The sequence below is a fragment of the Bacillus marinisedimentorum genome (assembly GCF_001644195.2).
Classification (GTDB): Bacteria; Bacillota; Bacilli; order Bacillales; family Bacillaceae_O; genus Bacillus_BL; species Bacillus_BL marinisedimentorum.
Window position 1 is genome coordinate 1 of sequence record NZ_LWBL02000040.1, and the last position, 57,671, is coordinate 57,671.

A 57,671-nucleotide genomic window follows, 5' to 3' on the forward strand; every position below is an offset into this window, starting at 1 on the left:
GTGATTAAATAAAGAGTCTTTGTACGTGATTGATTGCCTGCAGTTTAAAATTATCCTTTATTTGACAACCTCTTATAATTGTGCGACTTTATAATTAGACAGGGGACTTTCTATTCGACCTTATATTAATAAGGTAAGCTAATTTCTTAAGCGCAAGGATTCTCTAAGAGAATATAAACTATTCAACTTTTTGGAGTCCCTTGTCACAATAATTAGGAGATTTAATAATGAATAATAATCTGAAAGAAGAAATTATATCATTAATGAATGATAGGGTTTGGATAACCAAAAAAGCTCGGATGGAAGCAGAAGCACGAATGAATCGCAATCATCTGTTCACCCAGTTATTAGTCAATTATTATACGTTTGTAGTTTTGGGGTTCTCAATATGGACTCTAGTTTCAAATAACAATGCTGTATCGTTATTAACTGTGATTGCGTCAGTTGGCCTTTTTGGAGTTTCAATATTTGTAAGTGCAATAGGATATAGGGAAAAAGCACTTCAGTTTAAAGAATCCTACTTAAAATTAAACGTTCTAGAGTTTAATTTAAAAAATTTGCTTAGGAAAGATCTCGATGATAAAAATACTACTGAAGAACTTACAAAATATGAAAAAGACTACTCCGAAATACTTACTAAATCTGAAAATCATATGGATATTGATTATATTAAAGTATTAATAAAGCACAATAAAAAAATAACTAATAGTGAATCATTGAAATATTATAGTAATAAATTAATATACTATAGTTTAGTGCTTACGTTAATAGTGGCTCCAATAATTTTGTTAATATTATATTTAGGAGGTATTTAGAAAGTTGTCTGCGAGTACTGAATTCAGAAAATTCTACTCTGTTAAGCAGCTAGAGCAGGTAGTTGATCTACATATAAAATCAAATTCTGCATTAGGTATTGATAAAATGACTTATAAACATTTTATTGAAAATCAGAAAGAGGTAACTTCTTTAATAAATAAAAAGGTATTAAACGGTACATACAAGTTTACACCGTATAAGGAAAAACTGATATTGAAATCAAGGCATTCAATTCCGAGACTAATTTCAATTCCTACTTTAAGAGATAAGCTAGTTTTAAAATCATTGCATCTGGTACTAACCAATACTTTTAGTGAGATTAAACAACCTTTACCACAGCAATGTATTCAAGAATTAAAAACTAATATAAATGATTACAGTAACTTTATAAAGTTAGATATTTCAAATTTTTATGGAGCCATAAAGCATGGAATTTTATTTGAAAAATTAAAGAAGAAAATAAAAAAAGCTGAAATATTGTCATTAATAAATAGAGCAATAACTACACAAACTGTGTCTAATGGCGAGTCTTCGACAAATAAGGAAATTATAACCCAGGGAGTTCCACAAGGTTTATCTATTTCTAATATATTAGCTAATATTTATTTACACGATTTAGATTTAAAATTCAGTAATAGAAATGATTTTAAGTATATTAGATATGTTGATGACATAGTTATTTTATGTACAGATGATAATTTAGAAACAGTATATAATGAAGTGAAGTATGAACTTGAAGGGATTTATAGCCTCCCATTAAATGTTGATAAGGAGAAAAAAGGGGTAATTAATCGTGATGGATTTGACTTTTTAGGTTATGCTTTTAAAGGGTCAAGTAAAGGGGTTACTAAGTTATCTGTTAAAGAAGCAAATAAAAAACGGTTCGAAAATTCTATAGTAAAGATCTTTGCTAAATATAAACATTCAGATAATATGTCTAAGGAACAATTTATCTTCACTGTCAATAATAAAGTTACTGGCTCAATCAGTAGTAAAATTAATGGTGATGAAAATAGAGAATTTAAATACGGGTGGTTATTCTACTTTTCCCAGCTCGAAGATACTGGATTTTTATACCATTTAGATTGGTTTGTCGGGGAGTTATTGAGGAAGTTTCATCTAGGTCATATTGACGAAACAAAAATTAAAAGTTTTGTGAAAGCTTTTTATGAAATAAAGTACAATGTTAAAGAAAGTGATTACCTTCACAGGCCTGATATTCTAACTGTTGAGGAGAGAAGAGATCTTTTAAATAATACTTTTAATGTCCCTATATATCACCTTCAAACTACAAATTCAGTTGAAAAACTTTACAGGAAATTAGTGTACAAGCCTATTATAGAATACGAAAAAGATATTCATAGTATAATCTCATAAAAAAGTTGCCTTCCCTAAATGTATTGGGTTACAGGCAGCTTTTTGTGATGGACCCTATTTTCCATTATAAATTAATAATTGCAGGATCAGCGGGAATGTAAAGTGTCCTAAAAAACGTATACTAAAATGATATAATTTATAATGTTACAATCAAAATGTTGATTCGAGTAAATAAGTAACATAATAGATAGAAAATAACTGGTTACTATGCTAACAAGTGAACCAACAGGGAGGAACCAAAAAATGACCGAACAAACAACCCAGGACAAAATCAACGGCGTGCTCTGGCAAGCTGCGGACACTTTTAGAGGGAAGATTGATTCATCCACATATAAGGATTATATCTTAACGATGCTATTTATTAAATATCTAAGTGATACATATAAGGAACATTTAGAAGAATATAAAGAGCGGTATGATGGTGATGAACGCCGGATCGAGCGGGCGTTATCAAGGGAGCGCTTCATTCTAGACGAGAAATCCACTTTTGATTATCTATACAGCAAGCGCAATGACCCGGAAATCGGTGAAATCATCAACAAAGCATTGGAACGAATTGAAAATGAGAACACCGGCAAGCTTCGTGGTGTTTTCCGCAATATTGATTTCAATAATGAATCCATTCTCGGCAAGGCTAAAGAACGGAATGCTATTCTGCGTTCGTTATTAGAAGATTTTAATAAACTGTCCCTTCGTCCATCCCAAATCGGTAACGAAGACGTTGTCGGCAACGCTTACCAATATATGATCGGCCAGTTTGCTTCTGATGCTGGAAAAAAAGGTGGCGAATTCTATACGCCAAACGAAGTTTCTGAATTATTGGCCCGTCTTGTTAAGCCTCAGGAAAACGACCGGATTTATGACCCGACATGTGGATCTGGTTCTTTACTTATCAAAGTGGCCCAGCAGGTGCCAAGCCGTAAAGTCGCGATTTACGGTCAGGAACGCAATGGCGCAACCCATTCCCTGGCACTTATGAACATGTACCTGCATGGCATTGATGATGCAAAAATCGAATGGGGCGATACGCTGGCGAATCCACTTCATCTTGATGATGGCAAGCTGATGAAGTTCCAGGCAGTCGTAGCCAATCCCCCATTTTCCCTCGATAAATGGGCAATGGGCTTTGCCGGTGAAGGGACAAACGATAAAAAGTTCAAAATGGATGCAAGCCTTGATCCCCATCGCCGGTTTGAGTGGGGTGTCCCGCCGACATCAAAGGGGGATTACGCATTCGTTCAGCATATGCTTTATTCGCTTGCCGAAAACGGCCGGATGGCAACAATTCTTCCACATGGCGTATTATTTCGTGGAGCCAGCGAAGGAAAAATACGTAAGCAAATCATTGATATGAACCTACTTGATGCAGTCATTGGGTTGCCTGAAGGCTTATTTTTTGGAACTGGAATTCCGGCTGCTATTCTTGTGTTGAAAAAAGATCGGAAGAATAAAGATGTTCTCTTTATCGATGGTTCTGGAGAAGGGAACTATTTGAAAGGCAAAAACCAGAACAAATTGAGAGAGCAGGATATTGAGAAGGTTGTTGAAACGTATGAGAAACGTGAGACGGTTGATAAGTACTCCTATGTAGCGACTCTGGATGAAATTAAGGAGAATGACTATAACTTGAACATTCCTCGGTATGTGGATACATTTGAAGAGGAAGAACCGGTGGATATGGATGCGGTGAAGGAGAATATTAGGGACATTAAGAAGGAACTTGAGGAAGTGGAAGCGCAGATGGAGAAGTATTTGGAAGAGTTGGGGTTGTAGGTGATACTAGTGGAACGGCAAGACATAAATAAAAGTAATATTCCTGAGGACTGGGAAGTTAAAAAAATTGATTTGATTAGTGAAGCAGTATTTGCGGGAGGCACACCAAGTACAAGAAACAATGAGTTTTGGAATGGTGATATTCCGTGGATGAGTTCTGGAGAAATCAATAATAAAATGATTTGGGATACAGAAAAAAGAATCACTAAAAAGGGATTTGAGTCATCAAGTACTAGATGGGTAGCAGAGAATTCTGTTTTAATTGCACTTGCTGGGCAAGGAAAAACAAGAGGGACTGTCGCTCTGAATAAGATTAAGCTATGTACGAATCAGTCTTTGGCAGCGATTGTTACTGGCGCTAATCTCAACTCCATGTTCTTATTTCATAATTTAGACAGTCGGTACGATGAATTAAGAAGATTATCAACTGGTGATGGTGGAAGAGGTGGACTGAATTTACAAATAATCAAAAATATAAAAGTCAAGATTCCGCCCATAAAGGAACAACAAAAAATTGCCACCATCCTCTCCACCTGGGACAAAGCAATCGAACTAAAAGAAAAACTAATTGAGCAGAAAAAAGAGCAGAAAAAAGGGTTAATGCAGAAGTTGTTGACGGGTGAAATGAGGTTGCCCGGTTTTAAAAAAGAATGGAAAAAAGTAAAACTAAGAGATATTGTTGTGGGAAAAGGCAAATATGGTCTTAATGCTCCATCAGTTGAAAAAGATTCCACATATCCTACTTATTTAAGGATCACAGACATTAGCAATGATGGGCATTTGTCTACTGATGGTCTACAGTCAGTTAATCACCCTGATTCAAATAACTATTATTTACAAGAAAATGATATTGTTTTTGCGAGGACGGGTGCTTCTACTGGTAGATCCTATTTGTATGATAAATCAGATGGAGAGTTAGTATATGCAGGCTTTTTAATTAGGTTCAAAATTGATGACACCAAGGCGGTGCCTTCTTATATAAAATTCTGCACACAAACACAAAGTTATTATTACTGGGTAAAAGTAATGAGTATGAGAAGTGGACAACCTGGTATAAATGCAGAAGAGTATGGACAACTACCTATTCTGCTTCCATCAATTGAAGAACAGTTAAAAATTTCTAAAATCTTTAATAGTATTGATAGAGAAGTACTTTTATTGGCAAAAGAAATTAATGCATTAAAGCAACAAAAAAAAGGCCTCATGCAACAACTACTAACTGGCAAAACCCGAGTAAAGGTCTAACGCCTTTACTCTTTTCTACTTAAAAGGGAGATGGGAACATGCACGGGGGAAAAAATTACGACGAACGCTACATCAGCCAAATCCCGGCCCTCGACGTCTTACAAAAACTGGGTTATCACTACTTGTCACCAGAACAGGCCGAACAAATCCGCGGCAACACCTATAATGTTCTGCTGACAACCATCCTTGAAGACAAGCTCCGGGAACTCAATTCCTACGAATACAAAGGACAGATATACAAGTTCAGCGAAACAAACATCCAGCAGGCGATCCGCGATTTGGACGAACCACTGACGAACGGGCTTGTGAAAACAAACGAAGCCATCTACGAAACGCTCATGAAGGGGCGCACGTATACGGAGTTTTTACCGGACGGGTCGAAAAAGTCGTTCACCATCCAGTTCATCGACTGGGATAATATTGAAAACAACACCTTCCATGTTGTCGAGGAGTTTGAAGTGGAGCGGATGGACGGGCGCGGGACGGTGCGGCCGGATGTGGTGCTGTTTGTGAACGGCATTCCGTTTGTGGTGATCGAATGCAAGAAGGCTTCGATTTCGATGGAGCAGGGGATCAGCCAGATGATCCGCAATCAGGGTAAGGATTATGCACCGCATTTGTTCAAATATGTACACCTGGTCATGTCGACGAATAAAAATGAGACGAAGTATGCGACGTGCAATACGCCGAAGAAGTTCTGGTCGGTGTGGAAGGAAGAGAAAGAGGACTGGCTGCAATCGTGGCTGGACCGGTCGGTGGAAGGCCGGCTGCCGACGATGCAGGATAAGAATATCATTTCGCTGTTTCATCCGGAGCGGCTGCTGGAGCTGACGCATTACTTTACGCTGTTCGATAAAGATGTGAAAAAGGTGGCGCGCTACCAGCAGTATTTTGCCATCAAGGAAATCATTAAGACGATTGACGAAAAGGATGAGAACGGCAACCGCCAGAGCGGGGTCATCTGGCATACGCAGGGGTCGGGCAAGTCACTGACGATGGTGATGCTGGCGAAGTATATTTTATCCGAGCTGTTCGAGTCCAATCCGAAGGTGGTTGTCGTGACCGATCGGGTGGAGCTTGACAAGCAGATCCATAAGACGTTCAGCCATACGAGGCTGAAGGCGAGCCGGGCGACGTCCGGGAGCCATCTCGTCGACTTGATCAACGATAACAACGCTGATATCGTGACGTCACTCCTCCATAAGTTCGATACCGCCGCAACGAAGCAGGAGCCGGTCGAGTCGAGCGATATTTTCGTACTCGTCGATGAATCACACAGAACGCAGTACGGCGAGCTTCATATCAAGATGAAAAAGGTTTTCCCGAATGCCTGTTATCTAGGCTTCACTGGAACTCCGCTCATGAAGAAAGAAAAGAACACGATGATCAAGTTCGGTAAGCTCATCCATAAATATACGATTGCTGACGGCGTGCAGGACCGGGCGATTGTGCCGCTTTTATATGAAGGGAAGATGGTCGACCAGACGGTGAACCAGAAGGCGATCGATAACCGCCTTGATATGATCACCCGCCATCTGAATGAGAAGCAGAAAGAGGAAGTGGCGAAAAAGTGGAGCCTGTTTGAGCGGATTGCTTCATCGAACCAGCGCATCAGCATGATCGCCTTCGATATCAACGAGCATTTTCTGCACAACTATAAAACGCAGGGCAGCAATTTCAAGGCGATGCTTGCGACCAACAGCAAAATCGAGGCGATCCGCTATCTCGAGGCGTTCGAGGAACTCGGCGACCTGAATACCGCCATCGTCATCTCACCTCCCGACCAGCGCGAAGGCCATGAAGCGGTCGACGTGGAATCGAAGGACAAAGTGCAGCGGTTCTGGAAGCGGATGATGGACAGGTACCAGACGCCAGAGAAGTATGAGGATGCGATCAAGGACGAGTTCATCAACGGCGATGACATCGACTTGCTGATTGTCGTCGATAAGCTGTTGACGGGCTTTGACGCACCAAGGGCAACGGTCCTTTACATCGACAAGCCGATGAAAGAACATACTTTGCTCCAGGCGATCGCGAGGGTGAACCGCCTGTATGAAGGGAAGGATTACGGCTTCATCATCGACTACCGCGGCTTGCTGGAAAAGCTTGACCAGGCGATGAACATGTACTCCGGCGCCGGGTTGGAGAATTTTGACCCGAACGATTTAAGCGGCGCCATTTATGATGTCATCAGTGTGATCGGGTCGCTTCGGCAGCATCATTCCGAGCTGAAGCAAATGTTTGCAGGCATTAAAAATAAAAACGATGTCGAAGAATATGAAGTATTGCTTGAAGACGAAGAACTGCGCGAAGACTTTTATGATGCCTTAAGCAGCCACGGCAAAAATCTCGGCATCGCGCTTGAATCTGAGAAAATCTATAATGCGTTGCCGCCGGAAGAGCTTGAGCAGTACAAGAAAGAGTTGAAGTTTTACCAGGAGCTGCGGAAAAACGTGAAGCTCCGCTATTCGGATACGATCGATCATAAAGAGTACGAAGCGAAAATGCAGATGCTGATGGATAACTACATTTCAGCTGAACAGGTCATCCGTGTTACGAATCCGGTCGATATTTTAAATGAACAGGCGTTTGAAGATGAGCTTGAGCGGCTTGGTTCCAAACGGGCCAAAGCCGACGCGATCCGCACGCGCCTTTCGAAAAGCGTGAGTGCTAAGTGGGATGAAAATCCGGCGTATTACAAGAAGTTTTCGGAACGGATCCAGGCGGCCCTGCAGGAGTACAAGGATAAGCGGATTTCGGAAGCGGAGTACTTGAACAAGATGAAAGACATCATGCAAGATTACCGGAAAGGCGAGTCTGCCGACGACTATCCGAAGGTCATCAAGGAAAACCCGAATGCCCAGGCGTTCTATGGTGTTGCAAAAGAGATTTTAAGCGAAACGAAGGAGCAGGAGGCAAGCTACGATACGCTTGGCGAGCTGGCACTGGAAATCGATAAAGTCATCAATGAGCACCAAAAAGTCGACTGGCACAACAACATCGAAATCCATAACCGGATCGCCCAGGACCTTGACGACTTGCTGTTCAAGTTTTCCGACGACCACAACATCGAACTCGATTTCGACACGATCGACAAACTGATCGAACAAGTGAAAACCGTTGCCTTACGACGATACTAAGGGTGTGACAACATGGAAAGACACCAGATTCAATACGGAAACAAAACGATCGACTTCTCCCTGCAGCGGAAAAACGTCAAGAACGTGAACCTCAACATAAAGCCGGACATGACCGTTGAAGTGTCCGCCAGCAAAGAGGTCCCACTGAACTTTATATACGATTTTGTGAAAAGCAAAGGCTCCTGGATCATCAAACACGTGAAGAACTTCGAGGACGTCCAGTCCTACAAACAAAGTGAGCGGGAGTATGTGAGCGGCGAATCGTTCAAATACCTCGGGAAGCAATACCGGCTTCGCGTGCAGGAGACGGAGGAAGAGGAATCGGTTAAGTACTTCCGCGGTTTTATTTACCTTTATGTGAAGGATGCAGGGGATTACAGCCGGAAGGCGAAGCTGATGGAGGATTGGTACAGGGAAAAGGCCCGGAGTGCTTTTGGAAAGTCCCTGGATAAGATGCATCCGCTTGTCGAGAAATATGGGGTTGAAAAGCCTGCGATTGATATGCGCACGATGAAAGCGCGCTGGGGCTCGGCCCTGGTGGACAAGAAGACGGTGCTCTTGAATACGGATTTGATCAAGGCACCGAAGTTTTGCATTGATTATGTTGTGCTGCATGAGCTGATTCATTTTAAGTTTAATGATCATAGCGAGAGTTTTTATAAGATGCTGTATGCGCTGATGCCGGATTGGGAGAGGCGGAAGGCGATTTTGGATGAAGAGGTTGTGCGGGAGTTGTGAGGATGAAGAATTAGGAGGGACGAAGGGACAGGAACATTGTCCCGAATATAGAGGTGGGACACGGAACCTGACCCTCCACCTTCATACTTCCGTTTTCAACGCCCCGAGAATGACACGTTGTAAGTAAGGAGTCATATCCCTTAACTGGTCGGCGTCATAAACCCCTGCATAATGCTGGACAATCAAACCGTCTACGAAAGCGACGAGCAAAGAGGCCCCATGGTTCGAGTGAAGGACAGGATATGCCTTGTCCTGGTCCAGTTCCGCCAGCTTCACCTGAAGATGGCCGACCATTTTTTTGAACGATTTGGTGAAAGATCCTTGATCAATGTCACCACTTTCATAACGGGTCAAGACGCGTTTGAGCTTATCCATATTCCGAACATTATATTCCCACGAATCATATAAAAACTGTTCAATGAAATCCTCAACGGTCACACTTTCATTGCCCTTGACGGCTTGCACATAGTCATCCTCCAGCTGGCTTAATAGGGCGTTTCTATGATCCATCAAGAATGACCTCCTTTCCCGTTTCCCCCTTTCCCTAATTGTGTATTTTACAATCGTTTCCGCGCCCGGCTTTTTAAAACTGGGACAAGGAACCTGTCCCTACATCTCAAAGAGCCTTTATCGCTTCCTCAACCGGCTTCGACCCCTTCACAACTTGAAACTCCTTCCCGATTGTCGTGTCATTTTCCAGGCAGGCGACAATGACGCGTGCAACGTCCTCTCTAGGGATTTTATCCCGATTCACTTCAGGAGCAGCCGTTACCTGGCCGGTTCCCTCATCGTTTGTGAGCCCGCCTGGATGGATAATCGTATAGTCCAGATCCGTGCGCCTCAGCCATTCGTCTGCATAAAATTTAGCGACGACATATGGCGCAAAAGAGGAGGAAGCGGCCAGGATGGCTTCACGCCTCGTGTCAAAAGAACTGATCATGATAAACCGACTCACACCTGCAGCTTTAGCAGCTTCGATTGTCTTCACAGCACCATCCAAATCAATCATAATCGTTTTATCTTTTCCGGTGTGGGGACCGGACCCGGCTGTGAATACAATTGCGTCGACTCCTTCTGCCGCTTTTGCAATCGTCTCAATATCATCTTCCAGGTCCACTACAACGGTTTCAGCGCCCAGCTTTTCAAAAAAGGAAGCCTGTTCCGGGTTGCGTATCATCGCCCTTGCTTCCAGGCGGTCATTGTCCTGTATGAAAGAAACGAGGTGCTTTCCGATCTGGCCATTTGCTCCGACAACTAAAACTTTCATTTTGTCATCCTTTCTAATTCATATTGGTCAAATATTCGGCTTTTCTATCTCCTAACTAGTGACTTCTACAAAACTCTCTCTATCCCTCCAATAGTATGGGATGGTTGTTGCTGATCCCTTTTCTAGTAAGTGCCTGTCACTTGTCGAATAACCTTGTTTATCGAAAATCTCTTACTTTTCAACTGCATGGGAAAAGTAAGGGGTTTTTTATATGAGAATCGGTCACTCTCAGGATATGGGACAAGGGACCTGTCCCTCTGTAAAAAATTAACTTTCTTTTCATAAAACTTTCACTACTATTAACACCGTCTTAATGATGGATTAATAGTTTCATCCTATGATTGGTTTGTCAAAAGGTTTCCGGTGAAGGGCAGGCCCCGTTTTACTATCTGGATACATAAGTGCCGGACCGGAACTGGAAACCGTCAATTTATGAAAAGGGAGAGGATCGATTTGGATCGTCGCAGGTTTTTGACATATGTGGGGAGTGGAACAGCAGCGCTTGTGGCAGCATCTTCGGGATTGGATGCATTAACCGGCAAGGCAAATGCGATGGAGGCAAATCATTTGATGTACGGTAAGCCGGAGGGCCAGGGCAAGCCGTTGACAGCGCCGTTTAAGCCAGTGAGCCGCAGCTGGGAAAATGAACTGGTTCTCCCGAATGGATATCATTACAACATCATTGCTTCTTACGGGGATGTCATCAACTCGAAAGGGGACAAATTCGGGGACTCGGCAGACTTGACCGTGTATTTGCCAATTGATGCACTTGAAGGCGGAAATCACTCCGAAGAAGGGTTGATTTGGATCAATCATGAGTTCCCTGAACCGGAAAACTATATGAAAATGCTTGGCATCAATCTGGATACGTTTGACGTTTCCAACCTGAAAAACTACCCGCAACTGCTGAAAATGGAAAAAGAGGCGGTTGGCGGCTCTGTCATCCATGTGCGGAAGGAACAAGGCAAGTGGAAAATGGTCAAAGACGATGAATACAACAGGCGGGTTGATGCGACCACACCAATAAAATTGACAGGTCCGGCTGCTGGAAGCAGTGCGGTCAAAGGCGCAAAACAGGTGGAAGGGACGCTCGGGAACTGCAGCGGCGGGCTTACGCTCTGGAATACGGTTCTTTCCTGCGAAGAAAACACCTTCTACGGAGAAGACTATGGCTGGCCGGACTTTACAGATGAGCATTACGGCTGGGTCGTGGAAGTCGATCCGTTTGATCCGAAAAAACCTGTCCGCAAACATACTGCACTCGGGCGCTTTGCCCATGAAAACACGGCGATGGGATTGACGAAGGATGGAAAAGTCGTCGTGTATATGGGTGATGACAAACGTGATGAATTTTTCTTCAAATTTGTAAGCGATAAAAAGTTCAACAAAACGAACCGAGAAGCAAATTTCGATATTCTGGAAAAGGGAACATTGTATGCAGCCGATCTTGGAAAGCAGAAGTGGATCGCTCTTGATTACAATACGAATGAAAAACTGCAAAACTATGAAAAAGGCGGGGAAACGTTCTTCAAGTCACAGGCGGATGTCCTCACGTTTGCCCGCGAAGCGGCACGTGCAGCAGGTGCGACACCGCTTGACCGTCCGGAGGATGTTGAAATCCACCCGAAAGACGGCAGTGTATTCCTGTCACTTACAAATAACTCAAACCACGGAAACTTTTATGGACAGATCGTCCGCTTCGTGCCAAGCGGCAACGACCATGGAAGCGAATATTTCACATTCCAGATTTTCGTTGCAGGCGGACGTGAGAGCGGCATCACATGCCCGGACAACCTTCACTTTGACAGTAACGGAAACTTGTGGGTTGTGGAAGATTTCAGCGCAACGGAAGATAACGTCTATTCCGACTATAAAAATTGCGGCGTATTCATGATTCCGACTGACGGGAAAAATTACGGAGAACCGTTCCAATTTGCTTCCGGCCCAAAGGGATGCGAGGTTACCGGTCCATGGCTGACGCCTGATGAGCGCACGCTTTTCCTGGATGTGCAGCATCCGGAAACGTGGAACAGCTACCCGGGACAGAATTTCGGCCGTTCTTGCCTTGTGGCAGTCCAGGGCGGGACGTTCCGCTAAAATAAACAGGCGTTCAAGCAGGTATGTAAAGGCAGAAAGTGCTTCGTTCCAACACCGCTGGCGCCTGGAAGGAGTTCACCTTTTGATTTGCCCATCATGCCAAAAAGTGGATAGCCCATTTTGAATAATCGCAAACTGGGACAAGGGACCTGTCCCTGAAAGGAGGTCTACCCATGCTGCAAAATATCGGAGTACCGGGGCTCATTCTCATACTTGTCATTGCCCTGATCATTTTCGGGCCCTCAAAGCTGCCTGAAATTGGCCGCGCATTCGGCTCAACTTTGAAAGAGTTCAAAAAGTCTACCCGTGAGCTGGTTTCCGACGACCAGCCGGTAAAGGATGCGCCTGCTTCAGAGGAAGAGAAAGAAAAAGAAAAAGTGATACAGTAAGAAAAATCGGGATGCGGGCGCGGTTTTGCGCGTGCATCTTCTTTTTGAATGAAAGGTGATCTGGATGGAAAGCCAAGATATGCATCTGATTGGTCATTTGGAAGACTTGCGTAAAAGGATTATCATCACGCTCGCCACATTTATCGTGCTGCTTATTCTTGCCTTCGTTTATGTTAAGCCGATCTATCAGTGGTTAATGGGGAATTTGCCGGTTGAGCTCGCGGTAATAGGGCCCGGTGAAATCGTATGGATTTATTTGATGCTCGCAACTGTTGTTGCCGCAGCTGGAACGATTCCAATAGCGGCCCACCAGCTATGGATTTTTATCAGGCCTGCTTTGACGGCTGAAGAAAGGGCAGTTTCGCTCGCCTACATTCCGGCTCTATTTATCCTATTTGTCATGGGAATCAGCTTCGGTTATTTTTTCATCTTCCCGATTGTGTTCAACTTTCTGTTGTCCCTATCCGAAGAAATGTTCACGACGCTCTTTACCGTGGAGAAGTACTTTCGCTTTTTACTTCACATGACCCTCCCATTCGGCTTTTTATTTGAGATGCCCGTCGTGATCATGTTCCTGACCAGCTTAGGGATCTTAAACCCATACAAGCTTCAGCAAATCAGAAAATACGCATACTTTGCACTAATCGTCACAGCCGTATTGATCACCCCGCCCGACTTCCTATCGGACATCCTGGTCGTCGTGCCACTGCTGCTGCTGTATGAAGTAAGCATCCTCCTATCAAAAATGGTCTATCGCCGAAAAAACGACAGGTGCCAGTCACTTGTCGAATAATCGCAGGAAAACGACAGGTACCAGTCACTTGTCGAATTATAGGAAGCCCTTGCTTTTCAACTGAAAAGCAAGGGTTTTTAAGGTGTGTGACAATCACATTTTTTTAGCAAAATGGTACCCGTTTTCTTTCAATGCTTTTTCAATATCCTCAATATGGGACTGGTCCCTTGTCTCTAGCGACAGCTCAATCTCACTCTGTCCAGGTGCTACATTCATCCCGATCCGGTGATGCTGGATTGAAATGACATTTGCCCGTTGTTCCGCAATGATGTCCAGGATATCACGCAAAAAGCCGGGTTTGTCGGTGACAAGGGTGGAGAGGGTGACGAAACGTCCAGCTTCGGCAAGCCCGAATTCAATAATCCGCGGAATGAAGTTGATGTCGACGTTCCCGCCGCTGATGATTGGCACCACTTTCCGGTGCTTGATCGGAAGCTTTTGATAGATAAGGGCCGCCAGCGATACAGCGCCTGATCCCTCTGCGATTATTTTGCTTCTTTCCAGTAAGGAGAGCATAGTCCGTGCAATTTCCAGTTCATCGACTGTCACAATGTCATCGACATACTGTTCAGTAATCTCATACGTGAGTTTGCCCGGATGTTTCACAGCAATGCCATCCGCAATCGTAGGAAACGCTGAAGCGGCAACCGGCTTCTTTTCATGGAGGGACGCGACCATGCCGGGATATGCTTCCGTCTGCACGCCATAAACCGTTATCGCGGGGTTAACAGATTTTACAGCCGCCGCCACACCCGCAATCAATCCGCCCCCGCCGATCGGGCAGATGACGGCATCGGCATCCGGCACTTGTTCCAGTATTTCCAGCCCGATCGTCCCCTGTCCGGCAATGACGGCTTCATCGTCAAACGCATGAATAAATGCTGCGCCGGTTTGGCGTTGCTGCTGGAGCGCAAATTCCAGCGCTTCATCAAATGTGTCCCCGTGCAGAATGACCTCTGATCCGTACTGTTTTGTTGCCTGCACTTTTGCCAGCGGAGCTCCTTCCGGCATGACAATCGTGCTTTTGATACCGGCCAACGTTGCCGCAAGGGATACACCCTGGGCATGATTTCCTGCAGAAGCGGCAATGACTCCATGCCCCTTTTCGTCCTCTGTCAGCGATGCAATTTTGTTATATGCTCCCCTCACTTTAAAAGAGCCGGTTTTCTGGAGGTTTTCCAGTTTTAGATACACATCGTTTTCAGCGAGCTGGGAATAGGTTCTCGATGATTCGACAGGTGTTTGGTGGATGACATCAGCCAGCCTGTTTCTTGCTGCTTCTATTTTATCCAGATTCACCATCCGATCACTCCTTCTTCATACTGTTCATAGTTTGGCCAAACGACTTTGTTTTCAACGTTTTTCGAAGTATAGAAAAACAAAAACACCGTATGTATGCTGGCAATGGAACAGAATGAAAGATTCAAATAGGAGGGTCCCAAAATGAAAAGGTGTAAAATCTGCAGAAAAAAGCCGCGGATTGAAAGGCGGGTAAACAGCAAAGGCGTCTTGTTTTGCTCGGATGATTGTTATGAGGAATACGAAGACTTGCACGATGATATGGATCATCCGTATATCGATGATTATGAGGCGGTCCGATTTGAATATATCGAGTGGATGAAACGATATGAAGATGATTTGTATAAATACTGGCTGTATGGCTTTCCCCGTAAAAAGGACCTGATTGAGAAAATCGATGACTTGATCGATGAATTCTATGATTATTACAGACTGGAAGGCGCTGACGGTGTGTTTTCTGAAGAAATTTACAACTATCTGCTTGCTATTGAGGAACTGAAAGAGGTAATTGCGGAGTGGGAAGCTGATGCTAAAGAACTGAAGAAGCGGCGAAAAGAGCTGGAAAGAAAGCGGAGGGAAGCGCTTTTGGATGAGTAGAGCCTCTGTTTGCCTTTCGCTGCAACTTACTCAGTTGCAACATCATATTTTGCAAAAAAGACTGAACAGCAGTGTTTGAACGATTATTGTTCGAACTAATCAAAAACGGCAACAGAGGTTTCTCTTCATAAATATCTTAAAGGCGCAGAAATTTTATTTTAAGCTAAACCAGCTGGCTAAATAAGAAAATACCCGGGACATCTGTTCACGTGCAAATTGATTGTAGCGAAAGGGGCTCGACTCCGACGGGAGCAGCGGGACAGGTGAGACCCCGCAAGAGCGCCAGCGATGAGGAGGCTCACCGCCCGCCCCGCGGAAAGCGAGCCCCTGCAGCGGAAATCAACTTTCCGTTCAAACGTGCAAGGGTTGAAGATCCCTTATTCCACATTCCGGTCTTTTAGAGGAATAGGAACAACGTTTTTATTGCTAATCTAGATCATCTGAGCGCATCAATGGTTCCATTCTTTTCTGTTTGCTTTGTAGGCGAATGATCAACAACAAACTTCAACTAAAAAAATTAACAAAACCTTCGAACGCTTTTAAAGCATTTACGATTGCGGGATGTAGAATAAGAAGCAGAAGAAAGAAATCGGGGGTGAAACAAATGAAAATAGTGGGTGATAGCAGTCTGAACATAAAGCTGTTAAAACAGATATCCTCCAAACCGCCTCTCTTTGCAAAAGGGGAGCCGCTATTCTGGAATGATCCCCATATTTCAAAGCAGATGCTGGAGGCGCATTTGCATCCTGATTGGGAAGCGGCGAGCAAGCAGCACGCAACAATCGATCAGGAAGTGGAATGGCTGACAGAATATCTGAACCTGCAGCAAAGGGACAGGGTGCTGGATTTAGGCTGCGGGCCGGGATTATACAGCAGGAGATTCCACCAGAAAGGGCTTGATGTGACCGGCATTGATTACTCGCAGAACTCCATTGCCTATGCGAAAAAGGATGCGGAGGCGAAAAGCTTTTCCATCGAGTATATTTATCAGGATTACCTCAAAATTGATTATGAGGAAGCGTTTGATGCAATCTTTTTAATCTATTATGATATCGGTGCTTTGACGAATGCGGAACGGGATTTATTGCTGGAAAAGGTGCATCGGGCTTTAAAGCCTGGCGGTTCATTTGTTTTCGATGTAATCAGCAGTCATCCCCGCAACGTGAAACCGCTACAGAGCAGCTTCCGTATCCATGAAACAGGATTTTGGAGAGACGGTTGCCATATGGAGCTGGCGGAAACGTTTCATTATCCGGAGGAAGATACATTTTTGGACCAGACGATTATCGTTGATGAGATTGGAGACACAAAGTTATATAGGGTTTGGGAACACCAGTATTCAGAAGAGACGATACGCCCTGTTTTGGAGGAAAAAGGATTTAAGATTGAGAGTCTTTGGGATGGCCTTGCCGGAAATGAAATTAGTGGAGACGCCAGGGCACTGGGTATTGTGGCAAGGAAAGACGAATGATACATTAGGACGGTATCCTGCTGATCAGACAGGGAACCGTCTTTTTTAAAACGCAAATAATGAAACTTTTCCGTCAAAAATACGTACTGATTACATGAGGGGGGAGTTATGAAGTACGTAAAAATCATTGTCGTCGCCGTATTAGCAATCAGTTTATTGATAAATATCCGCCTGATGCTAAGCATGGATGAGATGAAAAACAGGGTGGATCAGATATCCAATAACCAGATGCAGCTTATGAACAACATAAGCAGCCAAACAAGCACTGTCAGTATGATGCTGGATGATTTCAAAAAGGAACAAAGCTGGATCACCCCGATCCGCATGGATATGAAGGGGGAAGACCCGGCCGGGGGTTCGGCTCTGGTGAACTTTGAGTGGCAAATAAAAGAGCTGCCGCAAAATGCTGAGGTCGTTTTCCATTACAAAATTGGGGAAGAGCAGGAGTATCGTTCCGTTCCTGCCACTGCAGCTGAAGAAGGATTATTTCAAGTAAGCTTTCCTGTCGATGTCGAAATAGAGCCGGAGTGGTTTTTCTATACGACCATCTCAGATGGCGGTAATATGGCAGAAGAAGAAGCGAGGAGTATAAATCAAGAGATGAGAAAGGCGGATACGGAACGTAACCAGATTTCCTATTATGTCACCTCATCCAGCGGCGAAATGGTGAAAAGCAGCGAAGTCGAAGCAGCCCATCTTGGTGAAATCGGAACGAGGTATTACGGGGCATTGGATGTCAACGTTCACCTTGAGCGCAATGGGTATAATGTTTCGGTTGCTGTCGTAAAAGATGATAGTAAGGCTGAGCTTGAAAAAGCGACGCTGATTATCTATAAGGACGGGAAAGCGACCGGAAAAGAAGAACTTGTTTCCAATAAAGAAGAGGAGAGCGCTGGCCAGCCAGCAGGCGCTCCCACTGTTTTTCACCGCAAATCACCGAATGGAAAAATGGACTTCACGCGGCTGGTTTTGGAAGTGGCGTATAGCAATGGTGAAACGTTCAGGAAAGAGATTTATACAAAGTAATGACAAGGACGGCTCTTCGCTTCAGGAGTAAGCGAACGGCCGTCCCTGTTTTTATTTTTCCATCTGCTGCATAATCGCCCGGCAGTCATTTTTGATTTCTTCGGCCCATCCGGCTGGTATTGTTTCTCTGTTTATGAGTGCCAGCATCGTCGCAATATCCGCAATTTTTGACAGCGTGAGCCACTCCGCTGGCAGAGGTTCTTTCGCTTTTGAGTTATAGCCGGCTTCAAATTTTTTATATACCTCCTCGTTATCGTACTTTATCTGCTTTCTGGCTCGTAATAATTTTCCGATATCGCTGTAAGGAGGGCCTGCATAACAATATTCGAAATCGATAAACCAGGCCGAACCCTTCTTGTCGATCAATATATTAGACGGGTTGAAATCACCGTGCACAAAAACATTTTTCTCATCAATCGCTTTTACCATATTGCGGTTGCTATCGACGAAATCCAGCAATTGCGCCGTGAATTTTTCACCCAAATGTTTCCCTGTAAAACCGTTCAGATAAAATTCATACTGTTGATGAAAAGGCATTACCGCTTGTTTAACTTCCAAGCGATCATCAAGCAGAGCAATTAGGGGATACTCGCGGTTATGCAATAAGCCCAGCATTCTGCCGATTTCATACGCAGCAGCTGCGGGGAATTCATTCTGTTCTTTGATATAACAATCCAACGTTTTGCCGTTAATGAATTGGAAGATTGCGTAATTTTCGTTCAAACCTGTTCCGGACCTGGAGTAGTGAATGTCTGGCACTTGAATGACGGTCCGGGCATATTTGTATGCTGAAATTTCTTTGCTGCTGTGATTATTGCTGCCCGGATAAATTTTTAATAAAGAGGGTCCTTTATTCGTTAAGACTTCATAGTTGCTTGTGCTCATCCCAGTCGTAATCGGTTTTATTTTTTTAACGTGCAGTTGACCATCATAATCGCTGAAAATACGCTGCACTTTATCTGAATCTATGGATATGTGTTCATACAGCCTCTTTGTATCGGCCATTGCAGTCCTCCTTCCGTTTTCTGGCGACTTCATTACCTATAGACTTCATTACCTATACTATACAATTATAATGTTACCTCTTGATAGAAAAAACGCACATGCGGATGAAAAAATGAACTAACCGCCTGCCCCGGTACTTTGAACCCGGGCAGGCGGTTTCTGTGTTCCTCATATAATGATTACTCCACCTTGAACTGTCCCATCATCCCCGCATCCTCATGCTCAAGAATGTGGCAGTGATACATGAACAATCCTGGATGCTTAAAAGTGGCAATGACCCTGATGGTTTCCCTTGGATAAACGAGAAATGTATCCTTCCAGCCGGCTTCATTTGCCGGCGGCGGAGTGCCGTTGCGTTCGAGCAGCTGGAACTGGGCGCCGTGGGCATGGAAAGGGTGCGCCATCCCGCCCATCATGCCGCCCATTCCGCCGCTTTCGGTTGTGATTTCCCAGATTTCCGTCGAATTCAGGTCCAGGTACTCATCGATCCGGTCCATATCCATTTGTTTGCCGTTGATGTTGACATTCCGGCCCATTCCCTGCATGACAAATTTTCTCGCTTTGCCAGCTTTGTACGGATCAATTTTTTTAATTGGAGCCAGTGTGGCAGGAAGGCTGTGATCCTTACTGTTTTGTTCTGTCACTTTGAACTTCATCACTTCGGCCCCCTGATGGATCAATTCCACCGTTTCGCCTTCATCATAGTCACTGAAGTCGACAACGATTTCAGCCCGTTCTCCCGGGCTTATTAACAGCCCGTTCATTTCCACCGGATTTTCAAGCAATCCGCCATCACTGGCTATTTGATGAAAACGCTGGTTACTGCTCAAGAATAGCTCATAGATCCTGGCGTTTGAACCGTTTAAAACCCGCAGGCGCATTTTTCCTTTCGGCACTTCAAGGAACGGGTTGATGGCACCGTTGACCAGGATGGTTCCGCCCTGCATTCCCATCATGACATCGTGCATACTTAATCGGTATTCAAAGCGTCCGTTCGCATCGAGTTTTTTATCCTGAATGACGAGCGGGACATCGTTGACTCCGTATTCATTTGGTATATTCAGGCTGTCGGAGACATCATCGTCGATATAAAACAAGCCGGCAAGGCCTTTATAAACGTGTTCACCTGTTTTATGCATCAGGTGCGGATGGTACCAGAGTGTGGCAGCGGGCTGGTCGATGGTGAAACGCGGATTCCATGTTCCGCCTGCCTTGATGATTGAGTGCGGCCCGCCGTCATATTCGCCGCTCACCTCAAGACCGTGCCAGTGGACAGTGGTGTCTTCATTCAGGTCATTGTTGACCTCGATGGAAACATCGTCCCCTTTTCTCACCCGGATCACCGGACCAAGATAGTCGCCGTTATATCCGAACGTTTCTGTCGCTTTTCCCTGGATGAATTCTGTCTTGCCCATCTGTGCGTTCAAGTGGAACTCGGCCTTATTCGGCACTTTGCTTTTATTTTCTAATAATGGGGGGATTGGTAAACGGATTTCTCCGGTCAATGCCGATTCATTCACGCTATTGACAGCAGGTCCGTTTCCCATGCCTGTGCCCATGTTCCCGTTGTCATTGAATCTGCTGATGCCAAAAGGGATCATTGAAACAGCGGCTAACCCGGCTGCTCCTTTTAACGATCTAGAAAGGAATGTTCTTCTATCATATTTCTTCATCGTAACCTTCCTCTTGAAAGATATTTTTTATAAGTAATGATTAAAAAGCTATATTACCGTAGCAATAGTAATATAGCATAGGATTGTGCAGAAAGTATGCATGTTTTGGATGGCGGGTGAGCGTTCCCTTTTTCGCGCAGGGAGCCCGTTTTTTGGAACGAATAGCTGGATGCGTTCCCTTTTTTGCGCAGGGAGCCCGTTTTTTGGAACGAATAGCCGTATGCGTTCCCTTTTTCGAGAAGCGAGCCCGTTTTTGGGAACGAATAGCTGGATGCGTTCCCTTTTTTGCGCAGGGAGCCCGTTTTTTGGAACGAATAGCCGTATGCGTTCCCTTTTTCGCGGAGCGAACTCATTTTTTGGAACGAATAGCCGTGGCGCTCTTGCTGAGTCTTCCCTGTTCGCTACTCCCGCAGGACATTGATTAAGCTTCCTTGAACTGACACCGCACGAAGAAAATTGGTTTTTATTTTCGAGGAGCGAAAGCGACGAGGAGCTCACCGCCCGCCCAGCGGAAAGCGAGCCCCTGAAGCGGAAATCAACTCGTCGTTCCAAAGTGCAATTTTCTTCGAACAGATTATTTAACAAACTTATTATGCTATATAGTACTGAAATGGGATAACTAGTGTAAACGGCTATTTTATATAGATGGAAAATCCAGCAGAGTGCAAGCGCATATTGCCGTTGAACAGCCATATATCGTTTTTTGGACTCATGGTATCCTCAAGAAAAATATGGTATATTAAATCCGATAACGCTTCAGAGGGGGGATTTTCAAAACGCATGCTGGAAGTCACTCGGCAAAGATACTTTTTACAGTAAAACGAAACCGGTTTCGACGATTCCCAGCTTACTCCATGTGAAGCAGGAGGACTGCGGTTAAAATCGAAACCGGTTTCGGAGACCCGTGGGCAAGATCCGCTTATCGTTACGCATTAAAGGAGGTTTGCAGAATGGTAAAAAAGGTTGTTATGAGTTTACTAGTTTTCATGCTCGTTTTAGGGGTGGTTTTACCGGCAGCCAACGCCAAAGAAACCAGCAATGATGCCAATGCCCTGATCAAGAAATGGGAAGACAGGGGCCTGTTTTCAGGCGTTAAGAATATGGCCAAAAACCCTAATGCTGCGATGTCGAAGGCTGAGTTCGCGGCAGTCATTCATAATCTTTTCGGTTATGTAGGTGACCAGACTGCTGATGTCGTTAAGACTGCAAAAGCAGCCGGGTACTGGGATGTTGTGTTCGGCGATAATGCCAAAAAGAACTCTGTCATCAAAAAGGAAGAGGCATGGGAAATTCTTAACTATTTCTTTCCGGGAGGATCTACATTTGCCGGGGATAACCAGGCTAATTCAAATGCCGCTTTAAAGCGAATTGATGCCATCCGTCTAATTGATGACCAAGTCGCTGGCTTTTATTTCGAAGAAGGAACATATGCAGGCGAAACAATTGAGGGAAATGCGCTTATTAACCATGCGGACATTACGCTTCAGAACACGACGGTTATGGGCGATTTAGTTGTGACAGAAGGAGCGGCACCCGGAAATATTGTGTTGAAAAACGTGGCTGTAAATGGAACCGTTTACATCGCGGAAGAGCTCCAAAATAACGTGCTGGCGATCGATTCCAGCCTTAATCGGGTGGTCACGTATACAACGGGACAAACACAATCAGATTGGGATCTTGTCTGGTCCGATGAGTTTATCGCCGATGAGATTGATTTGTCAAAATGGTCGTATGACATCGGCAACTGGGTGATCGATGAAAACGGGGACGGGATTGCGCCTGGCTGGGGAAACAATGAGCTGCAGTATTATACCGATTCTCAGGAGAATTCGTATATTGAGGATGGAAAGCTGGTCATTGAAGCCAAAAAGGAAGAGTCACCGGTCACTGATGAATTCGGGTCGTACCAGTATACTTCTGCAAAATTGAAGACAAAAGACTTGTTTTCCAAAAAGTATGGCAAGTTCGAAGCCAAGATGAAATTGCCTGCAGGAAAAGGATATTGGCCCGCTTTTTGGATGATGCCGCAGAATGATGTATATGGCAGCTGGCCCGCATCGGGTGAAATTGACATTATGGAAGCCGCAGGGAAAGACCTTTCTGCGATCGGCGGTACGATCCATTTCGGTGAAGAGTACCCGAATAACACGTATAAAGGGGCCGAGTATCATTTTCCTGAAGGGGAAGATATCACAGGTTTCCACACGTACAGCATTGAATGGGAACCAGGGGAGATCCGCTGGTATGTAGATGGGGAATTGTATCAAACGCTGGATAATTGGTTCAGTAAGGGAACAAACCAAGCCGATAAGTTTTCGTTTCCGGCCCCGTTTGATCAGGAGTTTTATATGATTTTGAACCTGGCTGTCGGGGGCTGGTACGGCGGCAACCCGGATGATACCACCCAATTCCCGGGTAAAATGGAAGTGGATTATGTACGGGCCTACGAGCTGACCGGAAGAGAGTATAAAGAGCCTGTAGAGCCTTCTACTGAAAAGGCTGAGTTGCCGGAAGGGGCTAAGATGCCGCTTGAAGACGGCAATTTAATTTATGACAGTGATTTTGCCGAATCGATTACAATTGTGGATACCAATGGAAAAGCGTTGGACGCTTTGTACTGGAACTTTCTCCATTTGCCTGATTTTGGAGGGGATGGAATCATCACCACGGAAGAAATTGACGGGGTGACGTATGCCAGGACAGCTATTAGGGACGCAGGCAATGCCTTATGGGCCCTGCAGCTGATTCAAAAAATCGCGATTGCGGAAGGCAGTACGTATAAAGTTAGTTTCGATGCCAAGTCAGATACGAATCGGACTATGATGACAAAGGTATCGGGCGGCGCCGAAAGAGACTACGCCAATTATTCAGGTGAACAAACCGTTCAACTGACGGATGCAGTCCAACCGTATGAATACACGTTTACCTTAAATCAAGAAACGGATACAACTGCCAGGCTGGAATTCAATATGGGAAGCAACGGCAATGCGCCTGTTTGGATCGGGAATGTGCGCATAGAAGAAATCACGCCCGAAGATCCGGGAAATGCTTCAAAAACACCGCTTCCAGATGGGAACCATATTTACAACGGAACATTTGACCAGGGGGATATGACCCGCACGGCTTATTGGGATCTGGAAGTGGAAGATTCTGCTGCAGCAAAAGCGAGTGTGGACAAAAACTCGAGGGAACTTTATGTTGCCATTTCTGAAGGGGGAGAAAGTCCTGATTCCATCAAGGTGAAGCAAGAAGGCATCCAGCTGCTGAAAGGGAATGATTATGAGCTGGCGTTTGATGCTCGGTCGACTGAAGACAGGGCGATCGAAGTCGAATTTATCAGTGAAGAGGGTACAGCAAGTTACTCGGAATCCATCAGCATCGACTTGACTGATCAGATGGAGCAGCATTCCGTAAGTTTTACGATGCCGACTGATGTAAGTGATGAATTTAGTCAGGTTCTATTTAAAATGGGCGGCCATGATGGGGATGTCTATTTGGATAATGTGAAACTTCTCCAGACATCCGAATATATCGACTATAGCGAAGTGGATTTGTATCCCTTGCACAATGGCGATTTCTCAGCAGGGCTTGCTCCCTGGAGTTCTTATGTTCATTTCGATGCCGACGCGGTCATTTCAGAACAAGACCAGGCTCTCCAGGTGAATATCCCGAATGCGGGAAATGAAACGTGGAGTGTTCTTGTGGAACAGGGAAACCTGGCTTTGGCAAAAGGCGTCGCCTATGAATTATCATTTGATGCTCGTTCGACTGCAGAAAGGGATATGGAAATCACCATCGAGAATGCAGGCTATCACCGCTATTTCCATAAGGTTGTGCCACTTAGTGATGAAATGAACTCGCATCATTTTGAATGGGTGATGAGTGCGGATGATACCGTCTCGTTGAAGTTTTTAATGGGTAATTTCCCCGAAGCGCATGACATTACCATCGACAATGTAGTCCTTCAAGTTAAGGGTGCAAGTGAATTGGATTAATGAATTGAGCAAAGGTGCCCGTGGCTGCAGGCAGGATCCTGATGATGCCGGCGCTAATGGGAAAGGTTGATATGACAACATCGAAACCGGTTTAGAAAATTAGTGATAAATTTGCGAAAAGCATTGTAAACGAATACATGACCCGTTATAATACAAAGTGTATTCAAGTTACAGCCCCCCTTTTAGAGCTGAACGAAACCGGTTTCCGGATTAATTTTTACGAAAAAAAGAAACCGGTTTCGTAAATGCTCGATTTTTTAAATGTTTAAAGAAACCGGTTTCGTTTAAAATAAAAAGGGAGTAACTTGGTGCGGGTATCAGTGAAGAAATTATAATCTCCAGGAGGGGGAAGCTTCATGAACTTAAAAAAATCTCTATTGGTTGGCCTGCTCTTAAGTTTAAGTGTTTTACTCTTTGCATGCAGCAGTGATGAAGAAACATCCGGTAATAAGGATGGCGGCGACGTCAAGCTGGATTTCTGGGTGTTTGGCGCAACGAATTATGAAGAGCTGGCTAAGGAGTATGAAAAAGAGAATCCAAATGTCAAAATCAATATCCGGAAATCCCAGTTGGAAGACCATCATAACAGTTTATTCACTGCCATTTCTTCCGGATCTGGCGCCCCGGACTTAACAATGATCGAAATTGATCAGTTGGACCGTTACCGTGAAGCGCAAGACCGTTTTGTGAATCTATATGACCTTGGTGCAGAAGAAGTCCAGGACAAGTATCTTGACTGGAAATGGGCAACAGCTGAGAATGCAGAAGGCGACTTCCTGTTCGGCCTTCCGACAGACATCGGCCCGAAAGCGATGTACTATAACGTAGACGTTTTTGCCGAAGCCGGCCTGCCGACTGAGCCTGAAAAAGTCACTGAGCTGATTTCTACTCCAGAAGCGTTTAAGGAAGCAGCTGCAAAAGTGGCGGATACAACAGGGAAACCGATGGTAGACAGTATGGAAATGGCTTTCAGGGCACATATGGATGCACTTGAAACAAGCTATTTCAATCGTGAAGGCGACCTGTTGATCGATAACAATGACAACGGTGTTAAAGAAGCATATGACTACGCAGTTGAATTGAATGAACAAGGGTACGTAGGAGAATTTGACATGTGGACGCCTGAGTGGGCCAATGCCTTGAATAAAGGTGATTTTGCAGTCGAAATGGGTGCAGCATGGCTTAAGGGGTACATGACTGAAAATGCGGTTGATGCGAAAGGCAAATGGCGCGTCACTACACTTCCTGAAGATTTCGCGGGTAACTGGGGCGGTTCTTATATTGCCATTCCTGCTGAGTCAAAACAGAGTGAGGAAGCATACAACTTTGCTAAATGGCTCGTCAATCCTGATAATCAATTGAAGTCGTTTGTCGACAGCGGCCTTTTCCCTTCCGCACCGGCAGTATATGAAATGGAAGAGTTCAAACAAAACTCTGATGAATACTTTGGCGGCCAAAACACAGCTGAATACTTTGCGAAAGCAGCAGAAGATATTCCGGCTGTTTATAAAGGGCCAAAATACGTAACGGTTAATAACGAAGTCCTGGCAGCATTGAAAAACGTCCAACAGGGCGGCGACCCTCAAGAAGAATGGGATGCTGCGGTTGAGCGGATCAAAGGACTCTTGAAAAAGTAATGTTTTGTTTCGGGCTGGATCAAACGATCCGGCCCGAAATGATAAGGGGGTTACACCATGGGTTTGAATCCAGGCAAACAGAATTCATCCAGTAAAACAAAAAAGAAAATGTCAGAACGTAAAAAAGATATGTTCTCCGGTTACTTATATATCGCTCCCTTTTTTATCGTTTTTGCGATAATCGGCCTCTATCCCTCGATCTTCAGCATCATCCTCGCATTTCAAAAGTGGAATGGCCTTGGGGATATGACGTTTGTCGGGTTAAGCAATTTCGTAATCGTTCTTGAGGATCCGTTGTTTTGGAAGTCACTATATAACACGATCATTATGGGACTGCTCGGCACTGCACCACAGTTAATCGTCGGGATTGTTCTCGCTTACTTCTTGAATATGGCGATTATCCGTTTCTCAAACTTTTTCCGCGTTGCGATTTTCATGCCGTACATTACATCGATGGTTGCGGTAGCCCTTGTTTTCGGTGTGTTTTTCAGCAGCAACGAGAGCGCCCTGGCCAACTACGTCATTGGTTGGTTTGGATTTGATCCGGTCAGCTGGAAGACGTCCGAATGGGGAGCGAAAATTGCCATATCCGTCATGGTCTTTTGGCGCTGGGTGGGATATAACACGATCATCTATCTCGCGGGACTCCAGAGCATTCCAAAGGATATATATGAAGCGGCGACAATTGACGGCGCAAATAAAGTCCAACAATTCTTTCACATTACTATTCCCCTGCTTAAACCCTTCATCGTCTTGACTGTGTTTATGTCAACGGTCGGTGCGTTGCAGTTATTTGCGGAGCCAACTGTATTCCTTGGTGCGTCCGCTTTCACCCGGGACGAGGCAATGACTGTTGTGATGTATTTGTATCGGGATGCCTTTAATCTTGGGTCTTTCGGAACAGCTTCCGCTACAGCTGTACTGCTATTGATCATTATCATTTTTGCTGCGGCCGTCAATACATGGCTGACATCCGGAACAAAAATCAGGAAAGGAAGGATCAAAAATGTCCAAAGATAAACGCAGAAAAATTTCACCTGGCACAGCACTGATTTATGCTGTCTTGATCCTGGCCTCTTTGTTCTCCCTGTTTCCGTTTTATTGGATGTTCGTGATGGCGACAAGGCCGAGCGCCGATTACAATTCGATTCCGCCTGCTCTTATTCCCGGCGGGCAGCTCGTTGAAAACTTTCAAAAGGTCCTGGATAATATTCCGTTCTTCCAGGCCATGTGGAATACAGTAATGCTTGGCACCCTCGTGACAATTCTAGTGCTTGTCATCAGTTCTCTGGCCGGTTTTGCTTTTGCGAAGTTCCACTTTCCGGGGAAAAATATCTTTTTTGTCGCGATTCTGCTGACAATGGTCATCCCGCCGCAATTGGGTTTGATCCCACAGTACTACCTTGTTGCCGAATTAGGCTGGCTCGATACCCTTCAAGGTGCGGGGGTCATATACTTGCTGAACCCGCTCGGAATCTTTTTGATGAGACAGTACGTCAGTGAGTCTGTACCGGATGAGCTGATAGAAGCGGCCAAATTGGATGGGGCTTCCAACTTCAGGATTTACAGAAGTATTGTACTCCCGATCATAAAGCCTGCGTTTGCGACACTTGGGATTATCGTGTTCACTTTGGTCTGGGGGGAATTCCTCTGGCAGTTCACCGTATTGCGGAGCCCTGATTCCTATACGCTCCAGGTTGCACTTGCTTCATTGAACAATGCGTATAAAGTTGATTTCGGCATGCTGCTGTCTGGCGTGTTCTGGGCTACAGTTCCGCTGATTGTCATCTTCTTAATGTTTAACAAACTATTTATTGCAAGTATTACGGAAGGCTCTATTAAATAGGCAATATAAACGTATTCTGCACCAAGATCTATTTCTTAATGGAGGTACCAGTTATGACAACAATACAGTTTCCAGACGATATACAGTGGGGAGTTGCGACAGCAGCCTATCAAATTGAAGGGGCAGCACAGAAGGATGGACGCACCCCTTCGATATGGGATACTTTTACAAAAGAGCCCGGTAATGTGAAAAACGGCGATCACGGAGATGATGCCTGTGACAGCTATAACCGTGTCGAGGAAGATATCCAGCATATAAAGGAACTGGGCGTCGACATTTATCGCTTTTCCATTTCATGGCCGCGCGTCATGCCGCAAGGAACAGGGGGGCTGAATCCCAAAGGTGTCGCTTATTACCGCACCCTGATTCAAGGACTGCTTGATAACGGGATCGAACCGATGATCACCCTATACCACTGGGATCTCCCCCAGGTCCTTCAAGACAAAGGGGGCTGGGAAGACCGCTCGACAGTGGAGGCGTTCAAAGAATACGCCATAGCGATGTACCGGGAATTCGGAAGCCTTGTGAAAAAGTGGATCACCATCAATGAACCGTGGTGCATTTCGTTTTTATCCAACTACCTTGGCGTGCATGCGCCGGGTAAGCAAAGCCTGCAGTCTGCCATTGATGTTTCGCACCATTTGTTGCTGGCACATGGCCATGCCGTGAAGGCATTCAGGGAGATGGTTCCTGAAGGGGAAATCGGCTATGCTCCGAATGTTGACTGGCTGGAGCCGTTCAGCACGGACGAGGAGGACACCAACGCTGCCCGGAGGGGGATGCTCTGGAAGATTGAATGGTTTATGGACCCGGTTTTCAAAGGTTCCTATCCGGAGGAACTGATTGAGATTTTCGCCGACTCAAACGGGTACTTGCACATAGAAGATGGCGATATGGACATCATTTCACAGCCGATCGATTTCATGGGGATCAATTACTATTCAGGTAATATTGTCCGCCATCAGGATGGGGCCGGGTTGTTTGAGTTCGAAGATATAACGGTAGACTATGAGAGAACAGATATCGGCTGGCCGATTTATTCAGAGGGCTTTTATAAAGTCCTGGCGCATATTACCGAACTTTATGGAAATGTTCCTATTTATATTACAGAAAACGGCGCTTGCTATAATCATGAAGTCATCGACGGCATCGTCAATGACCAGGAGAGGATCGATTATTTGAAGCAGCACCTTACCGCACTTCACCGGGCGATCAAGTCAGGTGTCCCGATCAAAGGGTATATTGTTTGGTCACTGCTTGATAACTTTGAATGGGCGGAAGGCTACAACCAGCGGTTCGGCTTAATCCATGTCAACTACCGCAATTTTGAAAGGACGCCGAAAGAGAGTTTCTATTGGTATAAAAAAGTGGTTCGCAACAATTGGTTTAGTATGTAAGCGAAGATGGCGGATAAAAGGCTGGGCCGGCTCTTGTGATTTTATTTCGAAATAAGAAAAATGTCCGGACACAACAAGATTCGAGTGGAAACTGATGAATATCGGCCGGTCTCTCTTTATAATGAGGATAGAGGAAAATAGACCCAACTAAAATCAAAGACTGGTTTTTGCCTTTTATAGCCATAAAGATGAGGTGCGCAAATGGTTACAATTTATGATATTGCAAAAAAGACAGGGTTTTCGGTGACAACCGTATCCAAAGTGTTAAATAATTATCAGGATGTCGGCGAGAAGACAAAGAGGGCCATTCTCGAGGCCGTGGAAGAAATGGGCTACTTGCCGAATTCCCATGCCCGGACATTGACGACCAAAAAGTCATGGACGATCGGGGTCGTTTTTATCGAGTCATTGGGCGTGGGGATGAAACACCCATTCTTTAATGCGGTGATCGAGAACTTCAAGCAGAACGTCGAGTATCTGGGATATGACCTGCTGTTTGCATCCCGGCAAATCAGCAATCAGGAAAAGAGTTATTTAGACCATTTCCGCTATCGTGGTGTGGATGGAATCGTCATTGTTTGTTCCACTTACAACGATGAGCAAGTCCAGGAAATCATGAAAGCTTCCATCCCGAGTGTTGTGATCGATTTGCACAGCACACAATCAAGCGTTGTATTTTCCGATAACCTGTCAGGAAGCAGGAAGGCAGTGGAATATTTGCACTCGCTCGGGCATAAGCGCATCGCCCATATCGCCGGCCATGAACATACCTTTGCGGGTGTGCAAAGATTGAAAGGTTATCTGGATACAATGGAAGAGTTATCTTTACATGTACCTGAGGACTATATCGTTGATGGCGGATATTTTTCCAGGGATGAAGGGTACGAGGCGATGAAAAAGCTCCTTGGCGCGGCGGAGCCCCCGACAGCAGTTTACGCTGCAGGGGATAATATGGCCATTGGTGCAATTGAAGCCATCCGGGATGCCGGCCTTCAAGTTCCTGAGGATGTATCCATCATCGGTTTTGATGACATTGAGCTTGCAAAGTTTGTCCATCCGCCGCTGACGACAATCCGGCAGAGAACCGATTTAATTGGAAAAGAGGCGGCAGGGCTCCTTATCAGGCAGATAGATAAAAAAGAAAAAATTGTTGAGAGCCACAAAATCCCAGTGGAACTGATCGAAAGAAAATCATGTAAACAAATCACATAAAATTTTTAAAGATAATCGAAACCGTTTTCGTTCCAAATTATATACTACCGGAGGGTCTTGATTGGAAAAATACAGATTTAGTGATGATCAATACTTTGTCATTGAACAATATGATCAGGCAAAGACCTTTGCAAGTTTTTTACCGGGTATCGCCGGATTGTATGGGATTCCGATCTGGTCGTTTTTTGTAAACCGCGGCCAGGCGATGGCCAGTTTTGGCGTGAAGGATAAAGATCATGCCATCATGGAATTCTATCCGGCGAACCAGGCTTATCAGCAAGTTTCCAAAACCGGTTTCAGGACGTTCATCAAGGTGTTCGGCGATAAAGGGAGCTCGATATTCGAACCTTTTTCACCTTATCGTACGGTCAACGGCAACCCTGCGAGAACGATGTACATTAAAGAAAATGAATTGAAAATTGAAGAGGTCAATGACACTTTTGGCGTGAAAACGACGGTCACGTACTTTACACTGCCGAATGAACGGTTCGGGGCGCTTGTACGGCATGTGCAAATTGAAAACATTTCCGGGGGCAAGCTCGCTCTTGAAGTGCTGGACGGAATTCCGGCGGTGATTCCATATGGCATCACGAACTCGGCTTACAAAGAAGTGGGGAATACGTTAAAAAGCTGGATGGATGTTGACAATCGTGACCATCACATTCCATTTTACAAGGTCCGGTCATCGACAGGTGATACAGCCGAAGTCGAAGAAATCACAAACGGGCATTTTTATTTATCGTTTGGAGAAGATGGAAAACTCATTGATCCCATTGTCGACATTTCGCTGATTTTTGGCGAGGAAAGTTCACTTACCTTTCCGGATGCATTCGCTGACCAATCGGTTGATGAGATGAAGCAAACGGAACCGGTGACATCGAATAAGGTGCCGTGCGGGTTTTCAGGACTGAGCGTATCGCTTGAGCCGGGCGCTAAAAAAAAGTTTTATACGCTTGTTGGCCATGCAAAAGATATCGAAACCGTTAATGAAAAAGCAAATGAAATTGCGGATTTCGATTACATGAACGGCAAATACGAAGCAAACGGAACGCTCGTAACCGATCTTACCCGGGATGTGTCCACCAGGACAGGTTCTTCTTTGTTTGATGCCTATACGAAGCAAAGTTACCTGGACAATCTGTTGCGCGGAGGGTATCCGGTGTCTCTCTCAAAAGGGCCGGATGATTCCTTTATATATTATGTCTATTCACGTAAACACGGAGATCTTGAGCGGGACTATAATTTTTTCTCTGTTGCACCTGAATACTTCTCCCAGGGGAACGGCAACTTCAGGGATGTGAATCAAAATCGGAGAAACGATATCTTTTTCCATCCTGAGACGGGGGACCACAATATTAAGCTGTTCATGAACTTGATTCAGCCGGATGGGTATAATCCGCTTGTTGTAAAAGGTTCTCGCTTTGTCTTAAGCAAGCCTGGAGAGACCGGCTGGGTAAGGGAAATTTTTAATAACGAGGCGGATGCTTTTGCAATTGAACAAAAGCTAGCTTCATCTTATACTCCTGGCGATCTTTTTCAGACCATCCTGGATGAGAAGATGCCGATGGCCGTTTCCCTGCCAGAATTTTTGCAGGAGACCCTTGCAAGAAGCACCCAGCAGATTGAAGCGGAGTTTGGCGAAGGGTACTGGATTGACCATTGGACATACAATCTTGACTTGATAGAAAACTATCTGAAGGTGTATCCGGATAATAAAGAACATCTTCTGTTTGAAGATAACTCGTATATGTACTTCTCCAGCCGGGCGTTCGTCAATCCGCGGTCTGAAAAGGCTGTATTGGCTGATGGGAAAGTCCGCCAATACGGATCCGTTTCGGAAAATCATTCGCAAAGCGGCCCCCAATGGGTGATGACGAAAGACGGCGAAACGTATACGACCAACTTATTCAGCAAGCTTTTTTCGCTCGCATTGATCAAATTCTCCACGCTGGATCCATTCGGAATGGGAATTGAAATGGAAGCGAATAAGCCAGGCTGGAATGACTCCATGAATGGGCTGCCGGGAATGTTTGGTTCAGCGATGAGTGAAACGCTTGAACTGAAAAGGCTGCTGAAATTCATCATCAAGCAAAAGGACAGCCCGCAGAAACAGATCCAGCTTCCTGTTGAAGTCGCTGCTTTGCTGGATGGCGTCATGGATGCATTGGCTGAATTCAACAATAACGGCCTTACACAATTTGATTATTGGGACAAGACCTCGACAATTCGCGAAGCCTATCGGTATGAAGTGAAAGAAGGGTTCAGCGGTTCGGAACGAAGTGTGGACCTTCATGAACTGACATCGATTGCCGAAACGCTTCTTGAAAAAGTTGCAGAAGGAATCGAACAAGCGAAACAGCATGGAGATGGCTTGATTCCTACTTATTTCTCTTATGAGGCAGCTGATTGGGAAAAGGTTTTGGATGACAGCGGTGAAGGAAAACGCAACGCTGGCGGATATCCTGTTGTAAAGGTTAATTCATTTAACGTGGCTGTCCTGCCGCATTTCCTGGAAGGCCCGGCAAGGGAAATGAAGAGTGAACAAGGGAAAACTGCTGCGGCCATTTATCGAAGCGTCAAAGAATCAGAGATTTATGATGACAGGCTAAACATGTACAAAACATCCGCTTCCCTTGAAAGCCAATCAATTGAAATCGGCCGTGCAAGGGCATTTACGCCGGGATGGCTTGAACGGGAATCCGTGTTCATGCACATGGAGTTCAAGTACCTGCTCGGCATGCTGAAAGCGGGGCTTTACGATGAGTTTTTTGAAGACCTGGCCCATGCCCTTCCGCCATTTTTGGATCCGGGATCCTATGGAAGAAGCCCGCTTGAAAACTCTTCGTTTATCGCGAGCAGTGTGAATCCTGATCCGACTGTACACGGGCGCGGGTTCGTTGCGAGACTAAGCGGGACAACCTCTGAATTTTTAAGTATGTGGGTAACGATGATGGCAGGAAAGGAATTATTCAAGCTGGAAAACGGGTCCCTTACCCTTGAATTGCAGCCTATCTTGCCGGGATGGTTATTTGATGAGTCGGGCCGGGTTGAATTTCAGTTGTTAGGCACGATCCCCGTCACGTACCATAATCCTTCCGGAAAACATACATTCGGTGACGACGGAGTTAAGCCGGATCAATTTGTCATCCACTTCGAAGATGGAAAGACAGTAACCGAACACGACAAAATCAGGGAACCCTATTCACTGGCAATCCGAGATGGAAAAGCCAAAAAGATTGATGTGTATTTAAAATAATGACCCAGATGCCCGGCCCCGCTGCAACTACTCAGTGGGGCCGGGCATTTTTTCGACAGGTGCCGACAGGTGCCTGTCACCTGTCGAATTATGTCGGCTTACTTGCGACACCGGTCAGTTTAATCCATGGCGAATTGAGGAAAGATAATAAGAGTAAATATATTATAGTAGAAAAGTTAAGGAGGCTAATTCCATGGATTATAAAAACATCACTGTCGCCGGAAGCGGGGTGTTGGGAAGCCAGATTGCGTTCCAAACGGCTTTTAAAGGGTTCGATGTTTCTGTATATGACATCAGTGATGAAGCGATAGAGAAGGCAAAGGACAGGATCCGGAAGCTGATGCCGCATTATGAGGAGGATCTGGGAGCGTCCGAAGAAGAATTGGATGAGGCGTATAACCGGATGTCGTTCTACTCTGATTTACAGGAAGCGGTATCAGATGCTGACCTGGTGATCGAAGCCGTCCCGGAAGTGGCGAAAATCAAAACGGAATTCTACGGGAAATTGGGTGAAGCTGCACCTGAAAAGACGGTTTTTGCGACGAATTCATCGACGATGCTTCCAAGCCAGTTTGCTGAAGCGACAGGCCGGCCGGAAAAATTCACCGCGCTGCACTTCGCCAACCAAATATGGACGAACAATACCGCGGAAGTGATGGGCCATCCGGGAACGGATAAAAGCGTGTTCGATGATGTGATGGAATTTGCCGAAGCAATCGGGATGGTTGCTCTGCCATTGTACAAAGAACAGCCGGGCTATATCTTGAATTCGCTGTTAGTCCCCTTCCTTGAGGCCGGGCAAAAGCTGCTGGTGAACGAAGTGTCCGATCCGCAAACGATTGATAAGACGTGGATGATCGCAACAGGAGCGCCGAAAGGGCCGTTCGCCATTCTGGATATTGTCGGCATTACGACAGCATATAACATCTCGAACGCTAAGGCGGAAGCTACCGGAAGCGAGGAATACGCGAAGGTGGCTGCTTATTTAAAAAGGGAATATATTGATAAAGGAAAACTTGGAGTTGAGACAGGGGAAGGATTCTACACGTATCCGAACCCGGAGTATGAGGATGAAGATTTTCTGAAGTAAACTAAACTGGATGGACGTAATGTCCCTGACGGATAAAGTACAGGATTCCAAAACGGAAACCTGTACTTTTTTCTTATAGTTCGGATGAAAGAATGAGGCGACCCGCAGAATGTAAGAAATCATTAAGGTGCCGTCCGCTTTGTCTTTCTGATAGTATTTATAGGCTTTGCGGGTGATATCGGCCAGGAACATTATGTGCGGCTTCCATCTGAAAAAAAGCCCAAGATAATAGCCCGGGCTGATAGCATTAACCTGAACATCATCGTGTGTCAGCGGGAATAGAGGGGGTCTTTGGAAATTTGGAAGATTTCCCTGAGCGTAAAATAAAAAATATAGGCAGATGACGGCTTTCTATGGTGATAAAGATGGTATCGTAGAGTTATAGATGAAGTTTTAGAAAGAAAACATATACAGAGGGATGTCCAATATGAATGAACACCTGCGGAGAAATACCGATGAATCTTATTACATGGCCGAGCAAGAGGCTGTTCAATATTTTAATATACTCCACAACCAGGTCAGGGAAAAGACCTGGATTCCCCTCCTGACACATGATTTCCAATCGTGGAAACAGGACCGTATCCATCATCCTTTTCTCTCTCTTTTCTCGCGCGGGAAGGGAACGCCTGATTCCCGGGGCTTTTACAGTTATCTCAGATGGCTCAATCACAAAGGCAAGCTCGATCACTATCTGGATCGCAGCATCTCCTATATTTACATGCGCGACCTCGGCAAAGCCCTTGACTCGCCCAAAACGCAGAACAGGATCCGGCGCATTGTTGAAAGTTTGAAAGATTACCTGACGCATTCGGCCCTGGCGGAGGGAAATGAAATTGAGGTTTTCAGCATGGCCGGGTTGTACCGGGAGGCCCAGAAAGCAGGCATTGAATCGGCAATGATCTGGGTGGTCGATAAACTGAAGACGGTATCCGACAACATTCCGGATGGGATGGATGCAGACCACGCCAAGCGGAAGCTGATCAAAATCATCGCCGGTGTATTAATGCATGAGCTTGAAGAGATGGACAACAGCGAGGGGATTTCTCCTGAAGAGCGGTCACGGCGGCTTGATGAGGCTGTCAGGCTTGGGTACTCGTATGGGCTGACGTATCCTTTCATTGATGACCTTCTGGATGCAGATGTATTGTCTGATAAGGAGAAGGGGCAATTTTCCAAAATGATACGCACCACTCTCACAACAGGATCCGTACCGGAATTGGGGGAGTGGGCCGGGGGTAACATTCACATTGTCCGCTATATCCATTCGGAGCTCAGGGAGGCCTTTGAGTATATTAGAGCCCATCAGCGGCCGGAGAAGAGCAAGTCCTTTTTTGAGCAGGCCTATATCTTTTTTAATGCCCAGGAAGTTGACCGGATGAAGGACTTATCGAATGAGGCTTACACGGATGAGGAGCTTTATGAGCCGGTCATTTTGAAATCGGCTTCGTCCCGGTTGGTTGCCCGGTCGATCCTTGGCGCTCCAGATGATGAAGGATTTGACAGCAGGACATTTTTCTACGGGATATACAATCAGCTGGCGGACGATTTTACCGATATGTTTGATGACATGGAGGCTGGATCGGTTACGCCGTATACCTATTATATGAAATACCGGGATAAGCGCAGCGATCTCATCAATCCATTTGAACTGTACTGGACGGTCATTTCCCATCTGGTCCATAACGTGTATCACTCGGACCCAAAGACGCGCGAGGTGATTCTGGACCGGGCCATAAACGGCCTTAAGCGATTTAAAAAGCGGATGGGAACCGTCACATACAATGAAGTGATGGCGCTGTTCGCTTCAGGAAATCCCGAATTCAATCGTGTCATCCAAAAGATGGTGCGGAAAGCGGATGATGTGGATTTCTTTGATAAGCTGCTGCGGGACCATATCCTGGACATTTTTAAAAATGAGCGGAAGGAGCAGGAAGGCTTTTTACATACAATCGATACGGTGCGTGATGAGATCGAGGGAATGTTGAACATCCGGGAAACAGAGGATGATTTGCCGCTGAAAGAACCAATTATTGATGCGGCGAATTATAGTCTTGAAGGCGGGGGGAAGCGGCTGCGGCCGATTATGACCTGGATCATGGGCATTGAAGGATACGGATTGGATCGGCCGGCAATCGTGCCGCTGCTCAGGTCTTTGGAATATATGCATACCGCATCATTGATCTTCGATGATCTGCCGTCGCAGGACAATGCGTCCATCCGCAGGGGGCGCCCAACGCTGCATTGTGTCCATAACACTGCTATAGCAGAATTGACCGGCCTCTTCCTGACCCAGAAGGCAACTGAAGAACAGGCCTCCCTGGATCAGTTTGATCCGAAAACGGTCCTGAACCTGATTCATTATTCGGCCAGAGTTACAGGGCTCATGTGCCAGGGTCAGGCGATGGACCTTAATTCCAAAGGCAAGCAACTGACGCTGGAACAATTGAATACGCTGAGCTTCTATAAAACGGGCATCGCATTCGAAGCTTCCCTTGTTATGCCGGCCATTCTCGCCAATGCAGGGGAAGCGGAAATGGAAGCTTTGAAAACGTTCGCCCATCACAGCGGCATCGCATTTCAGATTAAGGATGACTTGCTTGATGTCGAAGGGGATGTCATTGTACTTGGAAAACCTGTCGGGAAGGATGCTGAAAACCATAGTTCGACCTTTGTATCGATCCTGGGGGAGGAAGCTGCCAGAAAAGAAATGTGGGAGCATTACTGCCTGGCGGTGGAAGCATTGCGAGATGTGCCCCGGAATACATCTTTTTTTAAGCAGATGTTGAGTTATATTGTGAACCGTGATTATTAACGGCTAAACAGGGGCGAGTCTTCCGAACAGCCGCTCCCTGTTTATGTGATGTGAAATCGAACAGTGCCAGGCTGACTAAGAGGGTTCAATAAAAAAAGCACAGGGGAAAACCTGCGCTTTTTTTATGGTCTATTTAACTTCCATATTTTCTGGTTAAGATTTAGGGCAAAGGCGACCCATAAAATATAAGGGATCATGAAGGTGCCGGCGGTTTTGTCTTTCTGATAGTACTTATATGCAGTGCCTGCGACAGCGGGCAGGAGGGCAGCGATATCGGCCAGCGCCGTTCCGCGCAGCTTCCATCTGAAAAAGAGGAATGGCCAGAGGTAATTCAGCCCCAGCTGGATAGCATATAGAGCATTCGCTTTGCTGGTGGGTGCCTCTTTCATGGAAACTCTGTAGTTTGCTGTTCCCATCATCGTATACAAACTCGTCCACACAACCGGAAACACCCACGAAGGAGGGGAAATATCCGGTTTCTTGAGCCTGGCGTAAATCCTTTTGCTGTTTTTGGTGGCGATCAACCCGGTAATCATCCCGCCAGCAACTGGAATGAGAATCGATTTGGCCAATTTGGCTTTATCTATCTTGCCGTCTACGGTAAAAATGTTCATAGCATCACCTCTTTTGCTGTTACTATCAATGTTTCCGAAGGACCATTCAGAGAAACATTTTTAGTGTCTTCCGCTTTTTGAATTATATTGATAGAGGCCCTCTTTTTTGTCGACAAAAAACGACAGGTGACAGGCACCTGTCAGGTCAAATCCACCTGCTCACCTACCAAAATCGCAACCGCGAGCAGCAGGACGATGATTCCGACAAAAACGATTGACAGTCTCCTTGATGTATTCGCCCGTTGCACTTCTGTCCATTTGATTGGCTGGATTCCGCTTAAAGAAAAGATAATAATGGCAGCAAGCAAAATCGACATTACGTTCACCAACAGCAGAAGCATTGATCCGTATGCTTCCCGCCACATGCCGTCGCCGATTGTTGTTCCTAGTACAACGGTGGGAGGGAGCAGGGCGGCAGCGACCATGACGCCGACAAGCGAGCCGGGCAGCCTGCGCAGAATCGATAGGGCACCGGCTGTTCCTGATGCAAAGGCAAGTACAATATCGAGCAGGTTCACGTGCGTGCGGGATGTGAATTCATGTGTATCAATGGAGACAGGCAATACCATGCTGAATAAGATGGAAATCAGGATGATGATGCCGATTGCAAAAGCAAAGGTTCCCAGTGATTGAATAATGAGCCTGTAGTTCCCGAGGATGGCGGCAAAGGCCACGGATATGATCGGACCGAGCAAAGGGGCTATCACCATCGAGCCAATGACGATCGCTTCACTGTCCCGGAGGAAACCGACAGTCACCACAACGGCTGAGAGGATGACAAGCAATGTGTAAGTCAGATTGATTTTGCTTGATTTTTGGATGACCGACAGCAATTCCTGCCTGCTCACGCGCTGAAGCAAGTTCGTATCTTCAGGCTCCTTCTTCTTCTCCTCTTGCTCTTCCTGTTCCCCGTTCTGCCTGGTGAGAAAAGTCTGAACAGGGAAAAGCAGAACGTTAAACCCGTCGATCACATTGACGCGATTTTCCAGATAATCAAGAATTCCTTCCGTCTCGGTCGACTTCACCAGAATTCGAATTAGTGTATAATCATCGGTTTCATTCGACACCCAGTAAGATTCATGGGGAAATTCCTGCAAGGATTCATTCACTTTTTCAAAGTACTTTTTCGGTACATACGCTTCGATCAGCTGGACTTCCATTTTGCTCCACTTCCGCTTCCGGATTTTATGTAATGTATTCACTAAAGGTCTGTATTACAAGTTATACCCTGTCCTGCCGAATACATAACTGCTTCAGGGACGGAAGGGAAGCCCTGTGAAGAAACCGTCTAAAAAGATTTCGGATAATACCCTCTTTGAATATGTGTAAAATTCGTGAAAACATTTTGACAAAACCGTGAACAACTAACATAATATGGGATAAGGGGGGTGGCGGAATGGACCCGAAAGCAAAAATCTTGCGTGCTGTGAGAGTTGCCGGCAGCACGATACTGATAACTGGCATGATGATTATTTTGACAGGTTTATATGTAAGCGATTACAATGTGATGGTCCCGATTGGCATAGGTACGGCGATGGGATCCATTTTCATATTTTTGATGGGGGTCTTTTTCGTGGCTTCGGAAGAGATGCTTGCCAGAAGGGAAAAGGGGTTCGCACTGGAGGAAATCCAGACAAAAAAAAGAGTGCCGGCTCCAGCACTCCGATTGGTTTATTCATCTGAACGAAAAAATAAAAAGTAATCAGAAAAAGGGTTCGCCGGGAAAGCTGTTTCCTGCTCATTCCGCGACAGAACCCTTATGGTATTTCATCTACATATCCCACACCATCGCAAGCAATGTTCCGAAGATGGTGACAAGCGCGATGATCAATGCATAATAAATGTTCGTATAGATGGCGCCTTTATCATCGGTTTCACCGGCGTGCATGAAGACGATGAGCTGCAGGCCGGCCTGTATGAATGCTGTCACCAGCAGGATGGTCATGCCGATGGCAAACGGCATATTGAAGAAATAAACGGCAAGGGCGACAACGGTCAGCACCAGTGAAAACATAAAGCCCATCACTTGTTTCAACGGGAATAATTCTTTTATCATTTACATCATTCCTTTCAAGTAGATGAAGCTGAAGATGAAGATCCACACGACGTCAAGAAAGTGCCAGTAAAGCGAGAAGATGAACGCTTTATTGCCTGTTTCGTGCGTCAAGCCCCGTTTTATCACCTGTATGAAGATTGCGAGCCCCCAGAACAGGCCGAACGTGACGTGGGCCCCGTGCGTTCCGAGTGTTGTCAGCAAAATCGAAGTGAACGCACTTGTTTGCAATCCTGCTCCGATATGCACATAGTGAACAAATTCATAGATTTCAACGGCCAGGAAGGCCATGCCGAGAATTAGCGTGATGCCCAGGAATGCGAGCATCGCTTTTTTGCGGTTGATCCGCATGGCGTGAACGGCAAGGCCGATCGTGAAGCTGCTTGTCAGCAGGACGACCGTTTCGATCAATACCGGTGTGATTTCGAAAATCTCGGCGCCGGAAGGGCCTGTGCCCGTCCGGTCGGCGAGTGTGAAATACGATGCAAAAAGAGTCGCAAACAGCATGATTTCCGCACCGAGGAAAATCCAAAAACCTAACACTTTCAGCTGGTTTTCTTCTGTTTGATATTCATATGGAAGCGAGTGATCGATTTTCATTAGTTCGCACCCCGCAATTTCGTTTCAGATTTGTTGATTTCTTCGACGCTGATGTAATGGCCGTGGTCCTGTTCAAACGACCGGTATGCCATTGTTCCGAAGATAGCAAGCGTCGACACGATGACTGGAATCCATAGTGCGAATACGAACGAGAAGCCCCAGACGAAGAACAGGGCGCTCATGATGAACGGAAGCCCGCTGTTATTCGGCATGTGGATGTCCTCATATTCCCCTTCAAAAAGCTTATGGCCGTTTTTCTTTGCGTCCCAGAATGTCTGGTCTGAGCTGACCTTTGGCGTGATTGCAAAGTTATATTCCGGCACCGGATTGTGGGTAGCCCATTCAAGCGAACGGGCATTCCATGGATCTGCACCGATATCTCTTGAAGCGTAACGGGTGCTGTAGTAAATGTTATAGACGATCATGGCAAAGGCAACGGCAAGCACGACGGCGCCTGCCATTGAAACCATGTTCCAGATGCCGAAGCCGGTTTCCGCCGAATACGTGTACATCCGGCGCGCCTGGCCGTCAAGCCCGGAGAAGAACATAGGCATGAACGCGGTCAGTGTGCCGATTGCAATCAGCCATGCTGTCGCTTTGCCGATTTTTTCATTCAAAACAAATCCGAACATTTTTGGCCACCAGTACGTGAGGCCGGCAAGCATCGCGAATACGACGCCAGGGATGATCACCATGTGGAAGTGGGCAACCAGGAACATCGTATTATGGTATTGGTAATCGGCCGCTGACATCGCCAGCATGACACCGGTGACGCCGCCGATCGTAAACAGCGGGATGAACAGCAGGGAATAGAGCATCGGTGTCGTGATTTCAATTTTCCCTTTCCAGAGGGTGAAAAGCCAGTTGAAAATTTTCACCCCGGTCGGAACAGCGATCAGCATCGTTGAGATAGAGAAGATGCTGTTTGTCAAAGCGCCCTGGCCCATTGTGAAAAAGTGGTGGACCCAGACGAAGAAAGACAGCAGGGAAATCGCGACCATCGACCAGACCATTGTGTTGTAACCATACAGGTTCCGGCGGGCGAACGTCGAGATGATTTCGCTGTAGATGCCGAATGCCGGCAGGATCAGGATATACACTTCAGGATGGCCCCATACCCAGAACAGGTTGGCCCACAGCATATCCATGCCGCCGTTTGCTGTTGTGAAAAAGTTCGTCGCAAACAGACGGTCCATCGTGCCCATTGCAAGGGCGACAGTCAGGACCGGGAAGGCGAACACGATAATGACGTTCGTAATCAGGATGGACCATGTGAACATCGGCATTTTCATCAGTGTCATGCCAGGCGCCCGCATTTTCAGGATGGTCGTGATGAAGTTGATTCCTGTCATCAGCGTGCCGATGCCGGAGATTTGCAGGGCGATCATATAATAGTTTGTTCCGACAGAGTGGCTGAAATCATTCCCGGCAAGCGGAAAATACGATGTCCAGCCGGCATCAGGCGATCCACCGATGACAAACGAAATATTGAACAGCATGGCTCCGAAAAAGAACAGCCAGAAGCTGAGTGCATTCAAGCGCGGGAACGCGACGTCGCGTGCGCCGATTTGCAGCGGCACGACAAAGTTCATCAGCGCGATGACAAACGGCATCGCCATGAACATGATCATGACAACTCCGTGCGTGGAAAAAATTTCGTTATAATGCTGGGCATCCAGCAGTTTATTGTCCGGGACGGCAAGCTGCGCGCGCATCATGATTGCATCGGCACCGCCGCGGAACAGCATGAGCAATGCCGAAATCAAATACATGATTCCAATCCGTTTATGGTCGACGGTTGTCAGCCATTCGCGCCACAGGTAGCCCCATTTTTTAAAATAGGTGAGCCCTGCGGCGATGGCGATCATCGTAAGGCCGATCGCAACCATTGATGCGTAAATGGCCGGACTCGGATGCGGGACGGCAAATCGATCAAAAAAGTCCATTCGGGATGGCTCCTTTCCTTTAAAAGGTTATTTATTCGTGAGCGTTGTTGTGTCCTTGGTCATCTTGCCCGCCTTCTGATTTCATGTTGTGATGCATTGGCGGCGGTGAGAAGTCAAGATGCGTTCCGGTGAACGTCATCCGGCCGAGATGGCCCGGCTTCAGAAGCTTGTCGAATTGCTTTTCTGTGAGCGGTTCGGCCGTTTTGTGAACTTCATCGACCCACTCATCAAATTCCTTTTGCGGCATCGCTGTTACATTGAACGTATTTTCAGCAAATCCTTCACCGCTGAAGTTCGCATTCCGCCCCATGAATTCACCAGGCGCATCAGCTGCCAGATGCAGGGTTGTCACCATGTCAGCCATGGCATATTTCTGTCCGCCGAGCTGCGGAATCCAGAAACTCGTAATCGGCCCGAACGAGTAAAGCTTAAATTCTACAGGCCGGTCGGATGGAATATACAAGTAGTTGACCGTTTCGATCCCCTGTTCCGGGTAGCTGAAATGCCATTTCCAGTTGGATGAAGAGGCATAGACGGTCAATGGTTCCTTGTCTTCGTATCCTTTAGGTGTTGCCTCGACTGCGTAGTTGGACTGAACATTGATGACGGAGAGAAAAATGACAATTACGATCGGAATGCCGATAAAAATAGATTCAATGACTTTGCTTCCTTCGATATGCGGTGGTTCATAATCTTCACTTTGATTGGATGCTCGATATTTCACTAACATATATGCTAAAAGACTGAAGACAACGATGACGATACCAAGCATGATCCAGATGGACAGCATGATGTCGTCTGCCTGGATTTTTGCCTGCGGTCCTTTCGGATCAAGTACCATAAGCGGTTCACAGCCTGCCAAAAAAGCTGTGATGGCGAGCAAGACTGCCAAATACATCCGTTTCATCCACATAAGGCTTCTCCTTTCGTGCACTTTATTTTTTATAGTAAACAACATGTGTATGATGTTTAATCAACGCTATCTTAATATCATAAATAGCCTGAACTCAAATGTTTGTGCTCCGTGTCACAAAAAGTTCATGAATGCCTCACAAGTGTGTAACAAATTTCACATAAAGGTGGAAATTTCGAAGAAAACGTAATAAAATATATTATTTTACGATTCACATGTGTGGGGTTATTTTCCAATAATAAGCGGTTATCTGTCAGAAAGAATGTGCTTATGGCATACAGGAAGTTTTGTGGGGCTTTTTAAAGAAAGTAATTGATTTTACACATTGTCGGGGGCGATTTTTTAAGCGGTTTTGTCCCAGGGTGCACTTTCAAGGATGAATACTCAAGAAGCGTTCCTCTAATTTAGGCCAGGCCGCAATTGCATGTACGACTAACAAGAATCCCACCTCTAATTAGACCAGCGCGCATTTATAGGGACAATTCTTTATAAATCGTTCCGGTCATACCGAAAAAGCTTCCCATTCATGCATCCAAAAAAATAAATATTATTTAAGGGATGAAAACTGGGGGAGATTAGTGTGGTTTGGCGTTATGCCGGGAACATAAGAGTAAGGACGTTATCCACTTTGGCCGGAATTTTTTACGGATAAAAGAAAAAGCTAATTGATAAAAGCCGAAAGAAGAAAAGGGGATTTGATGACAGAGCGAAAAATAACGACAGAAGCAGGTTGGAATTTCGAGAACAGTTATACACGGCTTCCGGGGACCTTTTATTCAATGCAGGACCCGGATCCTGTACGTTCACCTGAGCTGGCTGTCTTCAATGGGCCGCTGGCTGAAGCGCTCGGATTGAACGCCGAATCGCTGCAGAGTAAAGATGGGGCGGAAGTGTTTGGCGGAAACCGCATCCCTGATGGTGCATCGCCGCTTGCTCAGGCCTATGCCGGGCATCAATTCGGATATTTCAATATGCTCGGCGACGGCCGTGCCGTGCTGCTTGGTGAGCAGATTACGCCAGAAGGCGAGCGGGTCGATGTTCAGCTTAAGGGTGCAGGCAGGACCCCGTATTCGCGCGGAGGCGACGGGCGTGCGTCACTGGGACCGATGCTGCGCGAGTACATTATGAGTGAAGCGATGCACGCGCTCGGCATTCCGACGACCCGAAGCCTGGGGGTTGTGACGACTGGTGAATCAGTGGTTCGGGAAACGATGCTACCCGGTGCGGTTTTGACGCGGACAGCAGCCAGCCATTTGCGTGTCGGCACGTTTCAGTATGCAGTGCAGTTTGGTTCGAAAGAGGACCTGCGCAATCTCGCTGATTATGCAATAGAGCGGCATTTTCCGGATATTGAAGAGGGTGAGGGCAAGTACCTTGCACTGCTTCGCGGAGTGATCAAACGGCAGGCTTCGCTTATCGCCAAATGGCAGCTTGCCGGTTTTATCCACGGCGTGATGAACACCGACAACATGACGATCAGCGGCGAAACGATCGATTACGGCCCGTGTGCGTTCATGGATAACTATGACCCGGCAACAGTGTTCAGTTCGATTGACAGGGAAGGCCGCTACGCCTACGGAAATCAGCCTCCGATCGGCGGATGGAATCTCACGCGCTTTGCTGAAACGCTGGTGCCGCTGTTCCATGACGATCAGGAGCAGGCTGTCGAGCTTGCGCAGGATGAGCTCTCTGCTTATCCGGAGTTGTATCGTACCAGCTGGCTTGCAGGGATGAGAGCGAAACTCGGCTTGTTCAGCGAAGAGCCAGATGATGAAGCGCTTATAGAAGACCTTCTGAGTTTAATGAAGAAGCATGAGGCGGATTATACCAATACGTTCGTTTCCTTAACGTTTAAAAGGCAGGTGGATGGTGCCCTGTCTGGGAATCTGGAATATACGAAGTGGCATGAACGCTGGCATGAGCGGCTGGAGAGACAGGACGAATCGAAAGAGGCTGCGCGGGAGCATATGAAAAAAAGCAATCCTGCGGTAATCCCGCGCAATCACCGGGTTGAAGAGGCGCTGGATGCTGCGGTGAAAGAAGGGGATTACAGCGTGATGGAACGGCTGCTTGATGTGCTGGCAAATCCGTATGCACATACGGATAATCAGGCGGAGTATGCCAGGCTTCCGGAGCCTTCGAATCGGGTTTTCCGGACATATTGCGGAACTTGATTGACAAAAAGGTGCCTGGCCTCCGGCGCATGAATGCATCGGGGGCCAGGCGTTTTTTTACCATATAGGAAATTAGGGAGTGTTTCGGCGCAGCAGCCAATTTTAAGAATATAGATAAGGTCAACGAAGCCACTATCTACGCCTTTAGGGTTGCTAATTGGCGAGTTATCTTTAATTGGTAAGAATGTATAAGTTTCAAGCAAGGTCAATGTCCAGCTGCGGCGGGCAATCGTCATAAGCATTTCACCTCCATGAAGGGGAAAAGTGCCCTTCCTGGTTCGGCCCTGCTTATGCGTACGCCGCTGAACAAGGGATCTCCGCACTTCGAGATGTCCAGCTCCAGGCGCCAACGGCTTACGTCATAAGCGGTGATCCCCTCCGGAAGGGAAACCCGCCTTCCTGCGGGTACCCCCGCTTATGCGTACGCCGCTAAGCGGGCGCCTTGCGCATTTCGTGTGTCCGGCTGGGAGCCAGGGTCTAGCGCCATCCATGAAAGAAGGAGTTCCCGCGTGAAAGCCGGGCTGAACGGCGCGAAACAGCTGCTCTGGCGTGAAAGTTGGCCTCTACGGCATGAAAGATGGGAGATTACGCGTGAAATAGTGAAGGTTTGGCGTGAAAGAAAACGGATCCCGCGCGAAAGTGAATCCCTCTGATTGTAATTGTTCGCATACGGCGTGAAAAGCCGGGGATATGGCGGGAATAAACAGTCATCTGGCGTGAAATACGAAGAAAAGGAATAGTCTTTTTATAAAATGAGACAAATCTGGCAGGTTACCGGGCCTAAATGGATCTGAGTGATCCTGTATATGAGTGTATAGCCCGGTTTTGGCCGTCAGCTTGCTTGAAACGGTGGAAGAACGTGCAAATTTCTATGCCCGGTTTATTCAGGCTGTACTGGTCTGGCACCGTATTGGGTTGTGGGTCGGCTGCTCTACTCCAGGAGGGAAAACCGCATCACTGCTGATAACCGCGCTTATGCGTATGCTGATAAGCGGACGCCTTGCATTTTTTTATAGGATATTTTTGTCAACAAATCGACTATAATTTTAATTGTATTCACCATACATATATGTAAAATGAAATTATATATGAAAGAAACAAGGTGGTGAATGCATATGAAAATTAAAGTTATTGCGGCTGTCGGTTTCATTTCTCTTCTGCTGGCTGGGTGTGGGAATGATGAAAGCAAGGCGCCTCAAGAAAGCGGAGATGTAAACGTGAAGGAATTGGTGAGTGAGTACAGTGCCGCTGACCTGGACAACCAGTCGGCCTCCATCACAGCCACTGAGCTCATTGTGAAGGACAGTGACGGAAGCCAGACAGCGTATGATTTGCCTGCAGAAGAATTCTTTGTCTCAATCGCACCGTATGAAAGTCAGACCCATCCATGAACATTCCATAGCTTGACAGGTTGTCAAGGGGAACTGGCGGATGAAGAGTTTGACGTATACATTGAAGACACAGAAGGTAACGTAGTTGTGAACGAAACAATGAAATCACAATCGAACGGATTTATCGACCTGTGGCTGCCGCGGGATAAAACGTATAAGACGAAAATTTCGCACGCAGGTAAAACAGTTGAATCTGAGATTTCGACTTTTGAAGATGACATGACTTGCATTACAACGATGCAGCTCCTGTAAGGCTTAGAGTATAAAAACCGAATGGATTATTATTCGTTAAAAAGCTCCTTTTGCAAACAACGCAAAAGGGGCTTTTTTTGTTTTTTTATCGGCTAGATCAGCTTCGAGGACATAGCGCTGGGGTGCAGGGCCCACATAGCTCTGGTGACAGCGAGCACCTGCAGCGAAATATCAACGGCCGCATTTAGCAGAGCTTTTTAAGAAAAAAATTTCAATTAAAGATGGAAAACGCACTAATACTGTTATATAATAATCAATAAATTAGTATATTGTTATATAACATAACGAACGGTAATTAACTGAAAAAAAGAAAGGGGAAAGAATTGGATGACGAAAACAGAATCGATCGCACGCAGAATATTGGGCTGGAAATTGAACAGGTGGGACCGCTGGTTCGATTATGAACAGGGGGAATTCATTTACACGGCAGACTTCCAGCCTGAAAAAAATCTTGATCATGCCATGCTTGTTGTGGAGAAGCTTAAAGAGGTCGGCTACCGGTTTTCAACAAACGGTGTTTCAGAGGTTTCTTTCAATGATGTCAGGGATAACGGTGAAACACTTGCACAGGCTATCACCAATGCGGCTTATACGCTCATTCAAAGGAGTACGGTTGCTGATAGTGTGAGTGTCGGCCAAAAGCTGTATTAAGACAGGGGCGGTTCTTCTGCTTTCGTATGGGAGCGGAAGACCGTCTTTTTATTTGGGTGCCTGACCCCCGGTGCGTTAAAGCGCCGGGGGTCAGCTGCGTTTACGGGGTTCTTTTCAATATCATTGGCGCATACACATCATGATGACAGAGTCCGATGAAAGGTGTTGGGACATGCATGAGATGTCATTGATGTCGGAAATTGTACAGCTTGTTTCAGAGGATGCGGAAGCAAGGGGATTTGCAAGAGTCGATCGGATTGAGGTGGTGATCGGGGATCTATCCAATGTGCTCGCGGATGCTCTTGAACTCGCCTTTTTTCACTTCCGGAAAGAAGGCCGGGGCCTTCTTGCTCAAGAGTCGGAATTAAAAATGATCCGGGAGCCGGCAGCGGCAAAATGCCAGGCATGCATGCACGAATTCGAACCGGATTACAGGATCGCCCTTTGTCCGGTGTGCGGGTATACCGATTGTTTCCTTCTCGCAGGGGAGACATTCCGGGTGGAATCTTATGAAGGAAGTGATGAAGATGAAAGTTGAATTGCGTGAAGATGTGCTGAAGGATTTGAATGCGGCTGCCTGCTTCAACAGGGAGTCGTTTCTTGATAACCATACGCTTGTCATCAATGTAATGAGTTCTCCTGGGGCAGGAAAGACGACGCTGCTTGAGGAGACGGTGAAACGGCTGGCGGATGAATTCACGATCGGTGTCATCGAAGGGGATCTGGCGACCGACCGGGATGCGGAGAGGCTGCGTTCACTCGGCGTGAAGACAGTACAAATTAATACGGTAGGCGGCTGTCACCTTGATGCCCGGATGGTCGCGAAAACGCTGCCGGAATTCGACCTTGATGAGATCGATGTCCTTTTTATTGAAAATATCGGCAACCTTGTCTGCCCGTCCGGTTATGATCTCGGCCAGCAATATAAAGTGGTTGTGCTCAGCGTCCCGGAAGGAAACGATAAAATCCCCAAGTATCCAGTCATGTTCAGGAGGACCGATATGACGATCATCAATAAAATCGATCTTCTCCGGTATGTTCCATTTGATCTCGAAACTGCTGAACAGGACCTGAGGGCAATCAATCCACAAGCCCGATTCCATACGCTGTCCGCCCGGACGGGTGAGGGGATGGATGAGTGGATCGGCTGGATTCGGGAAGCGCACCGCCAATGCGTAAAGCCCTGAGCATTGTTGTAAAAGGGAAGGTGCAGGGGGTCGGGTTCCGCCCGTTCATTTATTCGCTATCAAAAAAGTATGGGCTGGACGGCACGGTCCAGAATAACCTGGGCTGTGTCACGATTACGGTTGAAGGGGATGAGGATCGGCTTGATTCGATGGTAAAAGAGCTTGAGGCATCGCCGCCTGTACTGGCTAAAATTGATGAGGTGAAGATCACACACATCCCACCGTCCGGCAGTAGGGGATTTGCGATTATTCCAAGCCTGCATGAAGGCGATGCTGTACCTATGGTCCCGGCTGATGCGGCCGTTTGCCGTGATTGTTTGCGGGAAATGAATGATCCGGCTGACCGGCGGTTCGGCTATCCATTCATTAACTGTACCCAATGCGGTCCCCGCTACACGATAATTGAAAAACTTCCTTATGACCGCTCATACACAACGATGCGGGAGTTTACGATGTGTCCCGAATGCCGGGAGGAGTACGAAGACCCGGCCGACAGGCGCCATCATGCACAGCCAACCTGCTGCCCGAAGTGCGGGCCGACAGTCAAGCTTCTGGATCGGAACGGGGAAAACCTGGCGGAAAACAGTACGGCACTTGCACAAACAGGTGATTTCCTGAAACAGGGGTTCATCATCGCCATCAAGGGAGTCGGGGGCTATCATTTGGCCTGTGATGCCCGTCAAAAGCAGGCTGTCGAGCAACTTCGGCTGCTCAAAAAACGGCCGCAGCGGCCGCTTGCTGTCATGGTGAAATCACTGGATGCGGCCGCTGCGTTTTGCCAGTTTTCAGAAGAAGAAAAAAGGTTTCTGACCGGGCCGGAAATGCCGATAGCAGTGTTACGGAAAAAGAGAGAATGCCCATTGCCGGACGCAATTTCACCGGGATTATCAACGATTGGTGTCATGCTGCCATATACACCGCTGCACCATCTCCTGTTCGAAAAGAGCGGCCTTGACTGCCTGGTTATGACGAGCGCCAATCTCTCCGGCATGCCGATCCATTACAGGGACGGCATTTCGGATGTGCTGGGGGGCCTGTGCAACTATGTGCTGACGCATGACCGCGAGATCCATCTGCCCATCGATGATTCGGTTGTCCAAAGTGACAGGAAAGATCTCATGATGTTGCGGCGGGCCAGAGGATTCACCCCTGAACCGCTCAAAACGAAAGCTGATGTTGACAACATGATCGCTCTCGGGGGAAATCAAAAAAACACATTTTCAATCGGCAGGGAGCATCACATATTCATGAGCCCGCATATCGGCGATCTCGAGAACGAAGAAATGATCCGCTCGTTTGAGGAGCAGCTTGCTCATTATAAAAAGTGGCTGGATGTCCGGGAGGTTCATGTCGCAATTGATAAGCACCCGCTTTATGCGACAACTGCAATTGCTGAAAGGATGGGCGCCAACATAATTCCTGTACAGCATCATCATGCCCATCATGTGTCATGCATGGCAGATAACGGACTTGAAGAGCCCTGCCTGGGAATCATTTTGGATGGAACGGGATATGGAGAAGACGGCACGATTTGGGGGTTTGAGTTCCTGTATGGTGATGCGGGTGGATTCGAGCGGCTGGCCTGTTTGCGCCCTGCACCTCTGCCGGGAGGGGAAACAGCGGTGAAGGAACCGTGGCGGGCGGCGGTCGGGATGCTGCTTCATTTTTGGCCAGAGGAGGGGGAGGAGTGGGCAAATGCGCTTTTCCCTGAAAAGAAGGCACAAATCCGTACTCTGCAGCAGATGATCAAAACAGGACTGAACTCGCCGATGGCAGGAACAGCCGGCCGCCTGTTTGATGCTGTAAGCGCCCTGCTTGGTGTTTGCAAGGTGTCAACATACGAAGGGGAAGCTGCGGTAAAATTGTCGGATTTCATGAATGGGGCTGAACCAGAAAGGCAAGAAGCGGCGGTGTATCCATTCCGCCTGGGAACGGAAAGGGGAAGTCCTGTCCAGCTCGATCTCTCACCGATGATCCGCCAAATTATCGCCGATCACCTGGGCGGAGTGCCGTCCTCAACAATCATCCGTAAGTTCCACGAGACGATTGTTGCAAGCTGTATCGATGTTGTACGGGCACTGATGAATCAGCGCCCCGGTCTGAATCGGACCATCGTCCTGTCAGGCGGATCTTTTCAAAACGCCTATCTTGCCAGGGAGGTACACAGGCGCCTCGGACAGGAAGGCTTTGGCGCCTTTACCCATCAAAACGTGCCTTGCCATGATGGGGGTTTATCTCTTGGCCAGCTTATTATTGCCAGTGTGAAGAAAGGTGGTGCCTGACCTCCGGCGCGTTAAAGCGCCGGGGGTCAGGCACCGATAATGGAAGGATGTGACCGTTATGTGCCTCGGTGTGCCCGCGAAAGTTATGGAAGTGGAGAAAGGGCAGGCGCTTGTCGATGTGATGGGCTCCAGGATGATGGCAGGGATCGTGTTTGTCCCGGATGTTCGGGTCGGTGATTATGTTCTGCTTCATGCCGGACAGGCAATGACCATTGTCGATGAGCGCTTTGCGAATGAAAGTATCAAGGAGTGGAGGGAAGTGCTTGATGGCAAGTAAGGACTCGTTATCTGACCCTGTCTTGATGAGAAGATCGGCTGAAGCCGTTATCGAACTGGCCGGGAAGGTGAAAGCCGAACTCGGCAGAATTCCGGTTTTTATGGAAGTGTGCGGTTCCCATACGATGGCGTTCGCCAAATCGGGCATCAAAGCAAGGCTGCATGAGGATGTCCGCTTGATTGCCGGGCCGGGGTGCCCGGTCTGTGTAACGGACCAGAAATCAATTGATGGCATGATCCAGCTGGCCGAAGGCCCTGACAGAATTCTTTGCACGTTCGGCGATATGATGCGGGTGCCCGGTTCGAAATCAACGCTGATGAAGGCGAAAACGAATGGCGGGGATATCCGGGTCGTTTACTCGCCGCTTGAAAGTGTGAAGCTCGCCGAAGACAATCCCGGCAAGGAAGTCATCTTTCTCGGTATCGGCTTTGAAACGACAATCCCGATTCTTGCACTCGCTGTTGATGCCGCGAACACCAAACTGCTGAATAATTTTTCGGTCTGGATGGCGACGAAGCGGGTGGAGCCTGTGATGCGGGCCCTTCTCGATTCAGGTGAAATGAAGCTCGATGGGTTCTTGCTGCCGGGGCATGTTTCTGTTGTATCTGGAGAAAGGAGCTACCGGTTTTTAGCGGACGAGTACAGGATGCCGGGCGTCATTTCCGGATTTGAGCCAGTCCAGCTTCTAAGCGGCATATATAAGCTGCTGGAGCAAGTCCTGGAAAAAAAGGCTGGCATCCTGAATGATTATCCTGCCGTCGTGACGGAAGGCGGGAACATTATTGCCCGCAAATATATGGATAAATACTTTGAACCGCACGCCGAGGCCTGGCGGGGAATGGGGGAAATCCCGGACAGCGGTTATGTGCTGAAAGACCGGTATGCCCGGTTTGATGCGAGAAAAAAGTTTGCGGTATCGGTGAAGAAACCGGGGAAGTCGCCATGCCGGTGCGGTGAAATCATCCGCGGTTTGATCACTCCTGAAGAATGTGCGCTGTTCAATAAAGGGTGCACACCGGCAAATCCGGCCGGTCCGTGCATGGTATCGACGGAAGGGACATGTGCTGCCCACTATCAATATATGAGGGAGGAATAACAGTGGCCGAGCGGATCAGTCTTGCACACGGCGAAGGCGGGGAGCTTACACACCGGCTGATTGAGGATGTGTTCGCCCCGGCATTCGGGCACGGCGGACAAACGCGATTTGATGCCGCCAGCCTGCACGGGGATTTGGGGCGGGTTGCTGTCACAACGGACAGTTATGTCATCAGGCCGCTGTTTTTTCCGGGGGGGAGCATCGGCAAACTGGCGGTTACAGGCACTGTGAACGACCTTGCTGTCTCAGGTGCCGTGCCGAAGTTCCTGACGGCAGGTTTCATCATTGAAGAAGGATTCCCTCTCGCAGATTTGAAAAGAATTACTGCTGATATGGCAGAAGAAGCGCAAGCAGCAGGTGTATCCATCATCGCCGGTGATACAAAGGTCGTGGAAAAAGGCGGTGCTGACGGGTTGTTCATCAACACGTCCGGAATTGGCTGCTTTCCTCAACAGCGGCGAATCCATCCGGATGCAATCAAGGAAGGCGATGTGGTCATTGCAAGCGGGACCATCGGAGATCACGGTATTGCCATTCTCGGAGCACGACAGGAGCTTGGGCTGATGATGGCAGTGGAAAGTGATTGTGCTTCCTTGAACCATCTCATTCAGGAACTGATGAAGGAAACGGACGGCATCCGGCTGATGCGCGATCCAACGCGGGGCGGGCTGGCGACAGCGCTAACCGAGTTGTGCGAAGACTTCAGGATGACCGTTGAGCTTGATGAGTCAACCGTGCCGATCCGGAACGATGTCCGGGGAGCATGCGACCTTCTTGGGTTCGATCCCCTGTACCTCGCAAACGAAGGGAAGGTCGTACTTATCGCAGATGAAAAAGATTGCGATCGTATACTGGAGAAAATCCGGCAACATGAAAGGGGGAAGAACGCTTGCATGATCGGCCGCGTCACATCAAGCGGGGATCCAAACACCGGTAAATTGCTGCTGAAAACACCAATCGGCACGACCCGGCGCCTCCAGCGCCTGGCCGGCATGCTTCTGCCGCGGATTTGCTGAATGGCCGGGCGGCTGTCCCGTTCCGGTGATGCAGTCAGGTGTCTCTGTATGCTTTTCGAATGGTTCTCCCGGCCTTTGCATAAGATGAAATGATACTTACATCACGAGGAGGACCCCATGCGAAATGTACAGTTGCTCAGATTGCAGCTGAATCATCTTGTCAGCCAGGCCCGCCATGATATTTATACACTTTCATCCGTTAGTGATGAAGCAACGAAGCGGCAGCTTCTGCAGCGGCTGTGGGATGCGCTGTCCACCATTCACTTTTTGAGCGAGCTGCTCGCCGACAAAGCGCAGACGGCACCGCTCCCACAGCAGCAAGCTCCTCAGCCGCAGCCAATCCAGCCGGCGGCAGATTCACCACAAATCCCGCCAATTACGCCGCTCCCCGGTCAATCCCCGCCCCAGCAGCCGCAGCGAACATTCTCCGCTGCCGAATTGGCGACGTTTGACGGCAAAAACGGCCGGCCTGCTTATGTCGCCGTTAATGGAACGGTTTATGATGTGACGAACAACAGGGCATGGGCGGCTGCGACCCACTTTGCCCTGACAGCAGGTAAAGATTACACGAAAGAATTCGCTTCGTGCCATGCTGGGCAACAATCAATTTTGGCGACATTGCCAATTGTGGGGAGGCTGGTGTGATGGAAAAGAAGGTGCTGCCGCCTGAGCCGCTGACGAACGAAGCGATCGCTGAACGGCTGAAAAATACGGCGGTAAATCGGCTTGATGATGGGCTCATCAAGAAACAGAATCTCGTTTATTTGGAACTGAATGGCTGCTCCGGCAACATCATTTCCCTGTTGAATGGAAGAAATCCCGATTTTGCTTATACGCTGAATTTGATGGTCAACCTCCGTTACAGTAACAGTCTGATGGCGGCTGAAGGAGAACAGGCTATTAAACAACTGCTTGAATCACTCGATGAAGATTTTATACTGGCCGTCGAAGGGGCGGTTGCCTTGAAAAACAACGGCCTGTATAACGTAATCGGCAGCCTTGACGGCAAGCCTTTTACCGGGCTTCAGGCCGCGAGAATGTTCGGGGAAAAAGCAAAACACATACTTGCCGTCGGCGCCTGCGCCACACATGGAGGCGTTTCAGCGGCAAAACCGAATCCGTCCGAGTCGGTCGGACTTCAGCAAGTCCTGCCTGATAAGCCGATGATCAAACTGCCCGGCTGCCCGGTGCACCCGGATTGGTTTCTTGGCACACTCGCCCACTTGCTGCTGTACGGAGAGCCGGAGACCGACAATCTCGGACGCCCTCTCATGTTTTACAGTACACTCATCCACGACCGCTGTCCGAGACGGCCGTTTTTCGACCGTGGCATTTTTGCGGAAAAGCTGGGTGATAAAACGTGCCTGTTTAAGCTGGGATGCCGCGGGCCGGTCACACGGATCGATTGTCCGACTCGGCAGTGGAACGGCCACGTTAACTGGCCGATCGGTGACGATACGCCTTGTATCGGCTGTGCCCAGTTCGGGTTCCCGGATGCGATGGCGCCGTTCATCAGTTATGACACGACAAGGGTGGTGGAGGATGAGTAAACGCATTGTCATCAATCCGCTGACACGCATCAGCGGATTCATGGAAATCGATGTCACTGTCGAGCAAAACCGCGTTGTTGAAGCAAAAACGAAAGGTAACCTGTTCCGCGGCTTTGAACAGATGCTCGTCGGCAGAAGCCCATTCGATGCCGTCTATTTTACCCAGCGAATTTGCGGCATCTGTTCGTCCGCCCACTCTATGGCGTCCTCATTGGCGCTTGAAGATGCGCTCGGCATCACACCGCCTGAACAGGGCAGATACTTGCGCGACATTATCCATTGCTGTGAGTTTTTACAAAATCACATCCGCCATTTTTATCAATACACTGTCCCGGATTTTGTGAAAATCGAAGGGAATGTTCTTTTGCAATCCGACCATGACGACTTCAGGCTTCCGAAAGCGGTCAATGCCCGCATCGCAAAACATTATTTCGAGTCGCTTGCGGTCAGCCGATCGGCGCACGAGATGCTGGCAGTGCTTGGCGGAAAGGCACCTCACAATCACGGTGTTTTCATTGGAGGCATCACCACTCAGGCGACTGCAGAAAAAGTCGTCCACATTGATTCCCTTTTACAAAAAATCACTGTTTTCATTAATGAAAAAATGATTCCCGACGCCTACGAAATCGGCCGGTACTATCCTGAGTACTACCGGTTCGGAGGCGGGTATGGCAACTTGCTGACATACGGGGCGTTCAACCATTACGATGACCTGCCGACGCTTTATGTCGACCCGCTTGTCTCGACAATGAAAACAATCGAACCATTCGATGAACAAAACATTGAAGAGAAAATCGACTATTCCTGGTATACCTCAACCAATAGCACGTACAAGCCGGATAAGGAAACGGCGAAGCCTGACCAGGATAAGCCAAAGGCTTATTCATGGGTAAAAGCACCGCGGTACCGCGGCCTTCCATTTGAAGTAGGGCCGCTCGCAAGACTGATCTTGAGCGATGCTTATGATGGCGGCATTTCTGCGATGGATCGGACAATCGCACGCGCCCTTGAAGCAAAAAAAATCGCCGAAATCATGCGTACCCTGCTTGAGCAAGTTATCCCTGGTGTGGACGTCCAGAAAAAATACAGCCTGCCTCAATCCGCAGCAGGAAGGGGGCTCGTCGATACAACCCGGGGAGCGCTAGGCCACTGGCTGAAAATCGAGGACAAAAAACTGTCCTTTTACCAGATCATCACGCCGTCGACTTGGGATTTTTCCCCTCGGGATGACAAAGGCTTCAGGGGCGTCGCTGAACAGGCTTTAATGGGAACACCGATTGAGAATCCGGACAAACCGGCGGAAATCGGCCGGATCCTCCGCTCCTTCGATCCATGCATGTCCTGTGCCACCCACATTTACAGCCCGGGCAAACAAGTCAAAACGATAAAGGTGTTATAAATGGGAGACGTCCTTGTACTTGGAATTGGTAATCAACTCATGATGGATGACGGCATCGGCATCTATCTTGTTGAAGAACTGGAGAAGCGGTTCGGCGAATCGAACATTCGTTTTGAAATAGGTGAATCCGATATCGACTATGCCTTTGAACAGATCGAAGCTGCCGACTTCGTCTTGATTCTCGATGCCATATATGCCGGCAAACGACCCGGCGAAGTTTCGGTCTTGCCGCTATCCGGCCTGCACGAGAGCCAGCCGCTCGGCATTTCTCCACACAATCTTCACCTGTTCCAGATGCTGCATCAGCAGCGTGAAACAA

Annotated in this window: 47 protein-coding genes (1 of these 47 running past the window's edge); 36 read left to right on the plus strand and 11 right to left on the minus strand. The window is 47.1% G+C overall.

Annotation, left to right across the window (positions count from 1 at the left end):
* The first annotated feature begins 227 nt into the window (after positions 1–227).
* From A4U59_RS11510 to A4U59_RS11535, 6 genes are all read left to right on the plus strand, one after another.
* The gene (locus tag A4U59_RS11510) at positions 228–815 is read left to right on the plus strand and encodes an SLATT domain-containing protein (RefSeq protein ID WP_066173577.1); all 588 of its coding nucleotides are present in this window, start codon (positions 228–230) and stop codon (positions 813–815) included.
* Between the two features lie 4 nt (positions 816–819).
* Positions 820–2,193, plus strand: coding sequence for a reverse transcriptase domain-containing protein (locus A4U59_RS11515; protein WP_066173580.1), 1,374 nt, complete (start codon positions 820–822; stop codon positions 2,191–2,193).
* 243 nt (positions 2,194–2,436) lie between these two features.
* A complete protein-coding gene (locus tag A4U59_RS11520) occupies positions 2,437–3,966 on the plus strand; it encodes a type I restriction-modification system subunit M (protein ID WP_066173586.1) in 1,530 nt (509 codons plus the stop codon).
* Positions 3,967–5,211, plus strand: a complete 1,245-nt coding sequence (locus A4U59_RS11525; RefSeq protein WP_066173589.1) for a restriction endonuclease subunit S — start codon at positions 3,967–3,969, stop codon at positions 5,209–5,211.
* Between the two features lie 38 nt (positions 5,212–5,249).
* Positions 5,250–8,351: a type I restriction endonuclease subunit R gene (locus A4U59_RS11530; protein WP_066173590.1), complete on the plus strand. Its 3,102-nt coding sequence runs from the start codon at positions 5,250–5,252 to the stop codon at positions 8,349–8,351.
* Positions 8,352–8,363: 12 nt separating this feature from the next.
* Positions 8,364–9,089 carry a M48 family metallopeptidase gene (locus A4U59_RS11535; protein ID WP_066173593.1) on the plus strand — a complete coding sequence of 242 codons (726 nt, stop codon included), beginning with the start codon at positions 8,364–8,366 and terminating at the stop codon, positions 9,087–9,089.
* 81 nt (positions 9,090–9,170) lie between these two features.
* On the opposite strand, the gene A4U59_RS11540 is transcribed toward A4U59_RS11535, so the two are convergent.
* On the minus strand, positions 9,171–9,599 hold the full coding sequence (locus A4U59_RS11540) for a hypothetical protein (RefSeq protein ID WP_066173598.1): 429 nt from the start codon (positions 9,597–9,599) through the stop codon (positions 9,171–9,173).
* Positions 9,600–9,705: 106 nt separating this feature from the next.
* On the minus strand, positions 9,706–10,356 hold the full coding sequence (locus A4U59_RS11545) for an SDR family oxidoreductase (RefSeq protein ID WP_066173600.1): 651 nt from the start codon (positions 10,354–10,356) through the stop codon (positions 9,706–9,708).
* Positions 10,357–10,809: 453 nt separating this feature from the next.
* On the opposite strand from A4U59_RS11545, the gene A4U59_RS11550 reads away from it, so the two are divergent.
* The 3 genes from A4U59_RS11550 (at position 10,810) to tatC (ending at position 13,635) form a co-directional block, all read left to right on the plus strand.
* Positions 10,810–12,453 carry a PhoX family protein gene (locus A4U59_RS11550; protein WP_066173603.1) on the plus strand — a complete coding sequence of 548 codons (1,644 nt, stop codon included), beginning with the start codon at positions 10,810–10,812 and terminating at the stop codon, positions 12,451–12,453.
* 173 nt (positions 12,454–12,626) lie between these two features.
* Positions 12,627–12,842 (plus strand): twin-arginine translocase TatA/TatE family subunit, encoded by a 216-nt coding sequence (locus A4U59_RS11555; protein ID WP_066173606.1) that lies wholly within the window; start codon positions 12,627–12,629, stop codon positions 12,840–12,842.
* 64 nt (positions 12,843–12,906) lie between these two features.
* On the plus strand, positions 12,907–13,635 hold the full coding sequence (gene tatC, locus A4U59_RS11560) for a twin-arginine translocase subunit TatC (protein ID WP_066173609.1): 729 nt from the start codon (positions 12,907–12,909) through the stop codon (positions 13,633–13,635).
* 93 nt (positions 13,636–13,728) lie between these two features.
* Here tatC and ilvA read toward each other — a convergent pair whose 3' ends face one another.
* On the minus strand, positions 13,729–14,937 hold the full coding sequence (ilvA, locus tag A4U59_RS11565; protein ID WP_066173612.1) for a threonine ammonia-lyase: 1,209 nt from the start codon (positions 14,935–14,937) through the stop codon (positions 13,729–13,731).
* 141 nt (positions 14,938–15,078) lie between these two features.
* Here ilvA and A4U59_RS11570 point away from each other — a divergent pair, with 141 nt between their 5' ends.
* The 3 genes from A4U59_RS11570 (at position 15,079) to A4U59_RS11580 (ending at position 18,028) form a co-directional block, all read left to right on the plus strand.
* A complete protein-coding gene (locus A4U59_RS11570; RefSeq protein ID WP_066173615.1) occupies positions 15,079–15,531 on the plus strand; it encodes a hypothetical protein in 453 nt (150 codons plus the stop codon).
* Between the two features lie 604 nt (positions 15,532–16,135).
* Positions 16,136–17,002, plus strand: coding sequence for a class I SAM-dependent methyltransferase (locus A4U59_RS11575; protein ID WP_066173619.1), 867 nt, complete (start codon positions 16,136–16,138; stop codon positions 17,000–17,002).
* 108 nt (positions 17,003–17,110) lie between these two features.
* On the plus strand, positions 17,111–18,028 hold the full coding sequence (locus A4U59_RS11580) for a hypothetical protein (RefSeq protein ID WP_066173622.1): 918 nt from the start codon (positions 17,111–17,113) through the stop codon (positions 18,026–18,028).
* A 51-nt stretch (positions 18,029–18,079) separates the two neighbouring features.
* Here the strand turns inward: A4U59_RS11580 and A4U59_RS11585 are convergent, their stop codons facing one another.
* Positions 18,080–19,033 carry an aminoglycoside phosphotransferase family protein gene (locus A4U59_RS11585; RefSeq protein WP_066173625.1) on the minus strand — a complete coding sequence of 318 codons (954 nt, stop codon included), beginning with the start codon at positions 19,031–19,033 and terminating at the stop codon, positions 18,080–18,082.
* A gap of 179 nt (positions 19,034–19,212) precedes the next feature.
* The gene (locus A4U59_RS11590) at positions 19,213–20,706 is read right to left on the minus strand and encodes a multicopper oxidase family protein (protein ID WP_066173628.1); all 1,494 of its coding nucleotides are present in this window, start codon (positions 20,704–20,706) and stop codon (positions 19,213–19,215) included.
* A gap of 950 nt (positions 20,707–21,656) precedes the next feature.
* On the opposite strand from A4U59_RS11590, the gene A4U59_RS11600 reads away from it, so the two are divergent.
* The 9 genes from A4U59_RS11600 to A4U59_RS11640 all read left to right on the plus strand — a co-directional run bounded on the left by A4U59_RS11600 (position 21,657) and on the right by A4U59_RS11640 (position 37,951).
* Entirely contained in the window at positions 21,657–24,701 is a 3,045-nt protein-coding gene (locus A4U59_RS11600) for a carbohydrate binding domain-containing protein (protein ID WP_066173636.1), read from the plus strand.
* 356 nt (positions 24,702–25,057) lie between these two features.
* Complete coding sequence (locus tag A4U59_RS11605; RefSeq protein WP_066173639.1) at positions 25,058–26,338, plus strand: ABC transporter substrate-binding protein; 1,281 nt, start codon at positions 25,058–25,060, stop codon at positions 26,336–26,338.
* A 57-nt stretch (positions 26,339–26,395) separates the two neighbouring features.
* A complete protein-coding gene (locus A4U59_RS11610) occupies positions 26,396–27,358 on the plus strand; it encodes a carbohydrate ABC transporter permease (protein ID WP_066173642.1) in 963 nt (320 codons plus the stop codon).
* The gene (locus A4U59_RS11615) at positions 27,345–28,184 is read left to right on the plus strand and encodes a carbohydrate ABC transporter permease (protein WP_066173645.1); all 840 of its coding nucleotides are present in this window, start codon (positions 27,345–27,347) and stop codon (positions 28,182–28,184) included. The genes A4U59_RS11610 and A4U59_RS11615 overlap by 14 nt, the downstream gene beginning before the upstream one ends.
* Positions 28,185–28,237: 53 nt before the next feature.
* Positions 28,238–29,581 carry a GH1 family beta-glucosidase gene (locus tag A4U59_RS11620; RefSeq protein WP_066173648.1) on the plus strand — a complete coding sequence of 448 codons (1,344 nt, stop codon included), beginning with the start codon at positions 28,238–28,240 and terminating at the stop codon, positions 29,579–29,581.
* Between the two features lie 201 nt (positions 29,582–29,782).
* Positions 29,783–30,793 carry a LacI family DNA-binding transcriptional regulator gene (locus A4U59_RS11625; RefSeq protein ID WP_066173650.1) on the plus strand — a complete coding sequence of 337 codons (1,011 nt, stop codon included), beginning with the start codon at positions 29,783–29,785 and terminating at the stop codon, positions 30,791–30,793.
* A 61-nt stretch (positions 30,794–30,854) separates the two neighbouring features.
* Complete coding sequence (locus tag A4U59_RS11630) at positions 30,855–34,049, plus strand: cellobiose phosphorylase (RefSeq protein WP_066173653.1); 3,195 nt, start codon at positions 30,855–30,857, stop codon at positions 34,047–34,049.
* Positions 34,050–34,242: 193 nt separating this feature from the next.
* Positions 34,243–35,139: a 3-hydroxyacyl-CoA dehydrogenase gene (locus tag A4U59_RS11635; RefSeq protein WP_066173656.1), complete on the plus strand. Its 897-nt coding sequence runs from the start codon at positions 34,243–34,245 to the stop codon at positions 35,137–35,139.
* 418 nt (positions 35,140–35,557) lie between these two features.
* Complete coding sequence (locus tag A4U59_RS11640; RefSeq protein ID WP_066173659.1) at positions 35,558–37,951, plus strand: polyprenyl synthetase family protein; 2,394 nt, start codon at positions 35,558–35,560, stop codon at positions 37,949–37,951.
* A 122-nt stretch (positions 37,952–38,073) separates the two neighbouring features.
* Here the strand turns inward: A4U59_RS11640 and A4U59_RS11645 are convergent, their stop codons facing one another.
* The gene (locus A4U59_RS11645) at positions 38,074–38,565 is read right to left on the minus strand and encodes a TspO/MBR family protein (RefSeq protein ID WP_066173663.1); all 492 of its coding nucleotides are present in this window, start codon (positions 38,563–38,565) and stop codon (positions 38,074–38,076) included.
* A gap of 140 nt (positions 38,566–38,705) precedes the next feature.
* Complete coding sequence (locus A4U59_RS11650; RefSeq protein WP_245680542.1) at positions 38,706–39,767, minus strand: TIGR00341 family protein; 1,062 nt, start codon at positions 39,765–39,767, stop codon at positions 38,706–38,708.
* A gap of 194 nt (positions 39,768–39,961) precedes the next feature.
* Here A4U59_RS11650 and A4U59_RS11655 point away from each other — a divergent pair, with 194 nt between their 5' ends.
* The gene (locus A4U59_RS11655) at positions 39,962–40,267 is read left to right on the plus strand and encodes a hypothetical protein (protein ID WP_066173668.1); all 306 of its coding nucleotides are present in this window, start codon (positions 39,962–39,964) and stop codon (positions 40,265–40,267) included.
* A gap of 69 nt (positions 40,268–40,336) precedes the next feature.
* Here A4U59_RS11655 and qoxD read toward each other — a convergent pair whose 3' ends face one another.
* Genes qoxD through qoxA form a run of 4 tightly spaced genes read right to left on the minus strand, consistent with a single transcriptional unit; the run spans position 40,337 to position 44,077 of the window.
* Entirely contained in the window at positions 40,337–40,618 is a 282-nt protein-coding gene (gene qoxD / locus A4U59_RS11660; RefSeq protein ID WP_066173931.1) for a cytochrome aa3 quinol oxidase subunit IV, read from the minus strand.
* 3 nt (positions 40,619–40,621) lie between these two features.
* Positions 40,622–41,218, minus strand: a complete 597-nt coding sequence (gene qoxC / locus A4U59_RS11665; RefSeq protein ID WP_066173671.1) for a cytochrome aa3 quinol oxidase subunit III — start codon at positions 41,216–41,218, stop codon at positions 40,622–40,624.
* The gene (gene qoxB / locus A4U59_RS11670) at positions 41,218–43,164 is read right to left on the minus strand and encodes a cytochrome aa3 quinol oxidase subunit I (RefSeq protein ID WP_066173674.1); all 1,947 of its coding nucleotides are present in this window, start codon (positions 43,162–43,164) and stop codon (positions 41,218–41,220) included. The genes qoxC and qoxB overlap by 1 nt, the downstream gene beginning before the upstream one ends.
* Positions 43,165–43,195: 31 nt before the next feature.
* The gene (gene qoxA, locus A4U59_RS11675; RefSeq protein ID WP_066173677.1) at positions 43,196–44,077 is read right to left on the minus strand and encodes a cytochrome aa3 quinol oxidase subunit II; all 882 of its coding nucleotides are present in this window, start codon (positions 44,075–44,077) and stop codon (positions 43,196–43,198) included.
* A 698-nt stretch (positions 44,078–44,775) separates the two neighbouring features.
* On the opposite strand from qoxA, the gene A4U59_RS11680 reads away from it, so the two are divergent.
* The 14 genes from A4U59_RS11680 to A4U59_RS11745 form a co-directional block, all read left to right on the plus strand.
* Positions 44,776–46,251: a protein adenylyltransferase SelO gene (locus A4U59_RS11680; RefSeq protein ID WP_066173680.1), complete on the plus strand. Its 1,476-nt coding sequence runs from the start codon at positions 44,776–44,778 to the stop codon at positions 46,249–46,251.
* A 509-nt stretch (positions 46,252–46,760) separates the two neighbouring features.
* Positions 46,761–46,904, plus strand: a complete 144-nt coding sequence (locus tag A4U59_RS21755) for a hypothetical protein (protein ID WP_169823952.1) — start codon at positions 46,761–46,763, stop codon at positions 46,902–46,904.
* A gap of 462 nt (positions 46,905–47,366) precedes the next feature.
* A complete protein-coding gene (locus A4U59_RS22010; protein WP_211274927.1) occupies positions 47,367–47,894 on the plus strand; it encodes a CueP family metal-binding protein in 528 nt (175 codons plus the stop codon).
* Between the two features lie 327 nt (positions 47,895–48,221).
* Positions 48,222–48,545: a BC1872 family protein gene (locus A4U59_RS11695; protein ID WP_066173691.1), complete on the plus strand. Its 324-nt coding sequence runs from the start codon at positions 48,222–48,224 to the stop codon at positions 48,543–48,545.
* Positions 48,546–48,717: 172 nt separating this feature from the next.
* On the plus strand, positions 48,718–49,083 hold the full coding sequence (locus A4U59_RS11700; protein WP_066173694.1) for a hydrogenase maturation nickel metallochaperone HypA/HybF: 366 nt from the start codon (positions 48,718–48,720) through the stop codon (positions 49,081–49,083).
* Positions 49,073–49,732, plus strand: a complete 660-nt coding sequence (gene hypB / locus A4U59_RS11705) for a hydrogenase nickel incorporation protein HypB (RefSeq protein WP_066173697.1) — start codon at positions 49,073–49,075, stop codon at positions 49,730–49,732. The genes A4U59_RS11700 and hypB overlap by 11 nt, the downstream gene beginning before the upstream one ends.
* Entirely contained in the window at positions 49,684–52,014 is a 2,331-nt protein-coding gene (gene hypF / locus A4U59_RS11710; RefSeq protein WP_342670196.1) for a carbamoyltransferase HypF, read from the plus strand. The genes hypB and hypF overlap by 49 nt, the downstream gene beginning before the upstream one ends.
* Before the next feature lie 58 nt (positions 52,015–52,072).
* The gene (locus tag A4U59_RS11715) at positions 52,073–52,291 is read left to right on the plus strand and encodes a HypC/HybG/HupF family hydrogenase formation chaperone (protein WP_066173705.1); all 219 of its coding nucleotides are present in this window, start codon (positions 52,073–52,075) and stop codon (positions 52,289–52,291) included.
* Positions 52,281–53,387 carry a hydrogenase formation protein HypD gene (gene hypD, locus A4U59_RS11720; RefSeq protein ID WP_066173708.1) on the plus strand — a complete coding sequence of 369 codons (1,107 nt, stop codon included), beginning with the start codon at positions 52,281–52,283 and terminating at the stop codon, positions 53,385–53,387. Before A4U59_RS11715 ends, hypD begins: the two co-directional genes overlap by 11 nt.
* A gap of 2 nt (positions 53,388–53,389) precedes the next feature.
* Positions 53,390–54,403, plus strand: coding sequence for a hydrogenase expression/formation protein HypE (hypE, locus tag A4U59_RS11725; RefSeq protein ID WP_245680543.1), 1,014 nt, complete (start codon positions 53,390–53,392; stop codon positions 54,401–54,403).
* 117 nt (positions 54,404–54,520) lie between these two features.
* Complete coding sequence (locus tag A4U59_RS11730; protein ID WP_066173711.1) at positions 54,521–55,048, plus strand: cytochrome b5 domain-containing protein; 528 nt, start codon at positions 54,521–54,523, stop codon at positions 55,046–55,048.
* A complete protein-coding gene (locus A4U59_RS11735) occupies positions 55,048–55,953 on the plus strand; it encodes a hydrogenase small subunit (protein ID WP_066173714.1) in 906 nt (301 codons plus the stop codon). The genes A4U59_RS11730 and A4U59_RS11735 overlap by 1 nt, the downstream gene beginning before the upstream one ends.
* Entirely contained in the window at positions 55,946–57,352 is a 1,407-nt protein-coding gene (locus tag A4U59_RS11740; protein WP_066173717.1) for a nickel-dependent hydrogenase large subunit, read from the plus strand. Before A4U59_RS11735 ends, A4U59_RS11740 begins: the two co-directional genes overlap by 8 nt.
* Positions 57,353–57,671: the 5' portion of a hydrogenase maturation protease gene (locus A4U59_RS11745; protein ID WP_066173720.1), read on the plus strand. Its footprint extends 161 nt past the window's final position; the window shows 319 of its 480 coding nt (coding positions 1–319); it begins with the start codon at positions 57,353–57,355; the stop codon falls past the right edge of the window.

Excerpts from the sequence above, each read along its gene's own strand:
- qoxC (WP_066173671.1), bottom strand. The coding sequence starts at position 41,218 with ATGAAAATCGATCACTCGCTTCCATATGAATATCAAACAGAAGAAAAC.
- A4U59_RS11580 (WP_066173622.1), top strand. The coding sequence starts at position 17,111 with ATGAAGTACGTAAAAATCATTGTCGTCGCCGTATTAGCAATCAGTTTA.
- A4U59_RS11735 (WP_066173714.1), top strand. The coding sequence starts at position 55,048 with ATGGAAAAGAAGGTGCTGCCGCCTGAGCCGCTGACGAACGAAGCGATC.
- A4U59_RS11520 (WP_066173586.1), top strand. The coding sequence starts at position 2,437 with ATGACCGAACAAACAACCCAGGACAAAATCAACGGCGTGCTCTGGCAA.
- A4U59_RS11510 (WP_066173577.1), top strand. The coding sequence starts at position 228 with ATGAATAATAATCTGAAAGAAGAAATTATATCATTAATGAATGATAGG.
- A4U59_RS11545 (WP_066173600.1), bottom strand. The coding sequence starts at position 10,356 with ATGAAAGTTTTAGTTGTCGGAGCAAATGGCCAGATCGGAAAGCACCTC.
- A4U59_RS11585 (WP_066173625.1), bottom strand. The coding sequence starts at position 19,033 with ATGGCCGATACAAAGAGGCTGTATGAACACATATCCATAGATTCAGAT.
- tatC (WP_066173609.1), top strand. The coding sequence starts at position 12,907 with ATGGAAAGCCAAGATATGCATCTGATTGGTCATTTGGAAGACTTGCGT.
- A4U59_RS11715 (WP_066173705.1), top strand. The coding sequence starts at position 52,073 with ATGTGCCTCGGTGTGCCCGCGAAAGTTATGGAAGTGGAGAAAGGGCAG.
- A4U59_RS11530 (WP_066173590.1), top strand. The coding sequence starts at position 5,250 with ATGCACGGGGGAAAAAATTACGACGAACGCTACATCAGCCAAATCCCG.
- A4U59_RS11640 (WP_066173659.1), top strand. The coding sequence starts at position 35,558 with ATGTCCAATATGAATGAACACCTGCGGAGAAATACCGATGAATCTTAT.
- A4U59_RS11625 (WP_066173650.1), top strand. The coding sequence starts at position 29,783 with ATGGTTACAATTTATGATATTGCAAAAAAGACAGGGTTTTCGGTGACA.
- A4U59_RS11740 (WP_066173717.1), top strand. The coding sequence starts at position 55,946 with ATGAGTAAACGCATTGTCATCAATCCGCTGACACGCATCAGCGGATTC.
- qoxA (WP_066173677.1), bottom strand. The coding sequence starts at position 44,077 with ATGTGGATGAAACGGATGTATTTGGCAGTCTTGCTCGCCATCACAGCT.
- A4U59_RS11615 (WP_066173645.1), top strand. The coding sequence starts at position 27,345 with ATGTCCAAAGATAAACGCAGAAAAATTTCACCTGGCACAGCACTGATT.
- A4U59_RS11700 (WP_066173694.1), top strand. The coding sequence starts at position 48,718 with ATGCATGAGATGTCATTGATGTCGGAAATTGTACAGCTTGTTTCAGAG.
- A4U59_RS11555 (WP_066173606.1), top strand. The coding sequence starts at position 12,627 with ATGCTGCAAAATATCGGAGTACCGGGGCTCATTCTCATACTTGTCATT.
- ilvA (WP_066173612.1), bottom strand. The coding sequence starts at position 14,937 with ATGGTGAATCTGGATAAAATAGAAGCAGCAAGAAACAGGCTGGCTGAT.
- A4U59_RS11570 (WP_066173615.1), top strand. The coding sequence starts at position 15,079 with ATGAAAAGGTGTAAAATCTGCAGAAAAAAGCCGCGGATTGAAAGGCGG.
- A4U59_RS11540 (WP_066173598.1), bottom strand. The coding sequence starts at position 9,599 with ATGGATCATAGAAACGCCCTATTAAGCCAGCTGGAGGATGACTATGTG.
- A4U59_RS11610 (WP_066173642.1), top strand. The coding sequence starts at position 26,396 with ATGGGTTTGAATCCAGGCAAACAGAATTCATCCAGTAAAACAAAAAAG.
- A4U59_RS11635 (WP_066173656.1), top strand. The coding sequence starts at position 34,243 with ATGGATTATAAAAACATCACTGTCGCCGGAAGCGGGGTGTTGGGAAGC.
- A4U59_RS11535 (WP_066173593.1), top strand. The coding sequence starts at position 8,364 with ATGGAAAGACACCAGATTCAATACGGAAACAAAACGATCGACTTCTCC.
- A4U59_RS11600 (WP_066173636.1), top strand. The coding sequence starts at position 21,657 with ATGGTAAAAAAGGTTGTTATGAGTTTACTAGTTTTCATGCTCGTTTTA.
- hypB (WP_066173697.1), top strand. The coding sequence starts at position 49,073 with ATGAAAGTTGAATTGCGTGAAGATGTGCTGAAGGATTTGAATGCGGCT.
- hypD (WP_066173708.1), top strand. The coding sequence starts at position 52,281 with ATGGCAAGTAAGGACTCGTTATCTGACCCTGTCTTGATGAGAAGATCG.
- A4U59_RS11645 (WP_066173663.1), bottom strand. The coding sequence starts at position 38,565 with ATGAACATTTTTACCGTAGACGGCAAGATAGATAAAGCCAAATTGGCC.
- A4U59_RS11655 (WP_066173668.1), top strand. The coding sequence starts at position 39,962 with ATGGACCCGAAAGCAAAAATCTTGCGTGCTGTGAGAGTTGCCGGCAGC.
- A4U59_RS11680 (WP_066173680.1), top strand. The coding sequence starts at position 44,776 with ATGACAGAGCGAAAAATAACGACAGAAGCAGGTTGGAATTTCGAGAAC.
- A4U59_RS11730 (WP_066173711.1), top strand. The coding sequence starts at position 54,521 with ATGCGAAATGTACAGTTGCTCAGATTGCAGCTGAATCATCTTGTCAGC.
- A4U59_RS11590 (WP_066173628.1), bottom strand. The coding sequence starts at position 20,706 with ATGAAGAAATATGATAGAAGAACATTCCTTTCTAGATCGTTAAAAGGA.
- A4U59_RS11605 (WP_066173639.1), top strand. The coding sequence starts at position 25,058 with ATGAACTTAAAAAAATCTCTATTGGTTGGCCTGCTCTTAAGTTTAAGT.
- A4U59_RS11695 (WP_066173691.1), top strand. The coding sequence starts at position 48,222 with ATGACGAAAACAGAATCGATCGCACGCAGAATATTGGGCTGGAAATTG.
- A4U59_RS11620 (WP_066173648.1), top strand. The coding sequence starts at position 28,238 with ATGACAACAATACAGTTTCCAGACGATATACAGTGGGGAGTTGCGACA.
- qoxB (WP_066173674.1), bottom strand. The coding sequence starts at position 43,164 with ATGGACTTTTTTGATCGATTTGCCGTCCCGCATCCGAGTCCGGCCATT.
- A4U59_RS11575 (WP_066173619.1), top strand. The coding sequence starts at position 16,136 with ATGAAAATAGTGGGTGATAGCAGTCTGAACATAAAGCTGTTAAAACAG.